The organism is uncultured Treponema sp. (assembly GCF_945873775.1).
Taxonomy (GTDB): domain Bacteria; phylum Spirochaetota; class Spirochaetia; order Treponematales; family Treponemataceae; genus Treponema_D.
On record NZ_CAMCEC010000017.1, the window covers coordinates 1 to 52,728 of the forward strand.

Annotated in this window: 51 protein-coding genes; 11 read left to right on the plus strand and 40 right to left on the minus strand. The window is 40.4% G+C overall.

Going from position 1 to position 52,728, the window contains the following annotated elements; genetic code table 11:
* Positions 1-107 precede the first annotated feature (107 nt).
* A complete protein-coding gene (locus tag Q0N70_RS08635; RefSeq protein WP_294015870.1) occupies positions 108-932 on the minus strand; it encodes a hypothetical protein in 825 nt (274 codons plus the stop codon).
* A gap of 133 nt (positions 933-1,065) precedes the next feature.
* Between Q0N70_RS08635 and Q0N70_RS08640 the strand changes: the two genes are divergently transcribed.
* On the plus strand, positions 1,066-1,863 hold the full coding sequence (locus tag Q0N70_RS08640; RefSeq protein ID WP_294015872.1) for a DUF4491 family protein: 798 nt from the start codon (positions 1,066-1,068) through the stop codon (positions 1,861-1,863).
* A 2-nt stretch (positions 1,864-1,865) separates the two neighbouring features.
* On the opposite strand, the gene Q0N70_RS08645 is transcribed toward Q0N70_RS08640, so the two are convergent.
* From Q0N70_RS08645 to Q0N70_RS08660, 4 genes are all read right to left on the minus strand, one after another.
* On the minus strand, positions 1,866-3,095 hold the full coding sequence (locus tag Q0N70_RS08645; protein WP_294015873.1) for a M20 family metallo-hydrolase: 1,230 nt from the start codon (positions 3,093-3,095) through the stop codon (positions 1,866-1,868).
* A gap of 75 nt (positions 3,096-3,170) precedes the next feature.
* Entirely contained in the window at positions 3,171-4,151 is a 981-nt protein-coding gene (gene galE / locus Q0N70_RS08650) for a UDP-glucose 4-epimerase GalE (RefSeq protein ID WP_294015874.1), read from the minus strand.
* Between the two features lie 103 nt (positions 4,152-4,254).
* A complete protein-coding gene (gene abc-f, locus Q0N70_RS08655; protein ID WP_294015876.1) occupies positions 4,255-6,189 on the minus strand; it encodes a ribosomal protection-like ABC-F family protein in 1,935 nt (644 codons plus the stop codon).
* A gap of 72 nt (positions 6,190-6,261) precedes the next feature.
* Complete coding sequence (locus tag Q0N70_RS08660) at positions 6,262-7,587, minus strand: SH3 domain-containing protein (protein WP_294015878.1); 1,326 nt, start codon at positions 7,585-7,587, stop codon at positions 6,262-6,264.
* An 85-nt stretch (positions 7,588-7,672) separates the two neighbouring features.
* Here Q0N70_RS08660 and pepF point away from each other — a divergent pair, with 85 nt between their 5' ends.
* Complete coding sequence (pepF, locus tag Q0N70_RS08665) at positions 7,673-9,472, plus strand: oligoendopeptidase F (protein WP_294015880.1); 1,800 nt, start codon at positions 7,673-7,675, stop codon at positions 9,470-9,472.
* Positions 9,473-9,556: 84 nt separating this feature from the next.
* On the opposite strand, the gene Q0N70_RS08670 is transcribed toward pepF, so the two are convergent.
* The 8 genes from Q0N70_RS08670 to Q0N70_RS08705 form a co-directional block, all read right to left on the minus strand.
* Positions 9,557-12,718, minus strand: coding sequence for a FlgD immunoglobulin-like domain containing protein (locus Q0N70_RS08670; protein WP_294015882.1), 3,162 nt, complete (start codon positions 12,716-12,718; stop codon positions 9,557-9,559).
* A 3-nt stretch (positions 12,719-12,721) separates the two neighbouring features.
* Positions 12,722-13,792 (minus strand): hypothetical protein, encoded by a 1,071-nt coding sequence (locus Q0N70_RS08675; RefSeq protein WP_277078536.1) that lies wholly within the window; start codon positions 13,790-13,792, stop codon positions 12,722-12,724.
* 63 nt (positions 13,793-13,855) lie between these two features.
* Positions 13,856-14,710: a 4-hydroxy-3-methylbut-2-enyl diphosphate reductase gene (gene ispH, locus Q0N70_RS08680; protein ID WP_294015886.1), complete on the minus strand. Its 855-nt coding sequence runs from the start codon at positions 14,708-14,710 to the stop codon at positions 13,856-13,858.
* Positions 14,711-14,818: 108 nt separating this feature from the next.
* Positions 14,819-16,069: a protein translocase subunit SecF gene (secF, locus tag Q0N70_RS08685; RefSeq protein WP_294015888.1), complete on the minus strand. Its 1,251-nt coding sequence runs from the start codon at positions 16,067-16,069 to the stop codon at positions 14,819-14,821.
* Positions 16,069-17,805: a protein translocase subunit SecD gene (gene secD, locus Q0N70_RS08690; protein ID WP_294015890.1), complete on the minus strand. Its 1,737-nt coding sequence runs from the start codon at positions 17,803-17,805 to the stop codon at positions 16,069-16,071. Before secD ends, secF begins: the two co-directional genes overlap by 1 nt.
* Positions 17,798-18,223, minus strand: a complete 426-nt coding sequence (gene yajC, locus Q0N70_RS08695; RefSeq protein ID WP_294015891.1) for a preprotein translocase subunit YajC — start codon at positions 18,221-18,223, stop codon at positions 17,798-17,800. The genes secD and yajC overlap by 8 nt, the downstream gene beginning before the upstream one ends.
* A 151-nt stretch (positions 18,224-18,374) precedes the next feature.
* A complete protein-coding gene (locus Q0N70_RS08700) occupies positions 18,375-20,150 on the minus strand; it encodes a hypothetical protein (protein ID WP_294015892.1) in 1,776 nt (591 codons plus the stop codon).
* Between the two features lie 22 nt (positions 20,151-20,172).
* Positions 20,173-20,619 carry a hypothetical protein gene (locus Q0N70_RS08705; protein ID WP_294015894.1) on the minus strand — a complete coding sequence of 149 codons (447 nt, stop codon included), beginning with the start codon at positions 20,617-20,619 and terminating at the stop codon, positions 20,173-20,175.
* A 124-nt stretch (positions 20,620-20,743) separates the two neighbouring features.
* Here Q0N70_RS08705 and Q0N70_RS08710 point away from each other — a divergent pair, with 124 nt between their 5' ends.
* Together Q0N70_RS08710 and Q0N70_RS08715 are read left to right on the plus strand one after the other, a co-directional pair.
* On the plus strand, positions 20,744-21,808 hold the full coding sequence (locus tag Q0N70_RS08710; RefSeq protein ID WP_294015896.1) for a tetratricopeptide repeat protein: 1,065 nt from the start codon (positions 20,744-20,746) through the stop codon (positions 21,806-21,808).
* Positions 21,808-22,797 carry a lytic transglycosylase domain-containing protein gene (locus tag Q0N70_RS08715; RefSeq protein ID WP_294015898.1) on the plus strand — a complete coding sequence of 330 codons (990 nt, stop codon included), beginning with the start codon at positions 21,808-21,810 and terminating at the stop codon, positions 22,795-22,797. The genes Q0N70_RS08710 and Q0N70_RS08715 overlap by 1 nt, the downstream gene beginning before the upstream one ends.
* 4 nt (positions 22,798-22,801) lie before the next feature.
* On the opposite strand, the gene rsfS is transcribed toward Q0N70_RS08715, so the two are convergent.
* From rsfS to rplU, 8 genes are all read right to left on the minus strand, one after another.
* Positions 22,802-23,149, minus strand: coding sequence for a ribosome silencing factor (rsfS, locus tag Q0N70_RS08720; protein WP_294015900.1), 348 nt, complete (start codon positions 23,147-23,149; stop codon positions 22,802-22,804).
* 6 nt (positions 23,150-23,155) lie between these two features.
* Entirely contained in the window at positions 23,156-24,379 is a 1,224-nt protein-coding gene (locus Q0N70_RS08725) for an LCP family protein (RefSeq protein ID WP_294015901.1), read from the minus strand.
* Between the two features lie 18 nt (positions 24,380-24,397).
* On the minus strand, positions 24,398-25,006 hold the full coding sequence (yqeK, locus tag Q0N70_RS08730; RefSeq protein WP_294015902.1) for a bis(5'-nucleosyl)-tetraphosphatase (symmetrical) YqeK: 609 nt from the start codon (positions 25,004-25,006) through the stop codon (positions 24,398-24,400).
* Positions 24,990-25,646, minus strand: a complete 657-nt coding sequence (nadD, locus tag Q0N70_RS08735) for a nicotinate (nicotinamide) nucleotide adenylyltransferase (RefSeq protein WP_294015903.1) — start codon at positions 25,644-25,646, stop codon at positions 24,990-24,992. The genes yqeK and nadD overlap by 17 nt, the downstream gene beginning before the upstream one ends.
* A 2-nt stretch (positions 25,647-25,648) precedes the next feature.
* A complete protein-coding gene (gene obgE, locus Q0N70_RS08740; protein WP_294015904.1) occupies positions 25,649-26,770 on the minus strand; it encodes a GTPase ObgE in 1,122 nt (373 codons plus the stop codon).
* 101 nt (positions 26,771-26,871) lie between these two features.
* The gene (rpmA, locus tag Q0N70_RS08745) at positions 26,872-27,132 is read right to left on the minus strand and encodes a 50S ribosomal protein L27 (RefSeq protein ID WP_294015905.1); all 261 of its coding nucleotides are present in this window, start codon (positions 27,130-27,132) and stop codon (positions 26,872-26,874) included.
* A 30-nt stretch (positions 27,133-27,162) separates the two neighbouring features.
* Positions 27,163-27,480, minus strand: a complete 318-nt coding sequence (locus Q0N70_RS08750; protein ID WP_294015906.1) for a ribosomal-processing cysteine protease Prp — start codon at positions 27,478-27,480, stop codon at positions 27,163-27,165.
* A gap of 15 nt (positions 27,481-27,495) precedes the next feature.
* Entirely contained in the window at positions 27,496-27,810 is a 315-nt protein-coding gene (rplU, locus tag Q0N70_RS08755; protein ID WP_013701108.1) for a 50S ribosomal protein L21, read from the minus strand.
* A 210-nt stretch (positions 27,811-28,020) separates the two neighbouring features.
* On the opposite strand from rplU, the gene Q0N70_RS08760 reads away from it, so the two are divergent.
* On the plus strand, positions 28,021-28,866 hold the full coding sequence (locus tag Q0N70_RS08760) for a DUF5718 family protein (protein ID WP_294015907.1): 846 nt from the start codon (positions 28,021-28,023) through the stop codon (positions 28,864-28,866).
* Between the two features lie 48 nt (positions 28,867-28,914).
* Here Q0N70_RS08760 and Q0N70_RS08765 read toward each other — a convergent pair whose 3' ends face one another.
* The 6 genes from Q0N70_RS08765 to Q0N70_RS08790 all read right to left on the minus strand — a co-directional run bounded on the left by Q0N70_RS08765 (position 28,915) and on the right by Q0N70_RS08790 (position 35,901).
* Positions 28,915-29,310: a hypothetical protein gene (locus Q0N70_RS08765; protein ID WP_294015908.1), complete on the minus strand. Its 396-nt coding sequence runs from the start codon at positions 29,308-29,310 to the stop codon at positions 28,915-28,917.
* A 67-nt stretch (positions 29,311-29,377) separates the two neighbouring features.
* Positions 29,378-29,719: a hypothetical protein gene (locus Q0N70_RS08770; protein WP_294015909.1), complete on the minus strand. Its 342-nt coding sequence runs from the start codon at positions 29,717-29,719 to the stop codon at positions 29,378-29,380.
* Positions 29,720-29,788: 69 nt separating this feature from the next.
* Positions 29,789-31,216: a sodium ion-translocating decarboxylase subunit beta gene (locus tag Q0N70_RS08775; RefSeq protein WP_294015910.1), complete on the minus strand. Its 1,428-nt coding sequence runs from the start codon at positions 31,214-31,216 to the stop codon at positions 29,789-29,791.
* Positions 31,217-31,269: 53 nt separating this feature from the next.
* The gene (gene oadA, locus Q0N70_RS08780; protein ID WP_294015911.1) at positions 31,270-33,339 is read right to left on the minus strand and encodes a sodium-extruding oxaloacetate decarboxylase subunit alpha; all 2,070 of its coding nucleotides are present in this window, start codon (positions 33,337-33,339) and stop codon (positions 31,270-31,272) included.
* A 28-nt stretch (positions 33,340-33,367) separates the two neighbouring features.
* On the minus strand, positions 33,368-33,613 hold the full coding sequence (locus Q0N70_RS08785) for an OadG family protein (protein WP_294015912.1): 246 nt from the start codon (positions 33,611-33,613) through the stop codon (positions 33,368-33,370).
* Between the two features lie 239 nt (positions 33,614-33,852).
* Entirely contained in the window at positions 33,853-35,901 is a 2,049-nt protein-coding gene (locus tag Q0N70_RS08790; protein ID WP_294015913.1) for a methyl-accepting chemotaxis protein, read from the minus strand.
* 166 nt (positions 35,902-36,067) lie between these two features.
* Between Q0N70_RS08790 and Q0N70_RS08795 the strand changes: the two genes are divergently transcribed.
* The gene (locus Q0N70_RS08795) at positions 36,068-37,540 is read left to right on the plus strand and encodes an OmpA family protein (protein ID WP_294015914.1); all 1,473 of its coding nucleotides are present in this window, start codon (positions 36,068-36,070) and stop codon (positions 37,538-37,540) included.
* A 1-nt stretch (position 37,541) separates the two neighbouring features.
* Complete coding sequence (locus Q0N70_RS08800; RefSeq protein ID WP_294015915.1) at positions 37,542-38,258, plus strand: tRNA threonylcarbamoyladenosine dehydratase; 717 nt, start codon at positions 37,542-37,544, stop codon at positions 38,256-38,258.
* Here the strand turns inward: Q0N70_RS08800 and purN are convergent.
* Entirely contained in the window at positions 38,255-38,881 is a 627-nt protein-coding gene (gene purN, locus Q0N70_RS08805; RefSeq protein ID WP_294015916.1) for a phosphoribosylglycinamide formyltransferase, read from the minus strand. The two genes, Q0N70_RS08800 and purN, sit on opposite strands and share 4 nt — an antisense overlap.
* Positions 38,874-39,983: a phosphoribosylformylglycinamidine cyclo-ligase gene (purM, locus tag Q0N70_RS08810; RefSeq protein ID WP_294015917.1), complete on the minus strand. Its 1,110-nt coding sequence runs from the start codon at positions 39,981-39,983 to the stop codon at positions 38,874-38,876. The genes purN and purM overlap by 8 nt, the downstream gene beginning before the upstream one ends.
* A gap of 440 nt (positions 39,984-40,423) precedes the next feature.
* On the opposite strand from purM, the gene Q0N70_RS08815 reads away from it, so the two are divergent.
* A complete protein-coding gene (locus Q0N70_RS08815; protein ID WP_294015918.1) occupies positions 40,424-40,780 on the plus strand; it encodes a type II toxin-antitoxin system RelE/ParE family toxin in 357 nt (118 codons plus the stop codon).
* Positions 40,777-41,058 carry a helix-turn-helix transcriptional regulator gene (locus Q0N70_RS08820; RefSeq protein ID WP_294015919.1) on the plus strand — a complete coding sequence of 94 codons (282 nt, stop codon included), beginning with the start codon at positions 40,777-40,779 and terminating at the stop codon, positions 41,056-41,058. The genes Q0N70_RS08815 and Q0N70_RS08820 overlap by 4 nt, the downstream gene beginning before the upstream one ends.
* A gap of 58 nt (positions 41,059-41,116) precedes the next feature.
* Here Q0N70_RS08820 and Q0N70_RS08825 read toward each other — a convergent pair whose 3' ends face one another.
* Both Q0N70_RS08825 and Q0N70_RS08830 read right to left on the minus strand, forming a co-directional pair.
* Entirely contained in the window at positions 41,117-42,211 is a 1,095-nt protein-coding gene (locus Q0N70_RS08825; protein WP_294015920.1) for a hypothetical protein, read from the minus strand.
* A 78-nt stretch (positions 42,212-42,289) separates the two neighbouring features.
* Positions 42,290-43,231: a reverse transcriptase/maturase family protein gene (locus tag Q0N70_RS08830; protein ID WP_294015921.1), complete on the minus strand. Its 942-nt coding sequence runs from the start codon at positions 43,229-43,231 to the stop codon at positions 42,290-42,292.
* 110 nt (positions 43,232-43,341) lie between these two features.
* Here Q0N70_RS08830 and Q0N70_RS08835 point away from each other — a divergent pair, with 110 nt between their 5' ends.
* Positions 43,342-43,560, plus strand: a complete 219-nt coding sequence (locus Q0N70_RS08835) for a hypothetical protein (RefSeq protein WP_294015923.1) — start codon at positions 43,342-43,344, stop codon at positions 43,558-43,560.
* A gap of 185 nt (positions 43,561-43,745) precedes the next feature.
* On the opposite strand, the gene Q0N70_RS08840 is transcribed toward Q0N70_RS08835, so the two are convergent.
* The 5 genes from Q0N70_RS08840 to Q0N70_RS08860 all read right to left on the minus strand — a co-directional run bounded on the left by Q0N70_RS08840 (position 43,746) and on the right by Q0N70_RS08860 (position 47,213).
* On the minus strand, positions 43,746-44,270 hold the full coding sequence (locus Q0N70_RS08840; protein WP_294015925.1) for an HRDC domain-containing protein: 525 nt from the start codon (positions 44,268-44,270) through the stop codon (positions 43,746-43,748).
* Positions 44,271-44,493: 223 nt separating this feature from the next.
* Positions 44,494-45,306 carry a formylglycine-generating enzyme family protein gene (locus Q0N70_RS08845; RefSeq protein WP_294015927.1) on the minus strand — a complete coding sequence of 271 codons (813 nt, stop codon included), beginning with the start codon at positions 45,304-45,306 and terminating at the stop codon, positions 44,494-44,496.
* Between the two features lie 102 nt (positions 45,307-45,408).
* On the minus strand, positions 45,409-46,236 hold the full coding sequence (locus Q0N70_RS08850) for an SUMF1/EgtB/PvdO family nonheme iron enzyme (RefSeq protein ID WP_294015929.1): 828 nt from the start codon (positions 46,234-46,236) through the stop codon (positions 45,409-45,411).
* Positions 46,237-46,308: 72 nt separating this feature from the next.
* Positions 46,309-46,944 carry a formylglycine-generating enzyme family protein gene (locus tag Q0N70_RS08855; RefSeq protein ID WP_294015931.1) on the minus strand — a complete coding sequence of 212 codons (636 nt, stop codon included), beginning with the start codon at positions 46,942-46,944 and terminating at the stop codon, positions 46,309-46,311.
* A 62-nt stretch (positions 46,945-47,006) separates the two neighbouring features.
* Positions 47,007-47,213 (minus strand): hypothetical protein, encoded by a 207-nt coding sequence (locus tag Q0N70_RS08860; RefSeq protein ID WP_294015933.1) that lies wholly within the window; start codon positions 47,211-47,213, stop codon positions 47,007-47,009.
* A gap of 78 nt (positions 47,214-47,291) precedes the next feature.
* On the opposite strand from Q0N70_RS08860, the gene Q0N70_RS08865 reads away from it, so the two are divergent.
* On the plus strand, positions 47,292-47,540 hold the full coding sequence (locus Q0N70_RS08865) for a hypothetical protein (RefSeq protein ID WP_294015934.1): 249 nt from the start codon (positions 47,292-47,294) through the stop codon (positions 47,538-47,540).
* A gap of 64 nt (positions 47,541-47,604) precedes the next feature.
* Here the strand turns inward: Q0N70_RS08865 and Q0N70_RS08870 are convergent, their stop codons facing one another.
* The 4 genes from Q0N70_RS08870 to Q0N70_RS08885 all read right to left on the minus strand — a co-directional run bounded on the left by Q0N70_RS08870 (position 47,605) and on the right by Q0N70_RS08885 (position 52,472).
* A complete protein-coding gene (locus Q0N70_RS08870; protein ID WP_294015935.1) occupies positions 47,605-48,156 on the minus strand; it encodes a hypothetical protein in 552 nt (183 codons plus the stop codon).
* Positions 48,157-48,227: 71 nt separating this feature from the next.
* Positions 48,228-49,064 (minus strand): SUMF1/EgtB/PvdO family nonheme iron enzyme, encoded by an 837-nt coding sequence (locus tag Q0N70_RS08875; RefSeq protein ID WP_294015936.1) that lies wholly within the window; start codon positions 49,062-49,064, stop codon positions 48,228-48,230.
* A 2-nt stretch (positions 49,065-49,066) separates the two neighbouring features.
* Positions 49,067-49,414: a hypothetical protein gene (locus Q0N70_RS08880; RefSeq protein ID WP_294015937.1), complete on the minus strand. Its 348-nt coding sequence runs from the start codon at positions 49,412-49,414 to the stop codon at positions 49,067-49,069.
* A gap of 280 nt (positions 49,415-49,694) precedes the next feature.
* Entirely contained in the window at positions 49,695-52,472 is a 2,778-nt protein-coding gene (locus Q0N70_RS08885) for an SUMF1/EgtB/PvdO family nonheme iron enzyme (protein WP_294015938.1), read from the minus strand.
* Positions 52,473-52,728: the final 256 nt, after the last annotated feature.

Genomic DNA, 52,728 nt, shown 5'->3' on the forward strand with positions numbered 1-52,728 from the left:
GACATTAATATACCGCGCCTCCACCCTCCTTGTCAACACTAAATTTCCTTTTTTTTATGAAATTTTCAAATTTTTTTTGTGATTTTTTCAAATTTTTTTTATACAGGCTACCTATAGGTATAATAGTCATTCGCCCCCTTTTTCCCATATCCTGGCTCAGAATCATAAACTGCGTAATAGAAAAACAAGCGTACCGTTTCTCCGCCTTGATTTGTAAGAAAATATACATTGAAATTATATCTGCCATTTTTATCATAGGTAAAGTCTCGATCGTCCCAAAATTTCAAATTCGCATCAGAAAAATCAAAAGAAACAGAATCATCCGTAAATTCGCCTTTATACGCTCTCTGCCAGCCCCATCTTTCATCAAAAACTTCGCAAACAACATCACCCAAGCAATCTGGATTTTTGACTGAGATTTTATCAAACTTAAGAATTCCATTTTCATATTTTTTTTCAATATAAGGATTGTTTAATATTTTTATTTCACCAAGCAAATTTTCACCCTTAGCCACAATTTCAACAATATTTGAATATCCAAGTTGAATTGCTTCTAAACCAAACTCTGCATGAGAAAATCGCACATAAAAACTATAACGCTTTCCGGCATCAACATAAGGAAATGAAAATTGTTTTCTTTCACTAGCATTTATGGTAGATATTCTTTGCCAATAAGAGTAATCTTCAGGCATATAAAAAATGTCCACATTATTGCAACCGTCCGGCAAATTGGAAAACATGAGCTGAATGCCGTTTCCGCTTGTAGAATTATACGCTGAAAGACAATTTATTCCAGTTTTTTCTTCATTATTATTTCCTGAATTTACCAAGCCTGACAATTTTTCATCATCAAGAGAGCCGTCAGCCTTGCAGCCGCAAAACATGGACAATGCGACAAACGTACAAAGTGAAATTTTCAAAATTTTTTTCATAACAAATCCTCCAAAAATTAATAGAAATACCCGCTCAAAAAGAGCAGCTTCTATTCTACCCCCCCCCGGGATTTGTCAAGAGGTTTTATAAAAAATGTTTTACATTTTCACGCTGATTTTATAAAATGCTTTCATGCTGAATTTTTATGGAATAATTATTGCGTTTGCATCGTTTTTTGTGATTGGAATTTTTCATCCGATCGTTATAAAAGGCGAATATTATTTTTCTGAAAAAATCTGGCCGGCTTTTCTTGCGGCTGGAATTTTATTTTGCGCAGTTTCTGTTTTTACGGGCGGAATCATTTCTGTTTTGTGTGCGCTCATGGGAAGCGCGTGTCTTTGGAGCATAAAGGAACTTAAAGAACAGACCAAGCGAGTTCAAAAAGGCTGGTTTCCACAGAATAAAAAAAGAAGTCAAAATGTGGCAATGCAAGAAAAAATTTCAGAAGCGATAATAATCCGACCGATTCAAAAAAAAGACAACGGGCAGCTGGCTTCTATAATCCGCGCAATATTTGAAGAGTTCGGCGCGCCAAAAGAAAATTCAGTTTACTCGGACAAAGCAACGGATTTTCTTTTTGAAACATTCAGTGAAAATAAAAAATCAGAATATTTTGTTGCGGAACAGGACGGAAAAATTCTTGGCGGCTGCGGATATTTTCCAACTGAAGGGCTTCCGGCGGATTGCGCTGAAATTGTAAAATTTTATCTTTGCCCGGATTCGCGTGGAATGAGAATCGGAACAAAACTTTTCAATCTTATTGAAGAGCGCGCAAAACTCTCAGGCTACAAAAAACTTTACATTGAATCGTTCCCGCAGTTTTCAAGCGCAGTTTCAATGTACAAGAAAAAAGGCTTTACAGAACTTTCATCCCGCCTTGGAAATTCAGGACACACTGCGACAACAATTCATTTGATAAAAGAAATTTAAAATTACCTGCACGCCATGTATGCAATTGTAAGCGCATCCTTTGCAATATTTTTTACGATTGCATATTCGTTCGGCTGATGCGCAAGCTCATCCATCGTTGACCAGACGACAGCGTCAATGCCGGCATTTCTAAGTCCAGCCGCAACAGTTCCACCGCCAATGCCAACAAAACGCGGCTCAATTCCGTGCACATTTTTTATGGCTTCAAAAAGTTCTTTTGCAACAGGAGATTCCACAGATGTTGCTTTTGACTGTTCAGCCTGAAGCTCTTCAACTTGAATTTTCACGCCATAAATTTCTTCTGTTTCCCGGATAATTTTATTCACTTCCGCGCACACTTGGTCAAGAGAATACTGCGGAAGAATGCGGCAGTCTGCGCAGAAAACATCATCGCCCGGAATTATATTTACGCCGGAAACATTCTGATACTGCATTGTTGGCTCAAAAGTTGAACGAGAAGGCTCAAACATTTTGTCTTTTGCATTGAAAACTTTTTCAAGTTCGTGAATCTTTAAAGCAAGATAGCTTGAAGCGAGCTTTGCATTGCAGCCTTGGTCAGGACGAGAACCATGCGCCTGCTTTCCAATTGTATGAAACTTGAGCCAAAGAATATTTTTTTCCGCAACTTCGATTGTCTGTCCTAAAGGCTCTCCTCCGTCTGGAATAAGAATCCTGTCATTCGCACCAAAAATATTTTTGTGATTTTCTATAAGAAAATTCATTCCGTACTTTGAGCCGACTTCTTCATCAGCAATAAAAAGAAGCTTGATTGTATGAAGAGGAACAATATTTTGCTTTACAAAACTCAACGCCGCAAGAACTCCGCTGCAAAGTCCCTGCTGATTGTCTTCAACTCCTCTGCCGAATATTTTTCCGTCTTTTTCAACAGCTTGCCAAGGATTTGTATTCCACCGGGAAAGCTCGCCGACAGGAACAACATCAAGGTGTGCGCAAACCCAAATGCAAAAATCATTTTTTTCACCTGGAATTTCAGCGACCAAATTCGGACGAAGTCCAGCAGGAACTCTTGAGTCTGGAGCATCGTAATGCTTTAGATTTTTTATTCCATTTGACAAAAGCCAATTTTCAAGAGCAGCACATTTTTTTTCTTCGCCATCGCCGCCATTTTCAGGAGCAAGAGCCGGAATAGAAGTCAAAAGCTTTTCAAGCTCCACCATGCTGCAAGTATTATTTTCTATGTAATTTTTTATTTTTTCAAAATTAGAATTCATTTTTTTGTCCTAAAATATTTTTTTAAATTATAAAACAAAAAAGCCGCCTGTTTCAACAGACGGCCTTGGGCAAAACTAATTTTCGCTGTAGTACTTTAAGTAAGCGTCATAAGTTGACTTTATCAAAGTGTCAACATCGCTGTACTTTGGTTCCCAGCCAAGCACTTCTTTTGCAAGTTTAGAAGAAGCTGTAAGCTGAGCCGGATCTCCAGCGCGTCTGCCAACATATTCCGCAGGAATTTCTTTTCCCGTTATGCGGCGTGTAGCTTCAAGCATTTCTGTAACAGTAATTCCGTTTCCTGTTCCAAGGTTGAGCGTAAGGCTCTTTTTGTTCTTGGCAATATATTCCAAAGCAAGAACATGCGCAGAAGCCAAATCAGTTACATGAATGTAATCACGGATGCAAGTTCCGTCGCGTGTATCGTAATCGCTTCCAAAAACCTTTAGCTTGTCGCGCTTTCCGCAGGCAACTTCCATCATCACAGGAAGAAGGTTTGCAGGATTCCTTTCAAGTCCGTAAATAACGCCTTCAGGATCATAGCCTGCCGCATTAAAATATCTAAGAGCAGCAAATTTCAAATTCTTAAGCTTGTCGTACCAGCCCATGAACTCTTCAATTTTGAGCTTTGTAAATCCGTAGTAATTTTCAGGATTCTTAGGATGATTTTCATCAATCGGAAGATACTGAGGCTCGCCAAAAGTCGCCGCGCTTGAAGAGAAAACCATGTTGAGGCAGTTGTGAGCAACAGCAGCATTCAAAATATTTAAAGTTCCATTTATGTTGTTTATTGAATATTTTTCTGGGTAAATCATAGACTCGCCGGCAGCCTTAAACGCAGCAAGATGAATAAAAGCATCAAATCCGCGGGCAAACGCTTTGTCCAAATCTTCCGGATGAAGAATGTCGCCTGCAATGAATTCATTCTTCTTAAAAAGATTCTGGATAAGTCCGCTTGAAAGATTGTCAAAAACCGTAACTTCGTGGCCTTTTGCCATAAGCTCTTTTACAACGTGGCTTCCGATATATCCTGCGCCACCAATAACTAAAACTTTCATTTGCTCCTCCACCTTGGATTAAACTGAAAATATAATAATACAATAAACGTAATTTTTCAATTTATATAAAAAAAACTGCGCAACAATTTGCACAAAACTTTCATCATGAAAATGCCTCAAGTTTTTCCGCAGCACAAAGCCACTGAGCATTAAGCTCTTCAAGTTCCGAAGCGATTTTTAAAATTTGCGACTGAACAGATTTTGCAGTTTCGCCGTTTGAATAAACTTCCGGCAAAGAAAGCTGATTTTCAAGCTCCGATTTTTTTTCTTCCGCTTCAAGAATCATGGCTTCAAGCTTGTCTGCTTCTTTTTGAATTTTTCTTTTCTCGGACTCGCGTTTTTTCTGCTCTTCCCAAGAAAGTTTTGATTCAGTTTTTTGCTCCGATTTTTTTGTTTCGACAACTGAATTTTTTTCGCCTTCCGCAGACTGTTCTTCTTCAATGCGCTGCATATAATATTTGTAGTCGCCGACAAATTCTCTAAAAACGCCCGGATGAAGCTCCAGCACTTTTGTAGAAAGATCTTCAATGAATCCGCGGTCATGGCTTACAAAAACAACAGTTCCGCCAAAACTTTTCAAAGCTTCAAGCAGGACATCTTTTGAGTGCATATCAAGATGGTTTGTAGGCTCGTCAAGAACAAGAAGATTCACAGGACGAAGCAAAAGCTCAAGCAACGCAATACGGGATTTTTCTCCGCCGGAAAGCACATTGATGCTTTTAAAAACATCATCACCACGGAACAAAAACGCGCCAAGCATATCACGAAGTTTCGGCACGAGCTCAAGAGGAGCATTGTTTTCCAAACGCTCAAGAATTGTTTCGCTGCCATTTATTTTTTCCGCGCTGTCCTGACTAAAATACCCGACTGAAACTCCAGCTCCAAGCTTTACTGTTCCCGAAAAATCGTGATCAATTCCTGCAATGATTCTAAGCAAGGTTGACTTTCCGGCTCCGTTTCTTCCTGCGACAACAAGACGCTCGCCGTTTTCCACAACAAGATTCAGATTTTTTATTACATCTGGCCCGCCGTAATTTTTGCAGATATTTTCCAGCGTAAGAACAAGACGGCCTGAATGAGGAGCTTCTGGAAAACTAAAATGAATTTTTTTAAGGTTCTCTGGAATTTCTATTTTGTTTTCAAGAATTTTATCAAGCATTTTCTGACGCTCTTGAGCCTGAGCTGCTTTTGTCGCCTTATAGCCGAAACGCTTTATAAATTCTTCAAGATGCTGAATTTCCTGCTGTTGCTGCTCATAAGAAGCAATCAGAGATTCAAGCTCGACTTTTCGCACTTCTTCGTAATGAGAAAAATTTCCAGGATAGCGTTTTAAAGTTCCATTAAAAAGTTCGTAGACTTCATTTATTGTGTGGTCTAAAAAATAACGGTCATGGCTTACAAGTAAAAACCCGCCTTTAAAATCCGCAAGAAATTTTTCAAGCCAGTTGCGCGCTTCAATGTCAAGATAGTTTGTCGGCTCGTCAAGAAGAAGAATGTCCGGACCGCACATGAGAGCCTTTGCAAGCGCAATGCGCATCTGCCATCCGCCGGAAAATTCTTCAGTGCGCTTTGTAAAATCAGAACGCGCAAAGCCAAGACCAAGCAAAACTTGTTCCGCAAGAACTTCACGTCTATACCAGCCGCTGTTTTCAAGTTCAGCCAAAAGTTCTGAATGTTCAACTGCAATCTTGTCAGAATTTTCAGGATTTGATTTTAAAAGCTCGCCAAGAGTATCTGCCTTCTTTTGAATTTCGTAGCCCCAGTCAAACGCCTTGTCTGCTTCTTCCTTCAAAGTGCAGCCTGAATGAACAAGCCCGCTCTGTGGAAGATATGCAATGCGCGCATCCTTTTGAGCAATCCGTTCTCCAGAATCAGGTTCTGAAATGCCAGCCATTATCTTTATCAAAGTCGATTTACCTGCTCCATTTGCGCCGGTAAGAGCAGCCTTTGTTCCTGCCTGCAAATTCACAGAAACATTCTTTAAAATATCTCTGTCGCCAAATGCAAGCGAAACTTTTGAAAACTGAATAAACGCCATAAAAAACCTATTTTTATAAGCCAGTTCAAAGCAGAAAAAATTTTTTGAATTCTGAAACTAGCTCAGTAATTTTTATTTTTGAAAAAACAAAACCATAGAATTCGCAGGAAGAGAAACTGAAGAATATTTTCTTCCAAAACTATCGTCGTATTTTTCAATTATATTCGCATAAGCAAGCCTAAGTCCGTTGACTTCTTTTTTATAAAGGAAGTTGACTTCACGGCTGGCATTTTCAAAATGGAATGTAACAACTCCGTCCCAAGAAGATTTTAGAGTTCCGTCAAGAAAATATTTCATTTCAACAATTCCAAAGCCTTTTGAACCTGAAGGAATTACAGACGGAACAAGCTTAGAAAATCCGCTCCACCTGAAAATATTCCCATCGTTAAAAGAAAGTGTTCCGTAGTTTCCGCTCTTGAAATCCGGTCCAAGAGTTTGGATAGATTTGTAAAGTCCCTGCCGTCTGTTTTTTTCTGCAGAAACTATTTCTTCGATTTTTATATTTTCATCAAGCGAAACAAAATTGTAAGTCTTTGGTTTTCCGCCTTCATCTGTATATTTTACAATTATGAATTTCGAATTCCGCGGAACAATTTCAACAGGAGCATCTTTTGCCTTGTAGTCTCCGTTGTCCGCTTTTTCAAATTCTGAATACGGAAAACTTACATTCAAATTTGGAAGACTGATTTTTGTAGTGCCGGAAACATATCCTGAATCAAAACCGTAGCCAGGAACAATGTAGTCCAAGTCAATCTGCTTTTTTGAAATCATGGTTCTGTAATATTCAGGATACCAGGCAGTTGAAAGAATTTTTTCAAGAGTTTCATCAGCTTTTTGAGATTCAACAACTTCAGCTCCAGTTCCATAAGTTCCATCCAAGTTCATTTCAAAAAGCCTAAGATTGTAGCTAAAGCACCAGCCTTCAGTTCCGTTGTCAGTAAGGACATGAAGCCATTCGCCCGGAAGCGGAACTCCGCCGTTTGTAGGAGAAACTCCCTTTCCTTTGTAAAGCGTGCGGATAACTTCATTTTTACGCAGACGGTAAACTTGCTTTGAAGTGTTCACTTGTTCCGCGCGGATTGGAAGTCCGTCCAAAATACAGAAAGCGTATTTTCCTTTATACTCAGAATATTTTTGCGCGCGCTTCAATGCCTTTGACTTTGGTTCAGGAGCAGAAAGTTTCCATAGAGGAACTTCAATTTTTTCTTTTGTTTCAGGAACTCCGATTACATAAACTTTTGAAATATTTGACTTTAAATAAACAGGAACAACTGTTCCGTCTGGAATTTCTTTTTCGCCGACATTCCATAAAAGAACTCCGTATCCAATAATTCCAGAGCATGAAGAAAAAATAAGCATGAACAATGAAAATGCAAAAAGAATGAATCTATTTTTCATGGCGGATATTCTACAGGATTTTGCCATAAAGTTCTACAAAAGAAGCAAAATTGAATTTTTATCTTTTTTGCTATAATATGAAAATATGAAAGACGAAACAATTCCATTAAGAAAAGACATCCCGGCAGAATACAAATGGGATCTTACACAGCTTTATAAAACAGACGAAGAATGGGAAGCGGATCTAAAAAAAATTCCTTCGCTTGTAAAAACATTTGCATCATTTAAAGGAAGACTGGCGGAAAGCAGCAGCATTTTTCTTGAAGCTTTAAAAGCAGACGAAGCTCTCGACCGTCAAATTGAAAAAGTCTATCACTACGCAAGCCTTAACAATGAAGCCGACCAAGGAGACAGTTCCGCGCAGGAAAAATACAGCCGCGTAATGATGGCATACACAGCAGCCTGCTCTGAAACAAGTTTTTTTACGCCGGAACTTCTTGCAATTCCAGATGAAAAAATAAATTCCTGGATTGAACTTCCAGAGTTTAAAGACTATAAAATTTACATTCAAAAAGCTCTTCATGCAAAGCCGCATATTTTAAGCGAAAAGGAAGAACGTATAATGGCTCTTCAGTCAGAATCTGGACAGACAGCTTCAAATGTATTTTCACTTTTAAATGATGTTGACATGAACTTTGGAACAGTAGAAGTTGAAGGAAAACAGCTTCCGCTCACCCATAGCACTTGGAGCGACTTTGAAGAAAACCAGGACAGAAAAATCCGCAAGGAAGCTTATGAAAAATTCTACGGAGTATTTGAAAGCCACGCAAACACACTCGCAGCTTTATATTCAGGCTCTGTAAAAAATGACATTTTTCATGCACGGGCACGCGGCTACAATTCATCTTTGGAAGCAGCTTTATACGGCGACAAAGTTCCAGTAAGCGTTTACAAAAATCTTATAGAAACAGTCCACAAAAATCTTAATACACTGCATAGATATTATGAAATCCGCAGAAAAGTCCTTGGAGTTGAAGAACTTCGGCACTACGATGTTTATGTTCCGCTAGTAAAATCTGTAAAGTCAAAAATTTCTTACGATGAGTCTGTTGAAATTGTAAGAAACGCGCTTGCAGTTTTGGGAAGCGAATATACAGACACGCTTTGCGGCGGATTAAAAGGAGGCTGGGTTGACCGGTTTGAAAACAAAGGAAAAAATTCCGGAGCATTTTCAAGCGGCTGCTACGAAGGCTATCCTTACATCCTTTTAAATTACAAAGACACTTCATTGCGCGATGTTTACACAATGGCGCATGAAGGCGGACATTCAATGCATTCCTGGTACAGCGTCCGCAACAATCCGTTCATGTCTTATGAATATACAATTTTTGAAGCTGAAGTTGCGTCTACATTTAATGAAGAGCTTGTGTTCGAGTATCTTCTTAAAAACGCAAAAGACCATGAAATGAAAAAATATCTTTTGTCTATGAGAGCAAACGATATTCTTGCAACTTTGCACCGCCAGACAATGTTTGCGGAGTTCGAGTTGAAATGCCATGAAGCTGTAGAAAACAACGAACCTTTAAGCACAGAAGCAATCCGCAGTATTTACAGAAAACTTTTGGAACAGTACTTCGGACCGGCAATGAAATTTGAAAAATCCAGCGACATGGAAGGACTTCGCATTCCGCATTTCTACAACGCATTCTATGTCTACAAATACTCAACAGGAATTTCCGCAGCCCTTGCGCTCGCAAAAAGAGTTGTCAACGGCGGAAAACAAGAGCATGACGACTACTTTAAATTCTTAAAGTCCGGCGGCTCAAGATACCCAATTGAAAGCCTAAAAGTCGCAGGCGTAAACATGGAAAGCACAGAACCAGTTCAAGCGGCTCTTGACACATTCAAAGAACTTGTTGACCAACTGGAAGAAGAACTGCTGTAAAATTAAACAATGCACAGATAAAAAATGCCAGCTTTTTTCAAAGCTGGCATTTTTTGTTTTATGTTTTTAACGCAAAGTCATAACCTATTTTTCAAGAATAAATTCTACACGGCGGTTTTTCCAGTTCACATTTGTATCCTTGCGATCTGCAACTGGCTCAGTTCCACCCTTTCCTTCAACAGAAAGACGAGAAGAATTAATTCCTAACTTTACAAGATTGTTCTTAACAAATTCAGCTCGCTGCTCAGAAAGAGAAATCAAAGCCTTGCCCCAAACGCCTTCCTCTGTTTCTTCTGCAGAATTGTCAGAAATTCTATTTGCGTGTCCAACGATAGTAACTTTGTAGTCTTTGAACTTCTTAAGGATTTCAGAAACACGTTTTAGAACACGCGCATTGTTGTCAGCCTGCGCCTGAGTAATTCCAGCCTTGACAATTTTTCCATTAGCATCAACAGTTCTTACACCAAAGTCAGCTTCATTGCTTCTAAAGATAATCGAAGGAATTTGCATCTTGAGCTTGTCGCCATCACGGACAACAAGAACATCAACATTTATAACGCCTTGCGCAGTGCTTGACATTCCAAGTTCATCGTAAGCTGTAAATTCAAACGGATAATCTTCCGCAGACTGAACAATTTCTCCATTGTTTCCGCGTCCATCCCAAATGATTCTTTTTGTAATTGAAGATTTTCCGCTTGTCTTCCAGAACGATTTTCCGTTTCTGTCTTTGATTGTAAAGTTCCAATTTTTAAGTCCCGCAATTGTCTGGCATCCAAGCTCAATAAACAAGTCGTCATCATTGCCATCGTTATCCGGGCTGAAATATTTTGGAGCAGTTCTAACAGAAAGCGCAGGCGGAATTGCAGTGCAGATAAAGCTTGAAGAAGCCGCGTCTACAACATTTCCTTTTGCATACTCAACATGAAGTTTTCCAGTAAATGTTCCTTCAGCAATTTTTTCATCCGATGTGTCGCCTACCCAAGTAATTGCAGCCGGAAGATTTTCACTGTCATTGCTAGAGAATGTTTTTACAACAGAATTGGCAGCATCAACAATATCAAATTTCCATGAAGAAATTCCTTCAGCAAGAGAAACCTTTATATCGAATTTCTGGGCATCAAGAATTCCGTCTGCATTAGGAGAAATGCCTTTGTATTCAGCTGTAACAAATCCTGTTACCGGGCGTGCATCCAGAGAAATTCCTGCAATTGTTGTGCTTCCAGAATTTCCTGCCGCATCCTTTGAAGAAACCGCAAGTGAATAAATTCCATTCGCCGCTTTGTTTCCGCTGTCGTCTGTTCCGTCCCATGCAAAATCCAAAGCCTTTGAATTATTCCAGGCAAAAGTTTTTACAATCTGATTTTTCGCATTTCGAATTTCAGCATTCCATTTTGTTTCAACAGAGCAGTCTTCAATTTTTACAGGAATAGTCTGCCGGCTTGAAATTCCATCTGGAGAAAAAATTGTATAAGGCGCAGAAATTTTTATTGAAGGCGCAACTGTGTCAAGAATAAATTCTTGGCTTACAGCTTCTGCTTCTGTTCCGCTGTTTGCGACTGTTTTTATAACAGCAGAATAAGTTCCATCTGCGCATCTTGTTCCGTTGTCAGCAAGTCCGTCCCAAATAAATGAAGAAGGAATTTTTCCTGAGCCTTTAAAAGTTTTTACAGCCGTTCCATTGAAAATCTTAAGTTCATAAGAGTCGATTCCACTTGAAGCTTTTGCAACTGGAGTCAAAACAACCTTGTCCTGAATTCCATCTCCATTCGGCGAAAACGCAGCCGGACTTACAGAAAGCGCAAGTTCAGTCTTGCTTGTATCAAGAACAAATTCTTTTGATTCCATTAAATTGCTGTTTCCTGCAAGCTCAGAAACTTCAAGGACATATTTATATTTTCCGTCTTTTACAAATTGTCCGTTGTCATCAAGTCCGTCCCATTCAACAGAAGCAGGAAGAACTGTGTCAAAATCAAAATTCTTTACAGCGGCATTGTTCTCATCAACAATTTTTCCTGTCCAAGTTTTTTCTCCAGTATAGGCCGGCTCTGCAACTTGCTGCTGAGAAATTTGGAATTTATTTTTTCCATTGAAAACTGTGTTTGCAGGAAGAGAAACAGCGGCTTTCGGAGCTTCATTATCAAGAACAAAAACAGGCGAATAAACAGCAGCAGGCTCATAGCCATTCAAATACTTTGCGGTTATTTTTGCACGGTACTCGCCATCAGCCAAATCTGCGCCTGAATTATTTTTTCCATCAAATAGAAATGAAGAAGGCGGATTCGTTTTTCCTGATTTTGAATAATAAACTTTGTCATCGTCTTTTCCTACAATAGAAATCTGCCAGTCAGTAAGAGAGTTTACGCTTGCAGAAGGAGACGGAATTGCAACTGCAAAATTAATTGTTTTTCTTGCAACTGCCACGCTTCCTTTTGGAGACGGAGCAAAATATCTTGAGCCGTTTATTGAAACTGCAGTTTCAGGTTTTTCAGCAGAGAAAATTATATTTGAAATTCTTGCCTGCTCAGAAGTGTTTCCAGCCAAATCAGTTGAAGTGATTTCGTAATTGTAAACGCCGTCCGGCACAATGGACTTGCTTTCGTTTGTTCCGTTCCATTCAATTTCAAGCGGAGAAGAATCTTCCCACTTATATGAGCGAACAAGATTTCCCTGGGCATCTGTTATTTTTGCAGTCCACAATTTTTCGGCTGAACCTGACTGCTTGATTTTTAAAACAGCCTTGTTTCCTTCACCAAAAATTTTATCAGAGCCTGCAAGATTTGCAAGATTGATTTCCGGCGGAGTATTGTCAACTACAACAGGCAGCTTTGAAGTTGTAGCAGTATTTCCATTGTCATCAGAAGCCGTAAACTGATAATAATAAGTTCCGTCCTGCGCCAATGAACCGTCATCCAAAAATCCGTTCCAGACAATTGTGGAAGGAATATCAACGCCGCGCTTTGGAGTTATTAATGTCTTGAAAAAAGTTTTAAAAGTAAATTTTGAAGGAAGCGAAATTTTGTTTCCGATTGTGCGCACAACATTTCCTGCTTCATCAGTAATTACAAAGCTCCACTCTTTTACATAACGTTTTTCGCGGATTTTCAAAGGAACTTCAAGAGTGTCCTGAATTCCATCGTTGTTCGGTGAAATGTATACAATGCCAGGCTCGGCAAAAAGCTCAGTAGAAAAACTGAGCGCAGAGCAAAAGGCAAATGCTGTAAAAATTTTTCTAGTCATTTTTTTCATTTTTTATTCCTCGTTCCAAAGAATGATTTCAGGAGCATCAGTGTCTTTCAAACCCAAGTCAAGTCTTGCGCCAAAACTTACAGCCTGAATTCCTGAATAAAGCGTCTGCGTTGCAACAGAAGGTGTTACTTCGCTTTTTTCCCAGTCAGCATTAGTTTCTGAAATTTTTTTAGAAGTGATTCCAAGCTTTAATGAAACGCCAACTGAAACGCTGTTCACGCCGTCTGCCTTTCCTTCTGCAATTTCACGGACATTAGCCTGCCAGCCAAGAGACAAGCGGACAAATTTGTTATATTCAAATCCAATTCCTAAATCCATTACGCAGTTCTGAAAAAACGGAAAAGCAAGATCTGTGCTAAATGAACCTGCCCACTTTTTTACTTCAAAAACTGTTGAAGCAAAAGAAACTCTTGGAGTAAGTGCCGAAGGATAAGATGAAGATTCTTTCTTGTCATCAATTCCAAGAGTTTCATAGTCAACAGGCTTTCCAATATTTAAAAGTGAAATCCCAAACCTTGGATTTGTAAAAATGCTGAAGCTGTCCATTTTATAAAGCGCGCCCAAATCTATTCCAATAGAAAAGTCAGAACCGCTGCCCATATAAAGTCCAGAATATGCATTCGCGCCTACGGAAAGTTTTTCATTGACTTCTTTTGATAATCCGGCGTGAAAAACTAAAGTCTTTCTTAAATCCATTCCGTAAAAATCAGCAAAAAGAGCATTTGCAGTAAGTGAAAAAACAGACCACTTTGTAGGAACTATCATTCCAGCCTGAAATCCGCCGCCAACAGTTTTATCGCTGCTTTCGCCTTCAATTTTCACTTTGTCAAAGTTGTAAAAAACAGTTCCGCTAAAATTAATATCAGCACGCTGCTCGCCAGCCGTAAGAGCAGGATTATAAGTTATGGACGCAGGAACAATCGTAAAATTCGGACCGCCAGCAGCAGACGCCGCGCCAGACATAAGCTCAGGATTTGCAAGCCTATAAAGATCCTCGCCACCATAAGGTGGATTGTAAGCAAACAGTTCTGCCATGCCTGCTAAAAAAGCCGCAGCCAAAATTACTTTTTTCATAAAGTAAACCTCCAGATTCAAATTATAATGAAAAATAAAACTATTTCAAATGGAATAAAATTTTTATTTGCCACAAAGCAAAGCGCGCTCAACTTCATCTATGACAAAATCAGGAGTGCTCGCTCCAGCAGTAAGCCCGACAGTTTTCAAAGAATAAATTTCATCAGGGATTTCTGAAGCGTCTTCTATGAGCGCAGTTTTTCCGCAGATTAAAGATGCCGTTTCAAAAAGCCTGCGTGTGTTTGCAGAATTCTTTCCGCCAATGACAAGAATTGCATCCACTTTTCCTTCAAGTTCTTTCAATGCGTTTTGCCGCTCCATTGTCGCCGAGCATATAGAATTGAAAATTTGAACTGAAGAATTTTTCTTTTTCAGCACCGAAGCGATTTTTTCAAACTCAACAGGGCTGAATGTTGTCTGCGCAATCAAAACTGTTTTTTCAGGAATTTCAATTTTTAAAGCTTCCGCTGCGCTTTCCACAACAAGTGCATGATTTTCCGCATAGCCTGAAATGCTTACAACTTCGCCATGATTTTTGTCGCCCGCAATCACAACGAGAAAACCTTTCTTTGCCCATTCAGCCGCTCTTTTCTGGCTAAGGTGAACTCTTGGACAAGTCGCATCAAGAATTTCCGCCCCCTGATTTTCAAGAGCAGAAACAACTTGCGGCATAGTTCCATGAGCACGAATTACAACAACTGAATCACTTTTCGCTTTTTCAAGTGAAGAAGGCTCAAGAATCCGCGCGCCCTTTTTTTCAAGAGAATCCATAACAAGAGGATTATGAATCAAAGGTCCAAGAGTAAAAACTTTCTTCTGTCCATTTTTCTCTGAATTTTCAAGAGCAGCGGAAGCAGTTTCAACAGCACGCCTAACTCCCATGCAAAATCCCAGAACTTTGGCACGAACAACTTTCAACGGCAGCTCCAAAAACAGTTTATAAAAGAAAAAAGCCGCAACTAAAAAAGTTACGGCCTTAAAATAACTTCTTATCAGACGGAATAAAAATTCCGCCCAAAGCAATTTTTAAACATTCTGTGCAGACTTAAACGAAAGAACATTTTTGTTGTTATGCGGCCTTACGTGATTTGCAAATTCTCCCGGCTCCCAGTTGCGGCGCATCAAAGACACAAACCCCGGAACAATGAGCATAGAAGAATAACATCCAGAAACAAGACCAACTGTAAGAATAATCGCAAAGTCCTTTATGCTTCCTGAAGTAAAAATAAGAAGCGCAACAGAAGCGAACATTGTTGTTACAGTTGTGATAATTGAACGCATCAATGTTTCAGAAATCGAAGCATTCAAAATATCATTAAAGTTCTTTGTCTGAATCAAGCTGATATTTTCGCGCACACGATCCAAAATAACGATTGTAGCATTGATTGAGTAACCAAAAATCGTAAGAACCGCCGCAAAGCTTGTCGCAGAAAATTCAACCTGTGTCCAGGAAATAAACGAGAACATTATAAGGCAGTCGTGAACAAGTCCAATTATCGCGCCAGCCGCAAAATCCCAGTGGAATCTTATAGCGCAGTAAATCCAGATTGCAAGCAAAGTAACAACTGCAAGAATAACAGACTTGATTGCATTGCTGCTAGAAAATCCAGAGCCTACAAAGTCGGTTTTAATAATCGCAACATTGCTTTCGCCGAATTTTTCCTTGAGAGAACCGATAATTCCTGCCTGAAGAGAATCAGAAGAAGCATCATCTTTTGAAATTGCCGCACGAATCTGGAAACTTCTGTTTGAATCATCTCCAAGTTCCTTTACTTCAACGTTTTCAGAAGCAAGTGCCGAGCGGACATCATCAATAGAAACATTTTTTGACGCATCTGAAACATAAAGCAAAACAGGAACATCTGCGGAAAGACGAGATGTTGAAGAGCTGTCCAAATAAATTCCATAAGAACTTACATTTTCAGCACCTTTTACAGAAACAGAAAGTCCCTCAACTTCAGAAAGAGAAGCCGCAATATCTTTTATAGAAGGATTCTGCGCATAAGAAAAAACTTTAGTTTCGTTTTCTGCGCTAGTTCCTGTTATAACAAGTTCCAAAGCAGTGCTTGAAGTTCCAAGGCTTATATTTGCAGCGCCGTTGTAGGAAATTTCAATGGCAGCCGGACCAATGCGAACCTCTTCCAAAAGACCAGGCACAAAGTCAATGCCAAAGTTTATTCCGCGGATAAAAAATCCTGCGATTCCAAAAAGAATCAAAACTGAACTTAAAACAGCACAGGCAGGAAATGCTTTACTGAATTTTTTTACTGTTTTCATTATTTAATCCCCCAGCCAATGCTGATATTCTTTACTTTCAAAACTTCTGTCTGGAAATCAAATATAAGGCGAGAAACAACCAAAGCTGTAAATACTGTCGAAACTACACCAATCGCAAGGCTCACTGCAAATCCCTGAACGGCACCGCTTCCAAGCTGTGTCATAAAGATTGCGGCGATAAATGTTGTGATATTTGAGTCCATGATTGCCCAGAATGCGTTGTCAAATCCTGCGCTTACACTAGAAGCTCTGTCTTTTCCAAGGCGGCGTTCTTCCTTTATGCGCTCAAAGATAATAACGTTCGCATCAGTTGCCATTCCGATTGTAAGAATCATACCGGCAACAGTCGGCAAAGTAATTGTAAGATTAAATGCGCTCAAAATACTGAACATGATATAGAGATTCAAAACCTGAGAAACACAGGCATTTATTCCAGAACCTTTGTACCATATAAGCATGAAAATCATAATTGAAAGAAGACCAACTGCAACTGCCAAAAGTCCCTGGCGGATTGCCTGTTCTCCCAAAGAAGCTCCAATTACCTGCTGGCTTTCAACGCTAAGAGGAACATCAAGCCAAGCTGTCTGTAAAACCTTGCGTAAGTTCTGGGCTTCGCGCTGTCCAAATCCTGTAATCTGAACGTTTCCGCCTGTAATGGCAGTATTTATAGTAGCATTTGACTTGATTTTATTGTCGCTGATAATGCAGAGATTTTCGCCAACGTGCTCGCCTGTGAATTTTCCAAAGATTTCAGCGCCTTCAGCATCAAGAGAAAATGTAACCGCCGGACGTCCTGTAAGTTCCTCTGCACCGACATCAGCTGACTTTATGTGCTTTCCGTCAAGAGCAACTTCTTTCTTTACAACAAGATAGCCTTCACGCTGGTCAAGTCCGTAAGCGTCTGTTGTGTAGTAACCCAAAACTTCGCAGTCGTCAGGGATGATTGAAGGATCAACAAGATTTCCTCTTATGTCAAAAGTTGTGTCAGGATTGTTGTAATAATAAGCATTGAAATTTGAAGTAGCCTCATTATCAACAAGGCGGAAATTCAAAATTCCGCGGCCCTGAATTATCGAGTTAATCTGATCGGCTTCTGCAGAACCTGGAAGCTCAATATAAATTCTGTCTTCGCCCTGCTGCCTGATTGTTGGAGAACTCAAGCCAAAGCGGTCAATGCGGCTTGTCAAAGTCTCAACGGCCTGAGCCATTATGTCAGCCTTTAAAGTTCCTGTGTCCAAAACAGCATCGCCCTGCTTTGCAATAACAGAGTCAAGGTCAGCCTTTACAATTACGTTCATTCCGCCTGAAAGGTCAAGACCAAGTTTTACGGAATTCTTGTAATAGTCTTTTGTCTTAAGAATCTTTTTTCTATAAATTCCTTCAATAAAAGAAGCAAGCTCTGATTTTGAATCAAAAGAATTCAATGCATCTTTTAAAAGAATTGCAGAAGGAGCTTTTTCTCCGGCAGATTTGAAATTCTTCTTTGCCTGTTTTAAAAGCCACTGGCTGTCTTCTGGAATTGGAGCTTCTGAATTTGCTTTTACAGCATCAACTAATTTTCTAACTTCAGAATTAGCCCTGAAGCTTGAATAATTTTTTATATTTTCCAAAGAACTCAAGGCAAGAACCTTGTCCTCTTTTGGAGTACGTACATACCAGCTGATTGACGGCCACAAAAAGGCAAAGCAAACAGCCAGCACTGCAATAATCATAAAAAGCCGGCTTTTCTTACTCATCTTTCTTTTCCTCTGAAGCAGCTGGCTCTTTGTTTTCCTCGCTAGGTTTTGGCTCTTCTTTCTGCTTTTTTCCTGATTTCTTTTCTTCAGTTTTTGCAGCAGGCTTGTCAGAAACAACAGTTGCAATTGCAGAGCGGTTGAATTCTATTTTTGTATTTTCATCAACTCTTACTGTAACGACATTTGAATCTTTTTTTACAGAGCTGACAGTTCCGTGGATTCCTCCGATTGTAATTACTTTGTCGCCCTTCTGAAGCGCATCAAGCATTTTCTGAAGCTCTTTCTGCTTTTTGTTCTGCGGACGAATCATAAAAAAGTACATAATTCCTATGATAAGAATGAGAGGCAAAAACATTCCAAATCCGCCGCCCATAGCCGCAGGATCAGCTGCCTGTAACAAAAGTGAATTAAACAACATATTAAATTCCTTCCTTCGTAATTAATTTAAAATGGTATAAAAGGATAGCATTATTCGCATAAATTTACAAGAGAATTATTTAGAGCAATTCATTTCATAAACTCCAAACTTTCTTGCGCTAATTGAGATAATTTTTTCAAAAAAAAGGAAATTATCTTCCAAGCAATTTTTCAAGCTCGGAATTTTTGCTTAGATACAAAGAATTTGACGGATCAAGGGCAACAACTTGCTTCAAATAATACTGCGCCCGTCTCCAGTCTTTTTTTGCATAGTAAATTTCGTAAAGCCTATAAAGTGAATCCTTGTTGCGCGGGTTTGCAGTCAGGCTTGCCCTTAAATCTGCAAGAGATGAATCTTCTGTTCCCTGAATCTGGCTGCGTTCAAAATACAGAAAGCTTTTCATTCTTTGGCTGGCGGAAGGCAAAAGGCTTGAAATAAGCTGCATCGCTGAATTTTTTTGTCCGGAAGCAGAAAGAACTTTAACGTAAGCCATGCACGAATTTTCGTCAGCAGGATTTTCCTCATAAGCTTTTAGCGCAAGATTCATCGCTTCTGTGTTCTTTTTTAGCGCAAGGCAAATATCAATATGGCTAAAAAGCGAAGTTTTTTGCGCTGAAGGAATCTGCATAAGCCGTGAGCTTAGGGAATACGCCTTTACATAATCAGATTTTTTTATATATTCATCCAAAAGAATTTCCATTGCCTGAACATTTTCTGAATCTTTTTCAAGAACTTTTTCAGCAAGCTCAAGAGCTGTCATTCCATTTACAGAAAGCCCCGCAATAGAAGCGGTTTCAGCGGCAACCAGCAAAGTTTCAGAATCATCAGGATACAAGTTAAGCGCAGTTCCGGCAGTTTCTATGGCGGCGGCATTGTTCTTGCTCCAGTCACGCAAAAGCTGTGTGCGCAAAAGATAATATTCCTTGGAAGCGGCGTTTTTCTTTTCAACAGCATCAAGCAAAGAAGAAGCCCGGATATAGTCCTGTTTTTCCATTAGGATTTTTGCACGCAGCAAAACATAGCTTGTGTTATCCGGCTCAAGCAAAAGAACACGCACAACAAAGCCTTCTGTCTTGTCAAAGTCCCCAAGATGAAAAGCCGAAAGCGCGCAAGTCTTTAAAAGCTCTGTGTCCTGCGGGAATCGCGACAAAAGCTCTTCGCCAAATGAAAGCGCAAGCTCATACTGTCCCGTCAAAAAACAAGCCTTTGAAACAGACTCAAGAATTTCCTTGTTTCCGCCAGAATACTTTCCGTTGCTAAGCTTAAAATATTCCAGAGCCTTTTCATTGTTGTTCTGCTTTAGACACAGAATTCCCATAAGATAATTTGCAAGAACTGAATCAGGACAAAGCTCAAGAGCAAAATTTAAAGAATTTTCTGAAAGCTCATAATAATCTTCTATTGTTACTCCCGATGAAGTCAAAAGAACCAGCGACGGAAGCATAATGGAAAGAAAGTCAGAGCGGTTCATGCTTAAATCATAAATTCCCTTCTTTGCGCTTTCAACGGCACCAATGTACTGATTTGTCCTTGCAATAGGCGGAACACTCCAAGTAACGGCTTCTGACGGCCAGGCAAGTTTCATAATTTCCGCGGAAATATAAAGAATGCTTTTTTCAGCGTCGGAATAGTCATCGGGAGAACTTTTATGAATTGAAGCTGCGGCCTGCCTTAAACTTTGTGGAGAACCGATTTCCACAAGGCGCATTGTTTCTTTGTCGATAGAAGAAAAAAAAGACCTGTTTTTTGAAGGAGAAACTTGAACCGCGACTGCCGGCAACTTTTCTTCGGATTTCGGCGCAGGAGAAGGCGAACTTGCACAAGAGAAAATAAATGGCAATGTAGCAAAAACAAGATAAAAAGTTCCACGCATTTTCCGTAAAGAAATTCTTTCTGAAATTGTGGCATCTCTAAAAAACCCGGCCACAGTTTTCCTTAAAGCAAATTTTCTAAAAGCTGTCATCTGAAGAATCATCCTTTATATACGGAAATTCCTCGCTGTTTATTCTTTGAACTCCATAAACAAGAATAAGAAGAATTCCCAGAACAAAAAGGACTATTGGCCAGAAAACCGAAATAAATTTTGCAAACGAAATATGAAACACATGAAGCGAAAAAAGCAGGAAAATAATTCCCAGAACAAAAAGCGCGACAGACGGAAAAAGAAAAACCGCCCTGATTTTTTTATAAATGAATAAATCTGAAACAAGAAAAGCAAGTCCGGCATTAATAACAATAACCGGCCAAAGTTCTTTTAAATTTAAATGTAATAATTCTATGTTCAGCAAGGCAAAAAAAATGCTGTCAAAAACAAGCATAAATCCCAATGCAATGTAAAGGCTGCGTTTTCTTAGTCCTGCAGGAGAAACTTTTTTTGTCTGCTCAAGATTTTCCATAGTTTCAGTAAATAATAAGATAAATTTCAATTCTTGACAACGGCTTTTAAAAACTTACAGGAACAACTTTGCGCGCCAAACTTTTTAATTGAAAATAATTTCTATAATATGGTAGAATAAAAGAATGATTCGGAAAGTTTTTAAATTTGCAGCGGCGGCTTTTTTTTCCATAATTATCATGTCATGCGCAAAAGACAGAAAGGGCGCAATTCTGCCAGAAGCATTTTCCAAGCAATACAAGAACACACAGAATCTTCTGATTTCGCTTCTTGAAAAAAAAGAAACAAAGGGCGAAACAAGGTACGCGGTTGTAAACAGAATCGCAAACAATATGCTTTCCGTAAAAGACTATCCGTCGCTTGTGCATTTTCTTACAAACTGGGTTGAACTGCACGAAGACGATTCCTACAACGCATACTGGCTTTTGATGACAGCTTATGCTTATCTTGAAAACGAAGCTGAACCGATAGCGGAATATTATTTTGAGCGGATTATAAACAACTACAACGACCTTATTGTTCAAGGAAAATCAATTCACTTTATCTGCCTTCAGCATTTAATTCAAATCAGCTCAAGTCCAGCAAATAGAATTTCATATTTCAACCAGCTTATAAGCAGATTTCCAAATAACGTAAGCACAACGGAACTTTTCTACAGGCTCGCTCTTGAATACGAAAAAGAAGGCGAATGGAACCAGGCAATCCGCTCATACACGCAGTTTCTTGACCAAGACGATGCGTCCACTCTGCAAATTTCAGGCTACCCTAACGCATATTTAAATGCAAAGCAGCTCATAGATTTCAGCAATTCAGCAAAAGACTGGACATTTGAAACTCTTGACGCTCTTGTTGCGGCTGTAAAGTCTGGAATTTCATCATACAACTACAGAGCCTTGGACCGCTACAAATCAAAAGTCAACTTTTTTGCAATGTCATGGCGGCAAGTTGAAACCGACGTGAACGCACAAGAAAGTTTTTCGATGCGCTCGTTTATGCGCGGCAACAGAATCCGTTACAGCGCGGAACTAGACCCGTCATCTTCTCCAACTGAAGCGTATTTGCGCACAACAGGCTGGAGCAATTACGTGAATGTCTGGTATCTTTACTTTAGAAAAGTAAATTTTCCAGCTGACCCGGAAATCCACGGACGCTGGGAATGGGCTGGAATTTACTTTGGTGAAAAATTGTAATGAAGAAAAAATTTGCAGTTTCTATATTTTCAGTATTGCTAGCCTCGTTTATCTTTGCGGAAGAGCCTGTTGCTGACTTTGAAATTGACTTTTCAGCCTTAAAAACTGAAAGCCACGCAAAAACAAAAAGCATTTCTTCAGAAAACGAAAAGAAAACTTCTGCTCAAAAAAACTATATAATTCCAGAGCCAAAGCGCAAAGACATCGGCATTTCTGGAGTTTTCAAAGAGCCGACTTTAAAGTACCGGGAACGTTACCTTACAGCTTCAAACAGGCAATGGCTTGCTGACATTCTTTACGATTCAATTCCGTATAGACCATACATAAGGGCGAAACTCAAAGAAAGAAAAATGCCGCTTTATCTGCAATATCTTCCGATTGTTGAGTCAAACTACAAGCCAACAGCGGTATCTGGCTCGGGCGCAACAGGGCTTTGGCAGTTTATGGCAAACAGCATGCATCCTTATTTAAAAAAGAATGAGTATTTTGACGAGCGGCGCGATCCTTGGAAAGAAACTGATGCCGCACTATCAAAACTAGCGGAAAATTTCAAAATGTTTAACGACTGGCATTTGGCAATCGCTGCGTACAACATGGGAGCTGGAGCTGTAGGACGAATTGTAAAGGCAAATCCTGGAAAAGATTACTGGTCTTTGGCAGAAAAAGGACTTTTAAGCAAGCAGGCTTCTGAATATATTCCAAAACTTATAGCAATTGCAGACATTGTTGAAAATGCGGATTTCTATGGAGCTATTGAAATCGGAGTTGCGGACAAAAGAATTGAAGGTGTTTCGCCGGAAAAATTCAGCTACCTTACAATAAAAGGCAGCATAAAACTTTCAACCGTGGCAAAGGCAGCAGAACTTCCACTAGAAACTGTAAAAATGCTTAACATTGAGCTTCTAAAGGAAATCACGCCGCCTGGAACAACTTACAGACTAAGGCTTCCTGCAGGCAAAGCAAAAGTCGCCGCAGAAAACCTGCGTTAAAAGTTTACTTTATTTTTTTACCTGCGTGCCAAAGTTTTTCAAGTTCATAAAAATCTCTTGCTTCCTGGCTCATAAGATGCACAACAATCGGACCTAAGTCAATCAGATTCCAGTCGTTTCCTTGAGAAGACTTGTTATGAATCTTGTGGATTTCAAGATCTGTGTCTTTTATGTAGTCTTTTATTTCCTTGTAAAGACCTTGCCAGTGCGGACCGCTTGAAACTGTTGCTATTACAAAATAGTCAGTCCAGCTGTTAAGCTCAGAAACATCGATAACACAAACATCCGCGCCTTTTCCATCTTCCATTAGCTTGGCAATTTCCAACGCCATTTCTTTTACAGTTTTTTCCATTTTTCCTCACTCGGACGATTTAGCAGAATAATTTCCTTTTACAAAGCGTCCATTGAAATCTTTGCCCAAAATAATTGTAAAGTCAGCTTGAGCAGCACTGGTGGAATCAGCATTTTCCGGCATAACTTCCTCATCAATTATATTTGTGCAATGAATAAAATTTCCTAAAGTTTTTGCAGCTTCAGAGTTTCCAATATGATTTATAATTTCAGTTTTTTCATAGTCATTACGGTCGGCATTTTTTGTTTCAAGGACTTCATATCCCGCGCTCTGCAAAAGGAAAGAAGTATTGCGCGCAAGTCCCTGCTCCGTTGTTCCATTTTGAATTACAAGAACATAAACACGGTTTTGATTTCCAAGATCACCCGAAACAAGAGAACTTATAGCCTGATTTATAACATCCTTTATGAGCTGACCGTCATAATACGGAAACAAAAGAGTCTGGCCGTCAACAGTTCTCAAGCTTCCTGTTATAGTCTGAATTGAAAAGCGTTCGGTGTCAATCAATGAAAAATTTTTCATCAAGTTATAGAAATTCTTCTTGTCTATGTTTGTCTTGATTTTTTCCTCATAAACTGAAAAATTGTTCTTTGCAAAAATAATATTGCGGTTTTCCTTTAAAGCGTAAATCAGGGAAACAAAAACAGCCTGTCGCCTTTCCTCAACATCGCTTGCATTTTCAGACGGACTTTTATACATAACATAGTCATGGATTTTATCTCCGTCCAAAACAACCGCGCCACTAGGAAAAAGACAACGCATTCCGTTTTCATCAGTTTCGTCAACAGGAAATGAAATAAAAACATTCAGTCCGCCAAGATAATCTGTAAGGAGCTCCAAGTCTGAAAGTTTTATTTCAATTGTAAAAGGAATTTTCTTTCCGATAAGTTTTTCAATTTCTTCATTATAAGAAGCAAGACCTTTTTCCTTGTAAACCGAATCAATTCTATCAACACGTCCAAGACTTTTATAAATCGCGCCAGTATTTCCTAAAATATCAAAAGCGGCGGCTTGCCCTGTCTGCGGATAAAAAACAAGAACATCAGTTGAAAGCGCGTTTCCTTCATCATCCTTTAAAATCCAAAGGCTGTTTATAACAGGATTCAGTTTAAGATTTTCCTCAATAGGATCTACACGAAGCGAAAAAGCAACAAATCCAACAACGGCAATAATAATCACAAGAATAGCAAGAAGAAAAATTCCATTTCTTTTTTCTTTTGAAATATTCATTTTTACCATCCTTAAAATTTAACTGGCACGCAGAGAATTTTCCGCGGCAATCTGATTTTTTAAATCCGCTTCAAATTCATAGCTTGAATCCGCAATTTTTTTCTGCCTGTTCTTTAAATATTCCATATTCTCCTGAACAACAAAAAGCGTCATGCTATTCAACGGCAAAGAAAAAAGCTTTTTTCTATATTCTTCTGTTGACTGCGGACGTCCGGGCTCAACTTTGTCAGCAACATAAATAATTTTTGCAAGCGGACACAATCCTGCACCGCCAAGAGTATGGTTTGCAACTGCCTGGATAACATCAAGATTTTTTACAGAAAATTTTTTTTGAAGCAAAACAGCAGCCGCTCTTCCATGCAAAAGTGAAGGCTTGTTTTTTTCAATTTCAGAAATAGAAGCCCCATCTTCAGAGGCAAGAGAAAGAATTTCAGAATCTTCCATATTTTTGCAAATATCATGGGCAAGTCCTGCAAGATAGCCAATGTCTTTGTCGTAGCCAAACAAGCCGCACATAAAAGCCGCAGTTTCCGCGACACGGACAGAATGCTCAAAGCGTTTTTCTTTCAATGCTGACTTTGCGTATTTTCTGATTTTTTCTATAAGCTGTTCAGTTTTTGCTTCCATACAAATTTCCTTCAATAATATACTTGAAAACTTTTGAAGGCACAAGATATTGAAAAGCCATTTTATTTGCCGCTCTAAATCTTATGCTGGTTGAACTTACAGCGAGCGGCTCATTTTTCAAGAAAACTGCATTTTTAAAAAGCGGCTCATCTTCTATCCGAAATTCTTTTTCTGCGGAATCAATTGCTTTTGAATATTTTCCAGTCGCCTTGTTTTTAAAATTTTTATCTTCAGCCTGAAAAGGTCGCTCCGCCAAAATCAGCTCGCATTTTTTAGCAAGCAAAGCCGCATTTTTCCAAAGATGAAAAGTTGAAAACAAATCCCTGCCAATCACAAGTCCTATTTTTTCAGGCTTGTATTTTTCTTCAATAAAACAGATTGTGTCATAAGTGTACGAAACTCCGCCACGCTGAATTTCGCAAGGCTCCATTTTAAAGCGCGGATCATCTTGGCAGGCAAGCTCAACCATTTCTGTCCGTTTTTCAGGCGGCAAAGCTTCGTTCATTGTTTTATGCGGCGGAGAAAAAACCGGCACAAAAAGAACCTTGTCATATCCAAGCGAAACGCAAATTTCGTCCGCCAAGGCAAGATGCCCAATGTGAACCGGATTGAAACTTCCGCCTAAAACTGCGACTTTCATTTTCAGCTTTCGCTTCCCGGAAACTGAACTTCCATTGAATCGTCAACAGAACGGCTAGACAAAAACGAGCTTTTTGCAGGTACGGAATTTTCTTCAGCAGCAGGCTTGTTAAGAGCTTCCATTTTTTCAATAAGCGAAATTATTTCAAGCCGGGCTTCGTTCATGTTTGTTCTTTCTGCAACAGAAACTGCAAGCACTTTTACATCCGGCTCTTTGCTCTGAATCTTTTCCTTTACTTTCATCGCATTTTCAAGCGCACCCTCAATGTCGATTTTATTGCAAAGAACAATTCTTGGCTTCTTTGTAAGTTCCCTGCCAAATCCGTCAAGCTCCTTTAAAAGCAAGTCATAAGCCTCAAGGAAATTTTCATCACTGCAGTCAATCATAAACAAAAGCCCTGCAGTTCTTGAAATGTGCTTTAAAAATCTTATTCCAAGACCAGCGCCTTCAGAAGCACCTTCTATTATTCCTGGAATATCCGCAATAATAAAATCCTTGTCATCGCCAGCATGAAGCACGCCAAGATTCGGAATTTTTGTTGTAAATGGATACGGAGCAATTTTCGGGCGCGCATTTGTAAAAAGATCCAGCAAGCTTGACTTTCCCGCATTCGGAAAACCAACAAGTCCAATATCCGCCATGACAGAAAGCTCAACACGAAGAATTCTTTCCTGGCCGGGCGCGCCTTTGTTTGCAATACGCGGAGCTTGGTTTGTGCTTGACTTAAAATGCACATTTCCCCAGCCGCCGTTTCCGCCTTTTAAGAAAACAAACTGCTCTTCTTCACTTTCAACAGTAAAGTCATGAATAAGCTCGCCAGTTTCATTGTCGCGGATTGTAGTTCCGGGCGGAACAGGAATTACAACATCTTCGCCGTCTTTTCCATAACGGTTCCAGCCCTGTCCATCGCCGCCATTTTTCGCCTTCAAAATAGGATGATACCTTAAATGCGCAAGAGTTCTAAGATTTTTCTTTAAACAAAAAACCACATCTCCGCCACGTCCGCCATCACCGCCATTCGGTCCGCCGTTTGGAATATATTTTTCACGCCTAAATGAAACACAGCCGTTTCCGCCCTTTCCAGAACGGACAGTAATAATAGCCTCATCAGCAAATTGAATCATCATTGCTCCCATAAAAAAAGCCCAGCAAGGATAATTATTCCACGCCGGGCATTTTAATTATTTTAGAAAATTTCAAATCCTAAAGATAAAAACTTTCTTTATTAGTTGGCAGAAACAGGTTCAACTGAAACAAGCTTGCGATTCATGCGTTCTGTGTATTTTACTACACCGTCAACAACTGAATACAAAGTGTCATCTGTTCCACGTTTTACATTGCTGCCAGGATGAATACGAGTTCCACGCTGTCTTACAAGAATAGAACCGGCAGTAACTTTTTCTCCACCAAATTTTTTAACGCCCAAATGTTTAGGGTTTGAATCGCGGCCATTTTTAGCACCGCTACCGCCTTTAGTACGTCCCATTTTAATCCTCCGCCGGCATAAACCGGACTATTATTCAATTATTTCTTGAAACCGCACATTTTCAGGATATTCAGCAGAAAGTTTTATAAAAGCAAATCTTATAAAATCCCCAATGCATTTCAAGCGTTCCACAGCAGCGGCTGCGGATTTTTCAACCCGAAACTCCAAAAAGCCACGGGTAGAAGTGTCAGCATTAAAAACAAGCTCTTTTGTATTTTGAAGCATTTCAACTGATGTGCTAAGAATTATGGATTCAGCAGCACAAACAATGTCCTTGCCTTTTTTAGCAAACGAAGCATGGCCAAAAGCCTTCAGACTTTTTAACGCTCCGTCTTTGCCGCAAACCAAAAGAACTTCCGTCACTTATGCCAGAACAACATCCTGAACAGTAACTTTTGTATACTGCTCGCGGTGTCCAATAAGACGATGATAGTCTTTCTTTGACTTGTATTTGAATACGAGAACTTTCTTGTCTTTGAAAGTTTCTCCAACTTTTACAGTAACTTTAGCGCCCTTTACATAAGGAGAACCGACAGAAACCTTATCGCCATCACTTACAAGAAGAACTGTATCGATTGTGATTACATCGCCATCTTTTGCATCAAGCTTTGACACTTCAAGAACAGCGTCTTTTTCTGCCTTGTACTGATTGCCTTTGAATTCAACAATTGCGTACATTTTATAAACCTCTAAATTTTTTTTACCCCAAGGAGTAACGGGTTCCTTGAAAGCATTTCAATAATTAGTAAGACATTTTAACAAATTTCATAAACTAAGGTCAAGCGAATTTCTGCCGATAAATAAAAAATTCAGACTTTTAATTTTCATTGCATTTCAAAATCATTTCTAAAAATTGAAATTTTCAAAGACTTAATATAGAATAAAAACATGAAATTTGATTTGAAAAAGCTCCCGTGCTTTGGAGTTGCAGGAAATTTTACAGGACATCTGGAACAGGCTGGAGAAGCCGTTGAGTTTCAGAATGTAAAGACAAAAGAAAAAAATGCGCCAAAAGCAATTTTTCCAACATATATACCGAATGCAAAAAATACTGTGCCGGAATTTCTTGGAATATTTCCATTTGATTCAGGCAAAATAATTTTTCCACACGGAGAAGAAAAGCTTCAGATTGAGCCGGAATGCGCATTGATTTTAAACGCTGAATGGAGCGACGGAAAATTAAAATCGCTTGTTCCCGTAAAATTCGGAGCATCAAACGACTGCTCGATCCGCAAACCCGGCGCAAAAAAAATCAGCATGAAAAAAAACTGGGGCAAATGCAGCAAAGGACTTTCTGAAAATTTAATCAGCATTGACGAATTTTCGGAAACTGGAAATATTTCAAAATACAGAATCGCCTGCTTTCTTTTTAGAGACGGAAAAATATTTGAATACGGAGAGGACAGCCCGGTAAAAGGCTACAGTTACATTTTTGAAAAACTCACAAACTGGCTTATAGAAAAATTCAACGAACAAAAAGACGAAGGAACTGCGGAAAATGTCGGGAAGTATCTTGCATCAATCGGCTCGCCTGAACAACTAATGGTTTCCATAGGAGCTACACGCTATACAGAATTCGGTGAAACAAATTTCTTAAAAGACGAAGACGAAAGTATTGTTATACTTTACCCTGAATACAAATATTCAAATACTGAAATTAAAGAAATGGCAGCTAAAAACTCTTTTTCCGACAAAGAAATAAGCGTTTTAAGGCAGAAAATAATTTTGCAGTAAATTAAGCCACTGGATTTTGAAAAAACAAAGATACAGTGGCTTAATATTTTACTTTGAACAAAGGCAAATGCTGTTCTTTAAAAAGTCTAATGCTTGAATTGCGTCCATTCCTTTTTTGTCTGCATATTCAAGAATCTGGGCAACTTTTGACATTAAGTCAAGATTATGCTCAGACATTTCATTCCATAAAATTATAAGTTCTGCACGGTCATTCAAAATTCCAGCTGCAATGCAAAAAGATTTTACGCCAACAGACATGGCAACATGAACAGACACATTTCCAAACTTTGACTCTTCGCCAGCTGCCTCGTCATGCTTCTGCAAATCACTGATTACAAGCTGCCTGTCCATAACACAGTTTGAATCAACCGCATCAACTAAAGAGCAAAGAATTGAATTTTTTTCAGCATTTTTAATATTTCCAGCAGAGTAAAAAGACAACATAAGAATTCCTCCATAAAAAACAATGAGAAAGTGTAAAAAAATAAAAGGTGAAAAATTACGGGGAACTTTACAAAACAGAAGTTTGCTTTATTACAAAATCAATATATTTATGCCTGACAGGAACATTCAGCGCATATAATGAAAAATCAATGTTCTTTTCAACTACAAGAACAAGAAGAGCAAAAAATGCAAAGAAAATTGCAAAAGAAATTTCAAACTTCTTTTCTTCATGCACAAATGCTTCAACAGTGGAATTGTCAAAAAAAGACAGGATAACTGCGCCTGAATCGTTTTCAAATTCAAGGGCGCATTTATTGGAAATTTTAAGTTCATGCCTGAACGCAGGATATAAAATCCACAGAAAAATTGAAAAGATAATTAAAATAGTATATAAAAATTTTTTCTGCATAAAACCTTAATTCAGGCACAAAAAACAACAGAACCGCACTTTATAAAAATGCAGTCCTGCCGTACAAAACTAAGCACCGTAAGTCGCAATGAAAACGCCAGCCGCAATCGCAGTTCCAATTACACCAGCAACATTCGGTCCCATCGCATTCATCAAAAGGAAGTTCGAAGGATCGTATTCGAGTCCGACTTTATTTGCAACACGGGCAGCCATAGGAACTGCGGAAACTCCAGCAGAACCAATAAGCGGATTGATTTTCTTTTTGAGGAAAAGATTCATGATTTTTGCCATTACAAGACCGCCTATTGTGGCAACTGCAAATGCAAAAAGACCAAGAACAATAATTCCAAGAGATTCTTTCTTAATGATTTTTTCTGGAGTCATCTGGCTTCCAACACCAAGAGAAAGAAGAATTGAAACAATGTTCATAAGCTCATTTTCCATAGTTTTAGAAAGACGTTCTGCCGCATGGCTTTCTTTTACAAAGTTTCCGAACGCAAGCATTCCAATCAAAGGACAAGCTGGCGGCAAAAGAAGAATTGCAAGCACAAGAAGCAAAATCGGGAACAAAACTTTTTCTGTTTTTGAAACAGGCCTAAGCTGATCCATTTTTATCAGGCGCTCTTTTTTTGTTGTAAGAAGCTTCATAATTGGAGGCTGAATCATTGGAACAAGAGCCATATAAGAATAAGCCGCAACCGCAATAACAGCCATCATTTCAGGAGCAAGTTTTCCAGAAACATAAATTGAAGTAGGACCGTCCGCGCCGCCGATAATTGAAATCGCGCTAGCCTGAAGCATTGTATAGTCAGTTCCAAGGAAAGCGTTCATAAATGCAACACCAAAAAGTGTAAAGAAAACGCCAAACTGGGCAGCACCGCCAAGCAATGCAGTTTTTGGATTTGCAATAAGAGGACCAAAGTCAGTCATTGCGCCAATTCCCATGAAAATAAGCATCGGGAAAAATTCATTTCCAACGCCTGCGCTGTAAATTATATGCAGCATTCCATGCGGAGCGTCTCCCATTGCCGCGCCCGGAATATTCACAAGAACAGTTCCAAATCCAATCGGAATAAGAAGAAGCGGCTCAAATCCCTTGCCAACTGCAAGATAAATAATAAGGAAGCCAATTGCAAGCATAATCAAAGACTGCCAGCCCGGAGCTTTTGGAGCTTCATCAAACGGATTGTTTTCTTCCGCGGCAAGCTGAGCTTCTGCCTGAACTTTTTCCAACGCAAGTTCTTCAGCTGTAGGCTGATGAATCATTTTATAGATTCCAGTTGACTTTCCAATATTCTTTAGGAACTTTGAAATAGAAATGTCGTACTTTCCATTCCAGTTTTCAGTTCCCTTTATCACGCGTTCCATTCCAGAAGCTGGAGCTGGCTTGTCTTGCGCAAAAGTTCTTGTTGTAAATGAAAGAACTCCAGCAACTGCCATAATCGAAAGCATAATAAATGCAATTTTTGTATTCTTAATTTTCTTTGTATCAGGCATATTATTTCCTTAAAAAAGCTTCCGCCGCTCCTAAAAAGAAACGGCAGATAATCTTAGCAAATTTCAGCTACAGGCTGTCCATTTGTAAGCTGAGTTCCAGCACTTGCAAGGAAGTGAACTTTTCCGTCAACAGGAGCTTTTATTTCAAGTTCCATCTTCATTGACTCAATAATAACAACATTGTCGCCTTTCTTTACAGAAGCGCCTTCAGCAACTGCTGTTCTAAGGAACACACCAGCAACTGGAGCATTTACTTTTGTTCCATTGCCAGATGAAACAGGAGCAGCTGGAGCCGAAGCTGCAGGAGAAGCAACAGGCTTTGCAACTGGAGCAGGCTGAACAACAACACCGCCAATAGTAGCAAGAACCTGTCCGCTCTGAATCTGTGAGCCCGGAGCAACAGAATAAGTGATTGTTCCGTCATCTGTAGCCTTAACTTCAAGCTCCATCTTCATTGATTCAATTATTATTATAGTCTGACCTTTAGAAACTTTTGTTCCGTTTGCAAAGCACTGCTTGAGCAAAGTTCCAGCAACAGGAGCTTTTACATCAACTCCGCCTGTAGCAACTGGAGCAGAAACAGCTGCTGCTGGAGCCGCAGTTCCAGTTCCAACTGAAACTAAATAAGGAGTTCCGTTTACTGTAACAGAGCCGTTTCCATCTGAAGTTACATTGTATGCAGAGCCGTTAACTGTGATTGTGTAAGAACCGCCTTTTGAAGCAGGTTCAGCAGCAGGAGCTTCTTTCTTTGCAAATGCAGTCGCAGCGTCAACAGGTCCGTTTGCTCTTTCCTTGAAGAATTTTGGAGCAACCTTCGGGAACATTGCATAAGTAAGTGTATCCTCGTCGCTTCCGTCGCCGCCGTTTTCTTTTGCTTCCTTAACCATTTTGTCCCATTCAGGCTCAATTTTGTCAGCAGGACGGCAAGTAACAACTTCTTCCATATTGTTCTGGGCAAGAGCTTTCTTTACGAGATCCGCATTCGGCTCAGCAGGAAGTTTTCCGTATTTTCCAACCAAAAGATCACGGAATTCGCCAGTCATTCTTTCATAGCGTCCAAAGAGAACATTGAAAACAGCCTGAGTTCCAACAATCTGTGAAGTCGGAGTTACAAGAGGAACATAGCCAACATCTTTCTGAACAATCGGAAGTTCTTTTAGAACATCGTCCATTTTATTAGATGCGCCTTGCTGCTTAAGCTGGCTCTCAAGATTTGAAAGCATTCCGCCTGGAACCTGAGAAAGAAGAATGCGTGTATCAGCTCCAAGGAAAGAAGATTCAAGTGAAGAATAATGCTTGCGTACTTCGCGGAAATAAGCGGCAATTTCAAGAAGCGCCTTTGTATCAAGGCCTGTGTCATATTCAGTTCCCTTGAGCATCTCTACAACAGTTTCAGTTGGAGAGTGGCTTGTTCCCATAGACATTGAAGAAATTGCTGTGTCAAGGACATCCGCGCCGGCTTCAACCGCCTTAAGTTCTGTAGCAACAGAAAGACCAGTTGTCGCATGAGAGTGGATTTCAATAGGAAGATCGCAGGCTTTTTTAATAGCAAGAACCAAGTCATAGGCTTCATAAGGCTTTAGAAGTCCAGACATATCTTTTATACAGATTGAATCTGCGCCGAATTCAGCGTAAGTTTTAGCAAGGTCAGCGTAAACCTGATTTGTATGGAAAGGAGTAACTGCATAGGAAATTGCCATCTGAACATGCTTTCCTGTCTTTTTTGCAGCTTTTGTGGCGCGCTCAAGGTTGCGAGGGTCATTGCAGGCATCAAAAATGCGGAAAACATCAATTCCGTTCTTTGCGGCAGTTTCAACAAACTTGTCAACAACATCATCAGCGTAATGGCGGTAGCCCAAAAGGTTCTGTCCGCGCAAAAGCATCATAATCTTATTGTTTGGAAGAGCCGCATGAAGCTTGCGAAGACGCTCCCAAGGATCTTCATTCAAAAAGCGGATACAAGAGTCATAAGTTGCTCCACCCCAGCCTTCAACAGCCCAATAGCCGATTTTATCAATCATTCCGCAGGCAGGAAGCATATCAGCAGTTGTCATGCGTGTGGCATGCAAAGACTGATGGGCATCACGCAAAACAAGTTCAGAAATTCCAATTTTCTTAGACATAAATCAACCTCTTAATAAAAATCTATGATTACAAAGCTTTTTTATCTTTTAATACAGCGGCAATAGCGGCAACAACAGCGCCATTGTCCTCGGCAGGAACAGAAGGAGCGGCAACTGGCTGTTCGGCGGCAGGCTCGGCGTCCCATTTTAAGGCATGAACAACAGCATGGAGCGCAATCATCGCCAAAATCATGATAATCAGAAAAAAGAAAACCACACCCATTCCCAGCAAAGTAAGAATTCCACTTTGACTGAACATTTCAAGAACTGTCATAGTTCCTCCCAAGAATAAAGATTTTATAGGAAAAGAATTTTTTTAAACCGAATCTTTCCGCATTTTAGCAAAAAGATACCATTAATAATATAGAGAAATTTTTAAAACTTTACAATTAGAATAGAAAGAATTTATTCATCAAATGAACAACAGTTACGCACAAAGCAAAAAAAATCCGCCCAGAATAAATGAAGCGCGTTCAAATATTCCAAGCGGAATTTTCAATTTAAAGCTTTAGGCTAAACCCTGAACTGACCAAGACGGCTGTCCATTACAGAAATATTTTCCTTTGTAGACTGCGCCAAGTCCGAAACATTCTGGGCTGCGGAACTGATTTGTCTTGCTCCGGCCGCCATTTCGTCCATGCTTCCAAGAATCGTAGAAGAAACATGCTGAACAGAATCCATTTCCTTGGAAACTTCAAGAATTCCGCTGTTTACATCCTTGAACTTTTCGTTTACTTCGGAAGACTGGCTTCTCATGTCGCTAAGCGCGCTGAAAATCTGCCTTGAAGCGTTTTCCTGCTCGTTCATGGCATTGTCAATTTCCCGGATAATTGTATCCGTTGAATTCAAGTGCGTAACAATTTCGCCAAATGCTGTCTGCGAATCCTTTGAAAGGGAAACAACATCTTTAATAGAAGAAGAAATTTGCTTTAGCTCTGTATTGATATTTTTTGACTGCTGGCTTGAAGTTTCCGCAAGTTTTCTGATTTCATTTGCAACAACAGAAAATCCTTCGCCCGCTTTTCCTGCATGGGCGGCTTCAATCGCAGCGTTCATTGCAAGCAAGTTTGTTTCAGAGGCAATCTGCGAAATAATATGGTTCGCCTTAATAAGCATTTTTGACTGGGCGGCAATTTCGTTGACTTTTCCGTCTACATTCGCTAGCTTTGTTTTTCCTTCGTCAACAGTTCCGCCAAGTTCTTTAAAGCTGTCGGACATTTTATGGACGTTCGCTGTAACAGAAGAAATATTTCCGAGCATTTCTTCAATTGCGGCAGAAGATTCAGAAATTCCCTGCGCCTGAGCTTCAACAAGACCAGACAAATCTTTTACGCTGCCGGCAGATTTTCCAAGGATTCCAGTTGTATTTGAAACAGAAAGCGAAAGATTTTCGGACTGCTTTTTTACGCCGGTAATATTCGCCATAATCTGGGCAGTCGCGCTGGCAGATTCAGATGCGTTTGTTCCCAAATTCTGGCCGATTGAATCAAGGGAATTCTGAGCTTCGTTCAGTTCAACGATAATCTTCTGAATCATTTCAATAAATTTATTTATGTCAAGTGAAATATCATCAAATTCATTGTTCCATTTTATAGGCAAGCGCGCCGTAAGATCCGCATCTCCAGAAGAAAGATTGCTGATTGCCTCTCCGACGGCCTTAAGCGGATTTATAATTTTTGCAATCAGAATAGCCACAAGAATCAGAATAATAACAGCCGCGCACAAAACTGTAGCAATAAGAATCCGCAAGAATATGGAATAAATTATTTCATTCACAAGCGAAACTTTCTTGCCAAGGAAAAGAGTTGTCAAAAACCGGCCGTCGTCATATTTTAGAGGAAAATAGTATGTAAAGTAATCATCACCATTAATTTTAGCATTGTACAAAGTCTCTTTACCGGAAGAAGCCCTTTCTATCGGAGTCTTGTCAGCAATTTCCGTTCCAAGCATTCCCTCCAGCGAGGTAAAGGCCCTTTTTGTTCCCTCAAAAATTGTAAAGTTGCAGTCTGTTGATTTTGAAATGCGCTCAACAAATGAATTGTTCAGTATTTCCTTTTTAGTAAAGAACGCACCCACAACTTTTCCGTCTGACTCCAAAGGATAGCCGCAGATATATGAAACAACACCGTCAGCCTGCACAAAATCTGAAAACTGCTTTCCCTCAAGGATATTTCTTTTATTCTGATCGTCTATTCCATGCATAACTCCTATGTTTATTGCAGTTCCGTCAGTTCCCACAAAAGTGCAGGCATCAAACATAGAAGCGGCAATTGCATTGCTGAAAGTATCACGTATTACTTCTGGCTTAGAAAGTCCAAAAATTGAGTAAATGTCTTCAAGTGTTTTTAAAGTATACAATGTCGAATCTTTGCAGGTTTTCTTAAAAATATCAATTTCCTCATAAACAATTGAAACGCTGCTCTTTAATGACTTGTTAAAATAATCAGAGAAATCGGTTTTTATTCTGGAATAAACAATAACAGAAAGAGCCGCGGCATAAACCGCAAGCCCAATAATATTCGACAGCATAAGAACCGCCGAAATTGAAAATCTTTTTTTCATAGTACCCCCATATAATTATCTACCCCCCCCGCCTATACAGCGCAAACCTCAACTTTTTATAATGCGCAAGTATAGCATAACTAAAAAAATATGCAACCATAAAAATTGCCATTATCAACTTGATTTTTTCTATTAATATGCCGAAAATTTAGCAGCGGACTTTTTTATGAATACAAAGAACTTTATTTTATCCACAGCTGCATTAATCTCATGCGCCTGCATTTTTGGCCAGAGCTATATAGAGCAATTCGATTTTTCCACGGAAACAGCGGAGCCAGTTCCATCTGTCTATGTTCCATATTCAGACATAGAAATTGAGCGTGAATCAATCATGGCTGCACAAGCCCAAGGACACGTTTCAGAAAAAGCTGCCGTAATGACATCCTCAAGTTTTGTAAACTGGACAAAAAACACATTCGCTTCGGACGTAGCTTTCAATGTTGAAAAAGCGGGAATTCCTCTTCCAAGCGGAAAATCAACTTCAGTAAAAGAAATTGAAATGAAGCTTCCAATTCTTGTAAAAAATCCGCTGCTTTCACTTTACGTTGATGACGCAAAAACTCTCGGCGATCTTGTTCTGGACGGAACTGTTACACTTGAAAGCCTCACAAGAATTGTAGACAACAGCAAAAAAACTCCGGCGGTATTTACAAAAGACGGACTTCTTTTAACAAAGCACACAATCGACTTGAACGATATTTCTTCAAGCCTTGTAAAGCACCACACGCCATACAAAAAAATGCAGCCGATTGACCAAGTCGCATCCAGAGAATACACAGGAATTGTTCTTGACGCACGCGGCTCTCTGCCAGTCCACGGAGAATTCATAGAAAGCGAAGTTTATCCTTGCCTGTTCCCAAAAGTCTGGACAGAAGACATGGAGCTTTTGTACGAGCGAAACATGGTTCAGCCTGAAACCGCAAAAAAAACAGGAATTGTAAAATATTCAAGCTCGGATTTTATAGAAGACTATGACGGAAGAGCCGGAAAAGATCCGCTTTGGATTACCGTAAAAAAAGTATACGGAATAAACAGATGCGACCCTGTGATTTCAAAAGAAGACTACTTAAAGATTGCTTCCGTTGAAAAAAATGTGGAGCTTTTAAAAAAAGGGAAAGTTGTAATTCTTTTGGACAAGGAGCAGCTTGAGCATAAAGTTTCCGTGCCGCAAAAAGATAAAAATTATTACATCGCATATCACCAGATAAAAAAATATTTCTTTGAACGCAAAATTCCAGATGTTGACCTGAACGAAGTCCTAACAGGAATCCAAATCACAATGCAGAACTTACGTTTTATTGCTGATTCCTATGAGCTTCTTCCGCAGGAAAAACCGCGCATAGCCCAGATTGCAGAATCACTCAAAAAAGCCACAGCTTCCGGCGAATACACAATTCTGATTGAAGGCCACACCGCAGACGTAAACAAGCCAAACGGACAAATGACATTGAGCATTCAGCGCGCGCAGGAAATAATCAAAGAGCTTGTCTCAAACGGAATAGACAAAAATCTTTTTACATACAGAGGATTCGGCGGAACAAAGCCAGTCGCAGACAACAGCACTCCGCAGGGAAGAGCCTTGAACCGCCGTGTAGAAATCATAATCATGCCAAAAGGCAGCTACATTTTAAGAGAATAGCATGAACCAGTTTTCACGCTCAGAACTTATTTTCGGCAAGGCAGGAATTGAAAAACTGAACCGCTCAAAAGTCGCAGTGTTCGGAATAGGCGGAGTGGGCGGCTACGCAGTTGAAGCCTTGGCAAGAAGCGGAATCGGCAGCTTTGATTTAATTGACAGCGACACTGTAAGCCTTACAAACATAAACCGCCAGATTATAGCCACGCATAAAACAATAGGACTTTACAAAGTTGACGTTGCAAAGGAGCGAATCCTTGAAATAAACCCGCAGGCAGAAGTTAAAACCCACAAAGTTTTTTTCACGCAGGAAACAAAAGACACATTCGACTTTTCAAGCTACGACTATATAATAGATGCAATTGACACAGTCGCAGGAAAAATCGCGCTTGCAGAAGAAGCACAAAAATGCGGAACAAAAATAATCAGCTGCATGGGAGCCGGAAACAAAATCGATCCCACACAGCTTGAAGTTTCGGATATTTACAAAACCAGCGTCTGTCCTCTTGCCCGGGCAATGCGAAAAGCCTTAAAAGAACGCGGAATTAAAAAGCTTAAAGTTGTGTATTCAAAAGAAGAGCCTGTAAAAATAATATATGACAGTTCCGCGGAAACAAAAGGAACAGCAGGCAGACCAGCTCCCGGAAGCACATCATTTGTGCCGTCCGCAGCCGGCTTGATTATAGCAGGAGAAGTAATAAAAGACTTAGTAAAGTCCTAGAGCTTGCCGAAGCAAAGCATAAGAAGACCTTCAATAATGGCCTTATGTTCATTCGGAGCAATTCTTTCATACAAGGAATCTGGAGTGTCGCCGGGCATTACAGGAACTTTTTTCTGCACAAGAATTTTTCCTGTATCGCAGCCGCCATCCACAAGATGAACAGTGCAGCCGCTTTCTTTTTCCTTTGCGTCAATAACAGCCTCGTGGACATTATGCCCCCACATCCCCACTCCGCCGAACTTAGGCAAAAGAGCCGGATGAAGGTTTATAATTTTATTCTTATATTCCTGAATTATATTTCCCTGCAAAACGCTCAAGTAGCCTGCAAGAACAATTCCGTCAATTCCGCGGAGCTTGCACTCTTCAAGAATAGCATCAGAAACCGCAGCATTTTTTTCTTCACGTGAAGCTTTTTGCGCAGCTTCTTTTCCCATCACGGAAAACGGACTTTTTACAACGCAGTCAATTCCGGCAGTTTTTGCACGCTCAAGCGCATAGGCATTTTTTGTGCTTGAAATAACAACGTCAATCTTGTAAGGACAGTCCGCATGAGACTTCTGATAGTCTATAAGAGATTGAAGGTTTGTTCCTCCGCCAGAAACTAAAACAGCAGTCTTAAACATAGAACTGTGTCATTTCCTTGCTGCCCTTGAATTCGCCCTTGATAACTTTGTCAGTGTGGCCAACGTATCCAATTTCATAGGCTTTCATAACAGGAGCGCCTTTTACAGCGAATTTCTTTGCGTTTGCATTGAACCTCTTTAGGATTTCCGCAGCGTCCTTTTTGCTTACCGCAAGAACAAATCCAATTCCCATATTGAAAGTTGAGAAAACATTTTCCGGATCCGCGCCGCGCTTTATAAGCTCATCAAAAATCTCTGGAACTTCCCAAGAATCTTTTTTTATCATTGCAATGAGCTGCTTTTTGCCTTCTTTTGCATGAGGGAACATACGCGGAACATTCTCATAAAATCCGCCGCCTGTAACGTGAACCATTCCATGAACACTAGAACGGAATTTGCTCAAAACATCCATAACCGGGCGCACATAAATGCGTGTAGGAGTAAGAAGAACTTCTCCGATTTTTCTTTCTTTTCCGCCGATTGTAATTTTCTCTTCAAAATCTGTAACAAGCTTTCTTATTAAAGAGTATCCGTTTGAATGAGGACCAGTAGAAGAAAGACCGATTAAAACATCGCCCTCTTTTATTTTGCTTCCATTAATAATGTCAGCTTTATCTGCAACGCCAACTCCAAAGCCAGCCAGATCATATTTTCCGTCATCGTAAAAACCTGGCATTTCAGCAGTTTCGCCGCCAAGAAGAGCGCAGCCCGCATCTACGCAGCCGTCAGTTACGCCTTTTACAAGCTCGCCGGCAACCTTTGAATCAAGCTTTCCGCAGGCAATATAATCAAGGAAAAATGAAGTCTTTACGCCGCTGCAAAGAATGTCGTTAACGCTCATTGCAACACAGTCAATTCCAACTGTATCATAGATTCCCATCTGAAAAGCAATGTCCAGCTTTGTTCCAACTCCATCTGTTCCAGAAACCATAACAGGATTCTTCATATTCTTTGGAACTGCAAACATTCCATTGAATGCGCCAAGCTCGGTCAGCTGACCAGGGATTCTTGCACGCTCAGACTGCTTCTTGTATTTGTCAACAGCCTTGTAGCCCTCATTAACATCAACGCCAGCTTTCTTGTAGTCAAATTTTTCCGCCATGATTCCGTTCCTTAAAAAAATTGTTTTTATAATATACCGTTTATTTTGTTATTATTCAATTCCAAGAAAAACGAGAATATCAATATAATCTCCGCAAAGCTAAAGCCGCAGTGTCATTGCCTGCTATAAGATTATCCAGACAAGCTAGATAATTGCTGCCTAATCGAAAAATATTATAATATTTATTGATTAGCCTAGTTTTTTCCCGTGCAAGCGGCACGGGAATTTCTTTTTGCACAAATCAGTTTCTATCTTCTAGCGCGCTTGAACATTTTTCCGTCAAAATAGAGGGTGCTTGAATCTTCAAAGCTTACACGGGACTGCACAATCATAAAACAGCATGGTAATGCAGTGTTAACCAGTAACTAATCATTTGCCACAGGGAACCAAAACCGTCTTTTTTATTTGACGAAGCGTATCAATTATGATACATTCAAAATATGGAAATCCAGAAGAAAATAAAAGCAGAATTTTTCAAAACAGAACAAAACAATGAGCCTGTGCGGGATTTCCTAAAAGGACTGTCTCTAGAAGATAAAAAATCTGTGGGGGCGGATATTATGGCTGTGGAAATGTCTTGGCCGGTTGGATATCCAGCAGTAAGGAAACTTGATACTAATTTATGGGAGGTTCGCTCAGATATTTCTGACAAAAGAATTTGCCGAGTGATGTTCACAATAAACGGAAGCAAAATGATATTGCTTCATGCGTTTATAAAGAAAACCCAAAAAACTCCAAAAGATGATATGGAATTGGGCAAGAAACGAAGGAACTTAGTTTTAGGAGGCCAAAAATGAATAATACATATGCAGGAAGTTCTTTTGATGATTTTCTCGAAGAAGAAGGAATTGCTACAGAAGTAAAAAATGAGGCAATAAAAAGACTTATTTCATATAATTTGCTTGAAGAAATGCAAAAACAGAATATAAACAAAACAGAAATGGCAAAAAAAATGTCTACTTCTCGTGCCGCATTGGACCGGCTCTTGAATCCATATAATGATTCTGTAACCCTTGCAACTTTGACAAAAGCTGCAAATGTGCTTGGAAAAAAGTTAATATTGCAACTGCAATGATTAGCCTAGTTTTTTCCTGTGCTGCGGCACAGGAATTTCTTTTTGCACGGATCAGTTTCTATCTTCTAGCGCGCTTGAACATTTTTCCGTCAAAATAAAGGGTGTTTGAATCTTCAAAGCTTACACGGGACTGCAATGACTCTCCTGCTTTCTTTTCTGGCGTATTTTTGCTAGAAGCAGAGTTAATCTTTAGATATGCAGTATTTTCAGGCATTGTATATGTGCCGGAATATTTAAACTCTTCCTCTGGCAGTTCTATCAGTTTTCCGACCCGCGGCTGTCCAAATTCGTTTATATGATAGCTAAAAAGATCCATAGGATTTAAATCTATTTCTGTGCCGAAATCTTTATGATAGTAATAAGAAAACTCTCCGGACGCTCCGTCGCCTTTGAAGACAAGCTCCGCAAAGCCTTTTCTGTCGTCCTTGCTGTCGTCAAATCTCCATTTTCCAGGCAGCGTTCTTTTTAGGTAGCTAAAATATGCCTGCCTGTCGGCTTCCTTTATTGCATCGCATATTTTATTGAGCTTTTCAGCATACTTTTCTTCAAACTTGCCGCAGAAGTCGTCATATATTTCTGAGTTTATTGTGAAATAATTTTCCATCAAGTCAGAAGAGGCAGGAACAAGCTTTGCAAGCTTGTCTTGGTACTCTTTTATCATCTTGTTCGACATCTTAAAGTTCGGGTTGCCCACCGCATTCATTTTTGCGGAAAAGCTTTCCGTGAAGTCATCTGTCTTTGAATTAAGCTTACTGTAAACAGCTGAAATCTGCTTAAGATAGTCTTTTTTATTCTCTCTTAGCTCTTCAAGGCCTTTTCTGTCGTCTGAACATTCATTCATCTGGGAAACAGCTTCATCAAGAGCCTTGCTGTACTCGCCCATAAAGTCAACAGACTTAAAATTGCTGGTCTGCTCCTCATAAGCACCCTCAATGCCCTTTATCCACTTGTTGAATTTCATTCCCGGCGCAACAATGCCGCTGACAACCGCAAAAACAATTAAAACCGCCGCACCGCAGGCAATATAATTCGCATACGGAATAACCTTTTTTAAGGCAGAAACCTTGCCCAAATACTTTTCCGCAAGATTTACAAAAGGCAGCCTGTTTATAAGGCCGCCAGCCTTGTTCAAATACTCTTTTACATTCTTCATTTTCTTACTCCTTTTTAAAATGAAATTGAATCTATTAAAAACATACGGAATTCAACAAATCCGCACGTTTTTTTCCTATCAAACCACTGCAATTTCCATGCAGTTTATCCTGTCCGCAAATTTCTCCTCATCAATCAACCCATGATTGAACTCATACACCAGCCGCCTTGCCTTTCTCTCCTTTCTTCTGCGTGTTCTGTTCAGCAGCGAAATTCTTTTGTCTGAAACTGAATACCCCAAGAACGGAACGCCATTTCTGCATGAGTTAATCACCGGCTGCTTGAAAAAAAGCGAGAACGGAGCTGTGAACTTCTGCATTTCGTCAAGAATATTCTTTAGCGCGCTCTTTGAATCCGAAAAAACAGCAATGTCGTCCATGTAGCGCGCATATCCTTTTGGCTTTAGCTTTTCCAGCACAAAATGGTCAAGCGGCGAAAGATAATAGTTCGCGAAAAACTGGCTCGTAAGGTTTCCAATCGGAAGCCCGCGGCCGTCTGAAACGCTGTAGGAATCTATAATCTCAAAGAGCAGCGCCAGACATTTTCTGTCCTTTATAATTCTAAAAAGAAGCTCCTTAAGCCTTTTGTGCGGAATCGAGTCAAAATATTTACGAACATCGAGCTTTAGAAAATACTTGCAGCTTCCTGCCTTTTTAAACGCATACTGAACAGCTCTATGCGTGCCCTTTTGTTTTCTGCAGGCGTAGGTATGGAAAATAAACTGCCTCTCAAAGACCGGCTCAAGCACATTCATTATTGCGTGGTGCACAATCCTGTCCTCAAAGCTTGCGGCAGTTATAGTCCGCTCCTTGGGGTCGTAGATTTTGAACTGGCGGTAGTTTCCAATTCTGTATGTTCCACTTTCAAGCTCCTTTTTTATTCTGCAAAGATTCTCATCAGCCTTTAAGTCAAAAATCAAAGCTGTATTTGAAAACCGCTTGCCTTTAACAGCCTTCAGGTAAGCCGCCCTAAGATTGTTAAAGTCTGTAATCCACTCAAATAAATTTCCAGCACGTTTCATAAAAAGAGGCCCTGCAGAGCGTTCGCGTCTATTCTTACCGCTACCAGCACAGCACGGCAAAAAACTGTTCGTAAACACTGCGTTTACAGGAATAAGCCGGTTCCGCAAAATTGACAAATCATGTTTATTGCGGAGCTGGAGGAAGAGCGGACAATGCGGAAGCCCTGGTTGTTGTTGGTGTTATAGGCGTTGTTCCAGTCCTTGTTGCCCACCTCGCAGTTGTTGGCGTTGTTGTTCCAGCTGCCTCCGCAGTTATAGCGTTTGTTGCTGTTGTTTGGGTTGGAATCCCAGCCGAAAACTTTTCCAGAGGCTTACTCCTAAATATTTAAAGCTCATTGTCATTGTCGTACTTGATACGACAATCTGTTTTTTTATTTGCAATAGATTATCAAACGAGTTTCTTTTAGAAACATCGCAGGGTCAAGCCCGATAATGACACTCGGCATTCGACCTCCTAGAATATATCCAGCTGATTTTTATTTTCAGCGGAATCTGCTTTTACGCTGTCAGCCGCCTACTTTTCTGAAGCTGACTCAGTCTGCCCAGCCGCCGCAGCAATGTTTTCCGCCTGTTCCGCTAAAAGCATTGCTGACTTTATTGTTTCTAGAAACTCTTCTCCGAACTGCTTGTATTTTTGCTCGCTCACTCCTTTTATCTTTATGAAGTCCTCTTTTTTCTTTGGCGGATTCTGCGCCATAAGCGCAAGCTGCTCGTTGCTCAAGATTCCGTAAAGGGGAATTTTTGTTCTTTCGCCGATTTCCTTGCGTTTTTTGCGGAGCAGGTCATACACTGCAAACTGACTGGGATTTAACACATCGCGCCAGTCAACTTTTGCGCTCATTGTGTAAGACTGCTTTGCGCCCTCATTGTCCGAATACTCCACAAGGAATACCCAGCCAGTGCCCCGCTCGCCGTCTATAAGCCTTTTTTCCACATTTATTATGCGGCGGGACTTAAGAAAGTTGTTAAGCTCCGCGTGGCTGGACGGCTCGCTGAAAGGACTTACAAAAAACGTCATGAACTGAGTCAATAAAGCCATAAATTCTCCTCCACATAGATTCCCCGGTCAAGCCGGGGAATGACATACAACATTACAAGGCTTGCTTATATGACATTCACACTCTTGCGAATTTGTCATTCCCGCACTCGATGCGGGAATCTGTTTTTTTTACAACAGCGCCTGCTCGCTACAGCTGCTCCGAGCCTGCTCCATTCGGCTTAACGCCTCATTACACTGGCTCTGCACCGCTACAGCTCGCCTATTACTTGCCTGTGGAGCGGACAATGCGGAAGCCCTGGCTGTTGTAGGTGCTACAGGCGTCGAGCCAGCCCCCGTTGTCCACCTCGCAGTAGTTGGCGCCGTAGTTCCAGCTGCCTCCGCAGAAATAGCGATCGTAGCTGCCGTATGGGTCGGAATCCCAGCACCATTCCCAAACATTGCCGCTCATGTCGTAAAGTCCGTAGCCGTTAGGCTTTTTCTGCGCTACAGGATGAGTCTTTCTATCGCTGTTTTCGACATACCAGCCCACTTCGTCCAGATTGTCGCTTCCGCTGTACTTGAATTCCTGTCCGCCTTTTGCTGCATATTGCCATTCCTCCAGTGTAGGCAGGCGGTAACCATTAGCCTCTTCGTCCCACTCTATTTTCTCAGAAATATCATTTCCTACGCCCCACCTATACACATTGGTTACTCCATTAATAGAATAGACAGGGTCAAGACCTTCCTTTTTGCTAAGCTCGTTGCAGAACGACACTGCATCAACCCAGCTCACTTTTTCTACAGGAAGATTCTTTTCTCCCTTGAATTCGCTTGGATTCTCGCCCATTACAGACTCGTAAAGCTCCTGTGTAACTTCTGTTGCAAGAATAGAAAAATTCTGCCCCGGAACAGCAATCATCAAACTGCTAGCCTTGTAGTTTTCCTTTCCAAGAACTTTCTGCACGTCAACCTTTTTCTGCCCACACGAAGTGGTCAGCGGAACTGTAAGCATCACAAGCGCGCACAAAAGCCTTGCAAAAGGCAGTCCGCTCTTACGGCCGCCTGCCAAACTAAAACATTTTTTCAAGCTCTTCATTTTCTTACTCCTTTTTAAAATGAAACTAAATCTATTAAAAACACCGCAGTGTTTTATGCCGTTTTCTTTTCATTCCCGTGCTTAACACGGGAATGAATAAGCTTACTCATCTGCATTGCGCACAACGCGGAAACCTAAAAACACAGCCTTAAGGCCAGTAGAACTGGAAGTCTCGTAGTCCACCGTGCAACGATTGGAATCAAAACTCCAGGCACCGCCACAGTAGCTGCGACCATAGGTGCCATTATAGCTAGAGCCTTCAGAATCCCAGCACCATTCGCATACGTTGCCGCTCATGTCGTACAAGCCGTAGCCATTTGCCTTTTTCTGTGCAACTGGATGTGTTTTGTCCCGAACTAAGCCATTCCAGGCAACTTCATCGATATTGTCACTGCCGCTGTACTTAAAAGCCTGTCCGCCATTTGCCGCATACTGCCATTCTTCAACTGTAGGCAGGCGGTAGCCGTTAGCATTTTTATTCCATTTTATTTTTTCTCCTGGGAAAGAGTCCCATTTATTAACCATATTCCACCATTTTTCTACATCAGTTTCACCCTCAAAAGAATACACAGGCTCAAGTCCTTCCTTCTCGCTCAGCTTGTTGCAAAAGCTAACAGCGTCATACCAGCTCACATTTTCCACAGGAAGATTTTTTTCGCCCTTGAAGTTGCTAGGGTTTACTCCCATAACAGACTCGTAAATCTCCTGGGTAACTTCTGTGTCCATTATGCAATAGCTTTCTCCAGGAATCTGAACCATATTTATTCCCCGCTCCTCGTCCTCTATGGCAATCTGCTCAACAGCCTTGCCAGAGGCACATGAAGCGCAAAGCGAAGCAACAAGCATCATGCTTCCGCATGCAAGCATTGCAAAAGACAGCCCGCTTTTGCGGCCGTCACCAAAACCAAAACATTTTTTTAAGCTTTTCATTTTTTTACTCCTTGTTAAAATGAAATTAAATTTATTAAAAACACCGCAGTGCTTTATGCCGTTTTTTTGTCATTATTCGCCTGCATTGCGCACAACGCGGAAGCCCAAGTTGGAGTAGGTGTAGTTGACATCGTTCCAGTAACCGTTGCTCACCTCGCAGCGGTCGCCCTTGTTGCGCCAGCTACCGCCACAGTCATAGCGGCTCCCATTGCCATCGGAATCCCAGCACCATTCATAAACGTTGCCGCTCATGTCGTACAGTCCGTAGCCGTTAGAAGCTTTCTGTGCTACTGGGTGTGTCTTGCCTTCACTGTTTTCGCTATACCAGCCCACTTCATCGATATTATCGCTGCCGCTGTACTTGAATTCCTGTCCGCCCTTTGCTGCGTACTGCCACTCTTCCACTGTTGGCAGGCGGTAGCCGTTTTCATTTTCATTTTGATTTATAGTTCCTATTATTTTATTTTCCGAATCATACACCCATTCTTTCGCCTCAGTTTTGTCATCAACAGCATAGACAGGAGTCAAACCGCATTTCTTACTTAATTCATTGCAGAACACAATAGCGTCATACCAGTTTACGTCTTCCACAGGAAGATTCTTTTCTCCCTTGAAATAGCTTGGGTTCTCTCCCATAACAGACTCATAAAGCTCCTGCGTAACTTCCGTTTTCAGGATAGAGTAAGTCTTCCCTGGAACAGGAATCATCAAATTGTCTATATTCAGCCTTGTTTCGCTAGGATTTGAATCATCCTTACCATCACTTGGTTTTATTTCACCGGAATTTTTTTTGTCAACATCCGCCCCCCCTCAAAGGTTGATTCAATAGTTGAATCTCCATTGTCGTCTCCTGAGTCAGAGCATGAAATCTGCAATGGAACAGCAAGAAGTATAATTCCGCAAATAATAGAACTAGCAAAAGGCAGTCCGCTTTTGCGGCCGCCAGCCCAAGTAAAAGATTTTTTTAAGCTTTTCATTTTTCTACTATGCTCCTATATTTTTTTATCAGCTTATAAAATTTGCCGGCGCAATTAAGTATTAGCACAACAAGAATTATGAAATTACATAAAACCACAGTATTTTCTAAATTTGAAAATACGGATTTTAGCAACGCCAAAAAGTCTGAATTACAAAAATTGATTACAAGGCTTATAAAAATCACAGCGACAGGTATAAAAACAGATAAAGAAAAATCAAAAATATGCAGCCGCAATTTAGACTTAAAGTCTTTTGTTTCTTTTTCATTACCTGCAATATCACTGTTTTTCTTAGAAATCAGTTCCTTAAAAGAAGAATCTTTATAGCCATAAAAAAATGTCAAAATACCTATAACGACCGAAAGCATTTCAATTGTCTTTGAATCCATTCTTAGTTCTCCTCTCCATTAAAGTACGCAACAACTTCTGCCGAAACTTTGTAGAAACTTGTTGAATCATTCAGCTTCTTTATTAAAGGAAAATCAGGCTTGTTAAGCCTTAGCTCTTCATTAATCTTTTTTACAAAATAAGTAGAATCAATATCCACATATAAACCATCTTCATCTTTTGATATTTTTTTTAACTTAGAATCTTGAAAATAAATTTTTATTGATTCATAAAGGCTTTTTTTCAATTCTTCTGAATAAGTTGAAAGAGTTGACTCCATAATTGTCTTTGCCTGTCTTTCCGTACAATGAAAAATAAGAGCAACATCATATTCTGACGGAATAATGCCGCCCAATATGTTTTTTATTATGCAGAAAAGTTTTATCTGCCTTACTTGTGAAATTGCAGAAACAGCAAATTTAGTGTCTGCAAGTATCGCCCAGTCTTCAAGTGCTGCATCCGCAACTTTTTTCTCAAATCCAGATATATCACTTTTGCCTTTCTCATTACAAAAATGACTATAAACTTTGTATAAGTCTTTATATTTTGTTTCCATAAAAATAATTTTCTCCATTTTTCATGTTGTTTATTTATTTTACGTTTAACACCGTGCAGAGTACGTCCTTTTTACTCATCTATATTGCGGACAATGCGGAAGCCAACGTCGCTGCTCCTGTAGACATCGTTCCGCTTACTATTCACTCCACAGCCACTGGTATGCTCATCATAGTCTCCATGGTACAAAATCTTAAAACCACCGCCACAATTACTACCTCCATCGCTCCATTCCCACACATTGCCACTCATGTCGTACAAGCCATAGCCGTTAGGCTTTTTCTGCGCAACTGGATGAGTTTTGTATTTACTATTATATTGCCACCATCCAACATCACTAAGATTATCGCTTCCGCTAAATTCATATTCCTGACCGCCCTTTGCCGCATACTGCCACTCTTCCAGCATAGGCAGGCGGTAGCCATTAGCATACTTATTACATTCAACTCCTTTTGAAATGCTATTACCTTTATGTGGAACATAGTCCCATTCAGACACATCAGTCTTATTTGAAACGGAATACACTGGAACAAGTCCATCCATCACACTCAACTTGTTGCAGAATACAACAGCGTCATACCAGCTCACACATTCCACAGGAAGATTCTTTTCACCATTGAATTCACTAGGATTCTCGCCCATCACAAATTCATAGAATTCTTGTGTAACCTCTGTTTTTAGTATGCTGTAGCTTTTTCCTGGAACAGCAACTAGTGCGCCATCAAGAAAAGTATTGTCCAAGTTTTCCTTCAATATCACGGCAATCTGCTTCTTTTCTCTTTCTGCTAAAAGGCTTTCTGATGTAACATTTTTGTACTGTTCCAAACTTTTCTCAAAGCTGTCTTCCGCAGATAGCACAGATGACAGCAACGAGGATATTACAGCGATAAAAATAAACTTCAATTTCATAATTACTGCTCTCCCTGTTGAATAATATGAATTCTCAAATCTCCCAACGGAGCAATAACCTCATTGTAAATTTTATCAACAAGAACATCGTACTCATTGGAAGTCGGTTTTTCTTTTGTTTCTGTATGTACAATATTTGTTAGCTGCAGTAAATTTTCACTTCTGTTAAAAACAAAATCAAAACGTAAATCAGTACCAGCCAAACCAAAGTAATAAAATTTTGCGTCATCTGAAATTACATGAGTTTCATCATCTTTCATTCCCAAAAAGCTCCAGCCATTTGGAAGGCTGTTTTTCATGTTGTCAACAAAACCTGCGACTGCAGAACCTTCAATTTTAATTTCTTTCATCTTTTTGCTCCTCGTATATTTATTTAATAAACTCCTAAAATAAATTTTCACTCTCCGTGTCCTGCCGCACATATCCAAGTGTCATTTCCGCACTTGATGCAGGAAATCCACACAAGATTATCCAGTCAAGCTGGATAATGACAAAACGATTTGTCATTCCCGCACTCGATGCGGGAATCTATCTTTTTTTACAGCACCCAACTCGCTGCAGTTGCTCCGAGCCTGCTCCATTCGGCTTAACGCCTCTTTACGCTGGCTCTGCACCGCCGCAGCTCGCCTTTTACTTGGCTGTAGAGCGGACAATGCGGAAGCCCATGAGGTCGTAGGTGCTATAGGCGTCGTCCCAGCCCTTGTCGCCCACCTCGCAGTAGTCGGCGTCGTTGAACCAGCTGCCGCCGCAGTAATAGCGTGAGTAGCTGTAGCTTGGGGAGGAATCCCAGCACCATTCCAAAACGTTGCCGTTCATGTCATACAAGCCGTAGCCGTTAGGCTTTTTCTGCGCCACAGGATGTATTTTTCCTCCGCTGTTTTCTCTATACCAGCCCACTTCGTCCAAGTTGTCGCTACCACTGTACTTGAATTCCTGTCCGCCCTTTGCCGCATACCGCCATTCTTCTACTGTAGGCAGGCGGTAGCCGTTAGCCTTTTCGTCCCACTTTATTTCCTTAGAAATACTATTTTCTTTATGCGGAACATAGCCCCACATAGACACGTTGGTTACTCCGTCAATTGAATAAACAGGCTTAAGACCTTCCTTTACACTCAGCCTGTTGCAGAACACAATAGCGTCATACCAGCTCACCCTTTCAACTGGAAGATTCTTTTCTCCCTTGAAGTTGCTAGGATTCTCGCCCATAACAGACTTATAAAGCTCCTGTGTAACTTCTGTTGCCATTATTGAATAATGCATATTTGGAACAGGAAGCATCAAATCATCTGCCTTTGCAATTCCTTTTTGCAAAACTGCTGGCACTTGTCTTATTTTCTCAAGCACAGCCTGTTTTTCTGCTTCTTTCTGAGCTATTTCCTTTTCTTCCGCAACAACGCCGTGCAGCCCGCGCATATCAAATCTTGGCTTTAGTGCAAGCCCTGCCTGCTTGTTAACAGTGTCTTTCTGCACAACTTTTCCTGTTAGGGCATTTATGGCGCGCACTTCGCCTATATTAAGAGTGTAGCAACTCGGCTTGCTCTCTGGAGCAGGCGCGGCTTTTATGTCAGCCTCAACAGTTATTACGGGCACTCCGCGCGCAAAAAGGGAGCTGTACAAGTCTGTGTTGTCAGCATACTCTGCAAGCTGCGCGTCTGTCGCGCTCGCAAGGTCTGGTGCTTTTTTTCCTGCAATGCTTTCATACTTCAATATAAATGTATCGCTAAGCAGCATAATTCCGTCAGCGTATACACAAAGCTCCACGTTCCAGCCGTATTTGTCGCCGTCATAATCGCCAAAGCTCACTGAAAGCGCATGGTCTGCGCTGCTTAATGTTCCGCTCTGCGCAATTTTCTTGTAGTCTGCGTTTATGTCATTTATAAGCGCGTTCTGCCTTGCCGCCGTTTTTTGAAAGACAGCGTCGCAGTCCGCATAGAATTTCTCAAGCAATGCTGTATGGTTCGCATTTACCTTGTTCACTCTTCTCTGTTTGGCGGCTTCTGTCGGCTGTCCGTCGTTCATTTCTACAGAAGTCCATTCCGCTTCCAGAATCTTAAGGGCCTGCTCCGCCTCGTCAAGCTTCATCTTGTCATGCAGCTCTATGCACTCGTTTTCCACGGACTGCCGGATTTCTGACAAAGCCTTTTTCTTTGCCTCAATATTTGCAATCAGGCGGATTCCTGTATCCGACTTTCGCCCTGCCGCCGCCTTTGCCACAGCCTCTTCAATCTTGGCTCTGCGCGCCTTGAGAGCATCGCTGCGCTTTTCATCCAGTTCTTCATCTGCGCTCCTGCGCTTGCCCTGCTCTTCAAGCAATGCCTTTTGTTTTTCCGCAGCATTGAGCTTTTGAGCGAACAGCTCCTTGTCGTTCTTTATTCTGATTCTGTCTGTAATGTCGTTTATTTTTCCGGAGCTGCCAATTTTTTCCATAGCGTTGCTGCTGTCATTAACCAGCCAGTTAAAATAGTCCGCCTTGTTTCCTGTGTTAAAAAGCTCATTGCCTTCATAGTCTTTGTTTAAAAGAATATTGCGCAGAAACTCTTCCACAGGAATATTTAGAGAATCAGCAATGGCAAGTGAGATTTTATCAGCCGCCCCTCCAGGAGCAAACAAGTCTTCGGCAGACGGATATTCATCAGAACTTACATTTGCGTTTACAGTGCCGTCGCTCCCTTTGAATTCCGCGTTTATAGAATATCCGCCGCCTGTCTTTTTAATTTTTGTGAACAGCGCGTATTCAGCTTTATCCTGCGCCTTGCCGTTTTTAAACATGGCCTCGACTTCTGTGTCAGTAATCAGGCTCATTCTAAGGCACTCTCGCAAATTGAGCCTAAGATTATCTCTTACACAGATTGGAATCCATTCAGCTTCTGTGCCAGGCAAATTTTCAGGCTCCAGATTTACAATCACAAACACCGCGTTTCTAAGGTCTGCTTTTCTTGCAGCCTCTGCCGCAGCTTCGGCTTCAAGCCTTTCTTTTTCTTCTTGCTGCCTTCTAAGCTCCGCAGCCTTTTCTTCCGCCCGCCTTCTTTCCGCCTCAAGTCGTTTTCTGTATTCAGCCGCAGTTTCAATTCCTGCAATTCTTGTAATTTTATAAGTTTTGGTTCTGATGTCTTTTACCTTGAACAAAACATTAAACCTGCTTTTTCTTGCATTTGACATCCTTATTTCTATGTCAATCATGTCTATGTCGCTTACGATATTGACCTTGCTTTTTGCAAAAAGCGGAATAGAAACTTCACCGTCGCTGTACACTTTCATCCGGCTAAGGTCAATCTCGCTCGCAAAGGACGCGTCTTCGTCCTTGTTCTTTTCCAGTGTCTTTACTAGCTTTCCTTCATCTACTGTTGTTTGAGCGAACGCCGGAACAAGCAGCAAAGCCGCAATCAAAACTGTAAGCAATCTTTTCATTTTCTTCTCCATTTCCTTTTATATTTAATTTTATTTTTCAACTGATATGGTTTGCAGAATTGAATTTAAAACAGCGCGACCCGGCGGACGCACATAAAACGTGCGCCCACCGGGTCGTATATTGTGAGTTTTTTCTATATGTAAATGCTTTTAGATTTTCTTCGCTATTAGAACTTGCGCATACTTCGCCTGCAGCAATAGAGCAATAGAGCAATAGAGCAATAGAGCAATAGAGCAATAGAGCAATAGAGCAATA

Bases quoted from the DNA above. Each gene is read 5' to 3' on its own strand.
- Q0N70_RS08815 (WP_294015918.1), top strand. From the start codon at position 40,424: ATGGAAATCCAGAAGAAAATAAAAGCAGAATTTTTCAAAACAGAACAA.
- galE (WP_294015874.1), bottom strand. From the start codon at position 4,151: ATGAAAGTTTTAGTTATTGGTGGCGCAGGATATATCGGAAGCCACGTT.
- Q0N70_RS08645 (WP_294015873.1), bottom strand. From the start codon at position 3,095: ATGAATTCTAATTTTGAAAAAATAAAAAATTACATAGAAAATAATACT.
- Q0N70_RS08885 (WP_294015938.1), bottom strand. From the start codon at position 52,472: ATGAAAAGATTGCTTACAGTTTTGATTGCGGCTTTGCTGCTTGTTCCG.
- Q0N70_RS08765 (WP_294015908.1), bottom strand. From the start codon at position 29,310: ATGTTGTCTTTTTACTCTGCTGGAAATATTAAAAATGCTGAAAAAAAT.
- Q0N70_RS08760 (WP_294015907.1), top strand. From the start codon at position 28,021: ATGAAATTTGATTTGAAAAAGCTCCCGTGCTTTGGAGTTGCAGGAAAT.
- Q0N70_RS08725 (WP_294015901.1), bottom strand. From the start codon at position 24,379: ATGAATATTTCAAAAGAAAAAAGAAATGGAATTTTTCTTCTTGCTATT.
- Q0N70_RS08820 (WP_294015919.1), top strand. From the start codon at position 40,777: ATGAATAATACATATGCAGGAAGTTCTTTTGATGATTTTCTCGAAGAA.
- Q0N70_RS08705 (WP_294015894.1), bottom strand. From the start codon at position 20,619: ATGGAAAATCTTGAGCAGACAAAAAAAGTTTCTCCTGCAGGACTAAGA.
- Q0N70_RS08770 (WP_294015909.1), bottom strand. From the start codon at position 29,719: ATGCAGAAAAAATTTTTATATACTATTTTAATTATCTTTTCAATTTTT.
- Q0N70_RS08800 (WP_294015915.1), top strand. From the start codon at position 37,542: ATGAACCAGTTTTCACGCTCAGAACTTATTTTCGGCAAGGCAGGAATT.
- secF (WP_294015888.1), bottom strand. From the start codon at position 16,069: ATGAAAACAGTAAAAAAATTCAGTAAAGCATTTCCTGCCTGTGCTGTT.
- Q0N70_RS08710 (WP_294015896.1), top strand. From the start codon at position 20,744: ATGATTCGGAAAGTTTTTAAATTTGCAGCGGCGGCTTTTTTTTCCATA.
- abc-f (WP_294015876.1), bottom strand. From the start codon at position 6,189: ATGGCGTTTATTCAGTTTTCAAAAGTTTCGCTTGCATTTGGCGACAGA.
- Q0N70_RS08775 (WP_294015910.1), bottom strand. From the start codon at position 31,216: ATGCCTGATACAAAGAAAATTAAGAATACAAAAATTGCATTTATTATG.
- Q0N70_RS08795 (WP_294015914.1), top strand. From the start codon at position 36,068: ATGAATACAAAGAACTTTATTTTATCCACAGCTGCATTAATCTCATGC.
- yqeK (WP_294015902.1), bottom strand. From the start codon at position 25,006: ATGGAAGCAAAAACTGAACAGCTTATAGAAAAAATCAGAAAATACGCA.
- Q0N70_RS08840 (WP_294015925.1), bottom strand. From the start codon at position 44,270: ATGGCTTTATTGACTCAGTTCATGACGTTTTTTGTAAGTCCTTTCAGC.
- Q0N70_RS08670 (WP_294015882.1), bottom strand. From the start codon at position 12,718: ATGAAAAAAATGACTAGAAAAATTTTTACAGCATTTGCCTTTTGCTCT.
- Q0N70_RS08870 (WP_294015935.1), bottom strand. From the start codon at position 48,156: ATGGAAACAAAATATAAAGACTTATACAAAGTTTATAGTCATTTTTGT.
- purM (WP_294015917.1), bottom strand. From the start codon at position 39,983: ATGGCGGAAAAATTTGACTACAAGAAAGCTGGCGTTGATGTTAATGAG.
- yajC (WP_294015891.1), bottom strand. From the start codon at position 18,223: ATGTTGTTTAATTCACTTTTGTTACAGGCAGCTGATCCTGCGGCTATG.
- Q0N70_RS08830 (WP_294015921.1), bottom strand. From the start codon at position 43,231: ATGAAACGTGCTGGAAATTTATTTGAGTGGATTACAGACTTTAACAAT.
- rplU (WP_013701108.1), bottom strand. From the start codon at position 27,810: ATGTACGCAATTGTTGAATTCAAAGGCAATCAGTACAAGGCAGAAAAA.
- Q0N70_RS08785 (WP_294015912.1), bottom strand. From the start codon at position 33,613: ATGACAGTTCTTGAAATGTTCAGTCAAAGTGGAATTCTTACTTTGCTG.
- Q0N70_RS08845 (WP_294015927.1), bottom strand. From the start codon at position 45,306: ATGAAGAGCTTGAAAAAATGTTTTAGTTTGGCAGGCGGCCGTAAGAGC.
- Q0N70_RS08660 (WP_294015878.1), bottom strand. From the start codon at position 7,587: ATGAAAAATAGATTCATTCTTTTTGCATTTTCATTGTTCATGCTTATT.
- Q0N70_RS08790 (WP_294015913.1), bottom strand. From the start codon at position 35,901: ATGAAAAAAAGATTTTCAATTTCGGCGGTTCTTATGCTGTCGAATATT.
- Q0N70_RS08635 (WP_294015870.1), bottom strand. From the start codon at position 932: ATGAAAAAAATTTTGAAAATTTCACTTTGTACGTTTGTCGCATTGTCC.
- nadD (WP_294015903.1), bottom strand. From the start codon at position 25,646: ATGAAAGTCGCAGTTTTAGGCGGAAGTTTCAATCCGGTTCACATTGGG.
- Q0N70_RS08825 (WP_294015920.1), bottom strand. From the start codon at position 42,211: ATGAAGAATGTAAAAGAGTATTTGAACAAGGCTGGCGGCCTTATAAAC.
- secD (WP_294015890.1), bottom strand. From the start codon at position 17,805: ATGAGTAAGAAAAGCCGGCTTTTTATGATTATTGCAGTGCTGGCTGTT.
- Q0N70_RS08860 (WP_294015933.1), bottom strand. From the start codon at position 47,213: ATGAAAAGCTTAAAAAAATCTTTTACTTGGGCTGGCGGCCGCAAAAGC.
- Q0N70_RS08880 (WP_294015937.1), bottom strand. From the start codon at position 49,414: ATGAAAGAAATTAAAATTGAAGGTTCTGCAGTCGCAGGTTTTGTTGAC.
- oadA (WP_294015911.1), bottom strand. From the start codon at position 33,339: ATGTCTAAGAAAATTGGAATTTCTGAACTTGTTTTGCGTGATGCCCAT.
- obgE (WP_294015904.1), bottom strand. From the start codon at position 26,770: ATGATTCAATTTGCTGATGAGGCTATTATTACTGTCCGTTCTGGAAAG.
- Q0N70_RS08855 (WP_294015931.1), bottom strand. From the start codon at position 46,944: ATGATTCCTGTTCCAGGGAAGACTTACTCTATCCTGAAAACGGAAGTT.
- Q0N70_RS08865 (WP_294015934.1), top strand. From the start codon at position 47,292: ATGAAATTACATAAAACCACAGTATTTTCTAAATTTGAAAATACGGAT.
- Q0N70_RS08715 (WP_294015898.1), top strand. From the start codon at position 21,808: ATGAAGAAAAAATTTGCAGTTTCTATATTTTCAGTATTGCTAGCCTCG.
- rpmA (WP_294015905.1), bottom strand. From the start codon at position 27,132: ATGGGACGTACTAAAGGCGGTAGCGGTGCTAAAAATGGCCGCGATTCA.
- rsfS (WP_294015900.1), bottom strand. From the start codon at position 23,149: ATGGAAAAAACTGTAAAAGAAATGGCGTTGGAAATTGCCAAGCTAATG.
- Q0N70_RS08850 (WP_294015929.1), bottom strand. From the start codon at position 46,236: ATGAAAAGCTTAAAAAAATGTTTTGGTTTTGGTGACGGCCGCAAAAGC.
- Q0N70_RS08875 (WP_294015936.1), bottom strand. From the start codon at position 49,064: ATGAAATTGAAGTTTATTTTTATCGCTGTAATATCCTCGTTGCTGTCA.
- purN (WP_294015916.1), bottom strand. From the start codon at position 38,881: ATGTTTAAGACTGCTGTTTTAGTTTCTGGCGGAGGAACAAACCTTCAA.
- Q0N70_RS08675 (WP_277078536.1), bottom strand. From the start codon at position 13,792: ATGAAAAAAGTAATTTTGGCTGCGGCTTTTTTAGCAGGCATGGCAGAA.
- Q0N70_RS08640 (WP_294015872.1), top strand. From the start codon at position 1,066: ATGCTGAATTTTTATGGAATAATTATTGCGTTTGCATCGTTTTTTGTG.
- pepF (WP_294015880.1), top strand. From the start codon at position 7,673: ATGAAAGACGAAACAATTCCATTAAGAAAAGACATCCCGGCAGAATAC.